Genomic DNA, 56,123 nt, shown 5'->3' on the forward strand with positions numbered 1-56,123 from the left:
GGACGATCGACTCGTCGTTGACAGCATCCGCCCACTCGAAGAGACGGTTCGCCAGGCCGTCGACTACCTGGCACTCGACGCCCGGTAGAGGATCGATCACCGGGCGCTGCGAGAGGACAGATGCGAGGGTCGCTACTCAGCGGCCGGGCGCGTAACACGCCTCGCTGCGGTGACCGGCGCAGGTAGCGTCCCGGTATGGAACTGGAGAAGCTGTGGCCGTTGTTCGGACTCGAACTCCGAACCCCACGTCTGGTGTTGCGTCCGGTGCGGGACCAGGACCTCCCTGCCCTGGCGCAGGCTGCTCTTGATGGCATCCACAACTCGGACCGCATGCCGTTTGGCTTCCCATGGACCGATGCGTCTCCGGAGGAGCTGCCGCGGAACCTCGCGACATATCAGTGGAGCCTCCGCCAGGTCTCGCCGCAGAACTGGACGATCCAATTCGCCGTCATCCTTGACGACGAGGTGATCGGGGCGCAGGACCTCGCCGCGTTCAACTTCGGGGACCGCCGGACTGTGAACTCCGGTTCCTGGCTGACCCGACGCGCCCAAGGCAAGGGCGTCGGCACCGAGATGCGCGCGGCCCTGCTGCTGTTCGCCTTCGACACTCTGGGTGCCGAATGGGCAGAGTCAAGTGCTGCGGCCTGGAACACCCCGTCGCTGACCGTCTCGTACAAGCTCGGCTACGAGCCGAACGGGGTCACGCAGGTATCGCCCCGGTCCGGGCAACCGGTCGACGAACAGCGCGTGCGACTCTCCCGCGGTGCCTTCAAGCGCCCGAAGTGGAACCTGCAGACCATCGGCGATCAACCCGTTCTCGCACAGCTCGGGATCACTGCGTCGTAGGACGACCGCGCCGCGGAGCGGCGGTCGGAGCGAGCTCGCTGGCGGAGCCATGACCGTCCGGTAGCCGATATTGCCCGGACGCTAGCGGGACGGAGCATGACGGCGGCTGTCTGCTCGTGAGGTTGGTCGTTAGAGTCGATTCGTGTCTCCGACAGTGCCGTTCGCCGCTCTCCCGATCGAGCAGCAGGACATCTCGTACGAGTACGGACCCGACTCAGCGGTCCGGCCGGACGTACCCTCCGGCACGATCGAGGAACTCCACCTCGACTCGAGCGAACGGTACCCGGGGACGTCTCGAAAGGTCTGGGTTCATCGCCCCGCAGGACATCTCGCTGATGCCGAGTGCGCGGTCATGGTGTTCAACGACGGCTGGTGGTACCTCGATCCAGCCGGCGCGGTGCGGGCTGGGACCGTGCTGGACAACCTCGCTGCCGACGGTGTCCTTCCGCCGATGGTCGGCGTGTTCGTCGACCCCGGCGTGATGGACGTCGACGGCGTACCGACGAAGCACCGGAACGCCGAGTACGACGCGTTCGATGACACCTACGCGAGCTTCCTGATGGAGGAGGTCCTACCAGAGGTCGAGTCCCGCTACGGCGTTTTGGCTGATCCGATGAACCGTGGCATCTGCGGCGGCAGCAGTGGTGGCAACGCCGCCCTGACAGCAGCATGGACTCGGCCCGACGGGTTCGGGAGGGTCATCGCGTTCAACCCGAGCTTCGCGCAGATGCCGGGCGGGAACCCGTACCCGACGCTCCTCGCGACCGAACCGCGCCGACCCACACGTGTGTTCCTGCATGCTGCGCACCGGGATCTGCACTGGAACGAGCGAGCGGCGAACTGGTTCGCCGAGAGCCTCGACACCGCGTCCGCACTCGCGAGAGCTGGCTACGACTTCCGGCTCGTCGTCGGCGACGGGTCGCACTCCCCGAACCACGGCGGGGTGCTGCTGCCCGATGCGCTGCGCTGGCTCTGGGCGGCGGGTCGCACCGATGCGTGAAGGCGGACTCGACTCGTCAGCCGACGAGGTGGCCTGGATCGTGACCGGGATGCCGGGTGCCGGCAAGTCGACGGTGAGCCGTCTCGTTGCCGCGGCGCTCCCTCGTGCCGTGCGGATCGGTGCCGATGACCTCAACGCGATGATCGTCTCCGGCGCGGTCTGGCCACTCGGCCACCCCGCCGACGAAGCAGAACGACAGGTTGAGCTCTGCTACCGCAATCTCGGGGCACTGGCGCACAACTTCACGGCGAGCGGTTTCACGACGATCGTCGATTGCGTTCTTCCCGACGGAGATCATCTCGATCGCCTCCTCCGGCAGCTCCCTCAGCAGCGCGCACGGTTGGTCGTCCTCGCCCCTGGCGAAGCAGCCTGCCGCGACCGCAACGCCGCACGCAGCACGGATGAGCAGTTCGACTTCGATGGCTACCGCGAGCTCGACGCCACCATGCGAGCAGGCTTCGGTGATCAAGGTCAGTGGATCGACAGCGCCGACCTCACTGGTGAACAGACGATGCGGACGATCCTCGAACAGGTCGCCATCGTCAGCTCCGACCGCAGCGTCCGGTAGCCGATCGGCTTTCGGGACGCCTGCCGCTTAGGCTCCTGCCATGAATGTTCGGGCGGCTACGAAGGCGGACCTCGACATCTTGGGTGCGCTCAGCGTTGAGATACAGCGGCTGCATGAAGAGAACAGGCCCGACCTGTTCCGTGCGCCTGACGAGGGCGCACTACGGTCGTTTCTCGCCGACCAACTCGCGCGTGGGGCGGTCGTCCTGGTCGCGGATCACCACGGCACCGCGGCTGGTTACCTGCTTGCAGAACTGAGCGCGCGACCAGCGAGTCCGTTTCGTCACGCGTCCAAGAGTCTCTACGTGCACCACATCGCAGTTGCCCCAACGGCACAGCGCCAGGGCATTGGTGAGCAGCTGATTGAGGCAGCTGTCGCGATCGCTCAAGCGGAGAGCGCGCAGGCGGTGCGACTCGACTCCTGGTCCTTCAACCGCACGGCCCACGCGTTCTTCGAAGGGCAGGGCTTCGAGCCCGTCAACGTCGTCTTCGAGCGGCAACTTCGCTGACCTCGCGCCCTCTCCGGCGCAGACGACTGGTCAGCGGTCAGGCCTTGTTCGCTCGTAGGCTCGCTGCTGTGCCCCAGTTCGTTCGCTACCAGAGCGCCGTGCCCAACCGTCACGGACAGTACCCCGGAGTGTTCGCCCTCGCCAACGGGCTTCGCGACGACGGCCGGCTCACCACCGAAGACCAGTGGTGGCTGCTCGAAGCAAACCAGAAGGCGACCGCGGCCTACGTCGATCCAACGACCGTCGACACCGCCTGCTACGAACCAACGATCAACCCTGGTGCCCGCGCTTGGTTCTTCGCGGACGCTGCGGATCTGCTGGCGATGACCACGCCCTACCTCGAACTCCTCGATCGGTACGAGGTTCCTTGGATGCAACTCAGGACGCGCACCCCAGGGCGCGTCGTCTACCGAGACGCTGCGCAGGTCATCGCCGTCCCCTATCGGCACCCAGAGGACTGGCCCTTCCCCTGACGTCTCCGTAGTCGATCGGCTATCGGTACAGCTCATCCTCGGAGCGACAGGCCGATAGCGTGAAGCGATGGCAACCGGCGTGAAGTACGACTCTCTCTGGGATGAAGCGCACCGGTCCTTCGACAGGGGCACCCTTCGCGTGGATCACGCGCCCGTCGACGGTGACCCACGCTGGGGTCTCAGCCTCGTCCTGCTTCCGCCGGCGCGCGTCGCTGACGCGGTGGCCGCGGCCGCCGCTGAAATCGGCAGCCTCTACGACGGCACGCACCAGATCTACAACGCCGCCGACCTGCACCTAACAGTCACGAGCCTGGAGCCCTACCGCGACAAGGTCGCGCAGACAACGATCGAGCACTACGTCGACGCGGTCGAGCGTGCCCGCGATCTGCTGGACGTCAACGTTCGGCTGGTTGGGCTCGGCGGCTCGCCGTCCGGCGTGTTCGTCCAGGGCTTCGACTACGAGACGCTGGTACCGATCCGGCGAGAGATGCGTGAGGCAGCGGCGGACTTACACGACCGCGTCGCGCCGCCGATGGCGTTCGTCCGCGACACCGCACACATCTCCATCAGCGTCCACCGGGAAGCAATCCCCGAACCCCGGGCGGCCGAATACGTCCAACGACACAGGCGCTCTGAATTCGGCGACATGGCGGAAGCCACAGTCGCGCTCGCCCGGTATCGGGCGTCAGATCACTCGATGAGTGTCGAAGTCATTCACACCGTCCGGTAGCCGATCGCCTATCGGACGCTCGACAATGCCGGATCGTCGAGGGGCCGAGAGCGTCGGGAGAGGATCGCGGTGTGAACTTTTCTCCCGCTCGATGCGGATACAGGGTGTGAGCACAGATAGTGAGCTGATCCGGCTGTCGCTGGACCGACCGCCCGCGTTCGGGGACTTGTACACCCGACACGCGCGCGCCGTCTACCGCTACGCGGCAAGCCGCGTTGGGACTGAGGGCGCGGAAGACGTGTTGTCGAACACGTTCCTCGCGGCCTTCGAGCGCCGCAAGCGTTTTGACACGACCGTCGTGTCCGCGCTGCCATGGTTGCTCGGGTTCGCCACTGTGGCGATCCGGCAACACCGCCGACAAGAGCACCGACACCTGAGCGAGTCCGTCGACGAAGACGCGCTCGCGCTGGTCGGTGTCGCTGACGTCGCCCCGCACGCAGCGGCCCTCACCGAGGTCATGCGAGCGGTCACACGACTGTCACCACGGGACCGCGACGCGTTGCTGCTGCACACGTCGGCGGACCTGAGCTACGAGGACGTCGCCGCTGCGCTGCACATCCCCGTCGGGACGGTCCGATCACGCATCAACCGGGCGCGAGCACAGCTCCGGACCGCAACAGGCAGGGGCGAAGCCCCGGAACAGGAACGAACCAGTGGACGAACTGCAACTCCTTCGGTCGGGGACCGTCATGTCTGAGCCCGATCTCGCGACCCTCGACCGTGGCCGACGAGCGCTCGACGACCGCATTGCCGGCCACCGGCTCTCCTCGTCGCTGCGCAAGCGGCGGATCGCGCGCGTCTCTATCGGCATCGGCGCCGGGGCGCTCGTTGTCGGTGCTCTCACGGGAGCCGCCTACGTGACCATGGGTCCGTCGAAGCTGCCGTATGACTTGCCGACAGCGGCGCCGTACCAGCACGCGTTCATCGAGTGCATGGCCGGCGACGGATGGACCGATGTCGCGGCCTCCTCGCCTGAGGGCGAGAACTGGGTTCGCATTCTGTTCCCGGACAGCACTGACGCGAACAAGAAAGCGGTGGATGACATCGAGGCCTGCCGGGCGTCCGTGGCGAAGCAGAACGGCGTGAGCGTCGCTGCCGTCACCGGAGGTGAGCAGTGACTCCGGTGCAGGGGAAGCCGATCAGGCCTGATGCGTTGACTCTGCCCCCGACGCAACCGATCGACATCACCGCATGGATAAAGGAACCCGCCGTCAGCAAGTCCGCATGAACCTGACAGCGGAGCTACCCCCAGGGGGTAGCTCCGCTCTCGTGCGTATCCGGATGACCATCGGCTTACGAGACGTCCCCTTGCTTGCGGTCGATTTCAGTGGCCAACCTCGCTTGCAGGGCCCGTAGAGACGCCTCGCCCTCCCCTACTCGCACTTCAAGCTCCCACCCATGCAACGCCTCTATGGCTTCGTTGACACAGTTCGATAGCACGGCAAGCTCATAGGCAGACCAATCCAATGTACGCCCATTCTTGTCGCTTCTGATTGGTTTTGTGCATCGAAGCACGCGCGCCGGCTAACCGTGCCACCGTAGCTAGTGAGAGCGACCTCGGAGACCCCTTCTCGGCCCTGGGGCTCTTGACGTGTCCGCTAGCCGATCCTCTTCCGGGCGGCGCGCCGTGTCAGTCCATGGGGAACGGACGACGTGCGATCCACACAGTGAAACCAACGATGAGGAGCGCATCGAGAGCGAGGACAAAGTAGCCCCATCCGAGTGCGAAGCCGGCTTCGAGCGACCCAACTCCGAGGATGACGGTTACTCCAGCGGCCAGCACGAGGAACACGGGCAGGATCAGGCTAAGACGAGGTTGAGCGTTGAATGCGAGCTGCGCGTCATGGACCCATCGCTTGTTCCGAGCACGCCAGACGATTCCTGCGGCGGTGAGCACGAGGACCGCCACACTCGCCACCGGGAACAGGACATCTCGCACTAGTTCAGACTACGGGCGCGTTGGTCGAGGTGCGTCTCGTTGGTCGATCGTTGACCGAGCGCGACTGCTTACAGGCCCGGTAGTCGTGTTGAACAGATCGCGCGCTGCTCACGACCATGAATCGTCGCGTCCGTACATCGGTACCGTTCGAGTATGTCGAACAACCAGCCCTGGTCATGGTCAGTCCCGTTGCGGTCGCAGACGTGGCTCGACATGGTGAAGCCAGCGAAGCTGAACCTGACCCAAGCCATGTCCTCGCTGCCTGCCGTCACTATTCGATCGGCGGTCTACAACAATGCGCTGAACGCCGCACGCCAGGAGGTTCTTGCAACCGCGCTCAAGCCACCAACTCTCGGCCCACTCAAGCTGCCCATCGGAGCCGGTCTGCAGTGGAAGATGGGCAGCTTTTTCGAGGCGCTGCGTGCGAGCACGCGCATCTCGCTCCCCGACATCGCCCAGCTCCGGCGAGCTGCGCTACCGCCCAACATCGCTGACGCTGACATCGAGTACGACCTCGAAGCATGGAACCTCTGGATGCAGGAGGGTCTTCCGATCGCGTGGGTGCCTGACCCGCGAACACTCGAGCTAGTCGCTGCTGCTGGAACACCTGCCCAGCGCCGGGCTGTTTACGGTCGACGTTGGACGCACGTCCTCAACGCGTGCGAGGACCTCCTCAGCGACGTCACCTCAAGTGAAATGAACAACTTCGTTCAGCCCACTCGACGCGCGATCGACGGCATCAGGAACGGCTACGCCGACCTCGGACAGTCCTATGCCGCCAGCATCCTCGACTCCATCGTCCAGAAGACCTACACCCAGAAGGAGCAGCGTCGTTGGGTTCACAAGCCTGGCGCCGACGACCAACCAGGCGGGTTCCGGAACTTCTTCCACCTCACACAATTGCAAAGCATCTACGAAAGCTTCTGGGACGGTCCCGTCCCATCAACTTTCAACCGACACGGAAGCGCTCACGCCGTGGGGCGTGGGCGGCAGTACTCACGGATGAACGCCGTTCTCGGCGTCGCGCACGTCGCCAGCGTGATCGGGAAAAACGAAGCCGAAGCACGGATCCTCCATAGGACGGCATAAGCATTTCGTGGCTGGCGCTGTTGGCGGCGTCTGGCTGTGGCTAACACGGCCGCCCCCTCTCACCGCTAAGTGGATACGGTCCCAAGGGCCGCAGGAAGCGCCCAATCGCCGTATGAGGATCGGCTTACGGGACACCTCCCAGCGCCGCGGGGATGCTGGATGGAGGTCTTGCCTCTAGTTCAGACAATGCCTGTCATGTGTGCGGCACGACGCGCTCGGCTACATGTGGCGAAGTTTGTCGAGGAACGACCGGAACCCGGCGGTCTTCCGGCTGCGGCTGGTGGTCGGCGCCGATGCTGAGACCGGTTTCGTTGCCCGATTCGGTGGCGCAGGAGTGTGTCCGTCTGGGACGACGTACCCGCCGCAGTCGACGACGGCGCCACCGCGGCTGACGGTGATGGTCTGCACATGCATGACCCCGTCGTCGAAGTCGTATGCGCTGCGGCTGCCGTCACCGGGCTCCCTGTGGCTGGCTGCCCAGGTGAGCCGACCAACGGTGCCGCGCGGTGAGGACGCCCACCAGTTCTTCCCGTCCCACTCGACGCGGAGCTCGTCTCCGATGCGGACCTGCATGATGAGCGGCGTGACGGTGTGCTTGTGCAGGCTGGACGCTTTCGGGGTGCCACGCGATTCGAGGACGCGGGCGTAGTCGCCGGAGATGCCGAACATCCGGTCACCGTTCTTGTGGTCGGAGCCGACCTGCAGGTGACCGGCCGCGACCGCTGGTGTGCTCAACCGCAGAAGTCGCAGACGTTCGTCAGTGGCATGATTGCGCCACACGTCGGGCAGGTCTGCTGTTCTGCTCGACGCTCGCCGGAGCTGCCGCCCGCGCGGCCACTGTTCTCCGGCAGACCGACGCCCCACAGTCCGCGACGTTCGTCGCTCTCCCAAGGGGTGACGCCAGGGCCGCACGCGGCGACCGCTTCGTCATGGTCGACGAAGCCATTCACCCACCCGGACGCGATGCGAAGTGGCGGCTTGGCGTCTTCACGCTCAGCGCGGACGTAACTGGTCGTCTGGTGGAACGACGAGATGCGGATGTGCTCGAGGATGCGTCGGACCATGGCGTGATTGGCGAGCGGGATGCGGCGGAGCACTTCCTGCCGGGTCATCGTTGTGTCGCTGTCGGTCATCGCCGGCCCCTCTGCTGACGCCGGTCGGGCGCCGGCGTCGGCAGCATCCTGGCATGAGCCGGTGTCAGGCTTCGACGAACATCACGTCAGACGCGAACCCGTACCGGGTCTCGGACGCGTAATTGCCGGCCTCCCAGTAGTTGTACTTGTCGATGTGGCGCAGCAGGTTCTCCCGAAGCGCCTGCCCGTCAGGTGTGTAGTCGAGTCCGTCAGTCGTCCATCCCTTCGACACCCCGCCGATGCGGACGGTGAGGGTCCTGTGCCGTCACGGTGTCCTTCGACGTTGACGGTGGCGCCGTCGGGCAGGTGGCCGACGTCGCTGAGGGCCTTCATGTCCTTCCGGAGCCGCCTGGCGGTGCGGGCGACGTCGTCGCCGTGGACGTGGTGGGTGCCGATGTACCGGTGCGTCTCGTCGGACGTGCCGACCCTGGTGGCGTCGTCGTGGGGTGACTCGGGGACGACGGGGACGTGCCGTCCGCGGTCGAACCAGTGCTTGTCGCCGTCCGCCGTGACGACTGCGGGTCCGCCGTGGCGATGCAGGTCGCCGTCCTTGAAGAATGACGTCTCACCGTCGTCGGTGACGTGCACTTCGTAGTGGCCGCTGCCGGAGGACCACACCTGCACCGGCACGTCGTTGCCGTCGCGGACGCCCTGGAATGTCAGGCCGATGCGCTGGTCGGCGGGAACGCCGAGGGTGTCCTCCGGGTCCCGGGTGTCACCCGGTCGAGGAGGCCGATGCCGGGTTCCGTGTTCGCCTTGTGGGTGAACGTCCCGTTGCCGAGTCGTGGGTACCAGCCCATCAGAGTGCCTTCCCGTTCTCCGCTGCTTCGGTGAGGCCTGCATTCGGCGGCGTCACGGCCGCGGCGACGTCGTGGTCTTCGTCGCGGACGTACTTCCCAGTGTCGTAGTCGGCGCGGTAGCCGAGAGTCGAGCACATCGGCTCGCGGACGCGGTGCTCGCCGTTTAGTGGCCGTCTCGGATCTGCACCCAGAACGCACGCTGCTCAGCCCAGAACATCGGGTGGTCTGCGCAGCGTCCAGCGGCGATGTTCCCCTCGATCATGACGACGAGGTCCGCCGCCAACCTGCGGGTCTGCGCACCAACGGTTTTCGGGAGTAGACGGTCGATGAGCTTCATGATGGGTCCTTCCGATGCGGAGAGGTCCCGAATGGGCCTCTCACTTGTACTATCGGCAGCCGCGCGTCCCAACTCGCTGTCGCACAACTTCTGTCCCACTCCGTGCATGAATGCAGCAACGGACACAGCATCAAAACTGGAGCAGACCACGGGTCACAGCACGACCATCGTCGACTTCACTGCCGCCGAAGCGGAGCGCATCCTCGCCGCCGGAGACGACCCGGCGGCAGCACCAAGTAGTGGTGCAGACCGTCCTCGTCACGACGGGTCAGCAGCACCGTCCCATCTGGCGTCGCCGACGTGAATGCCGACGCGCGCTGCGTCACGGTCATCGCGTTCGGTTCGATGGACCCGGCGCGTGTGAACTGCCACACCCTTGCGTCGTCGAGACCTGCCACCGAACACCCCTCTTCGTCGGCCGCGGTCCTACCCGAAGTGGCAGCCCGCCTTCATGCGTTTGAGCACTACAGAGCCGGCGAAAAAGGCGACACCTGATACCCCTCCAGTGAATCTGTGACATGCCAATAACGCCCAAGCCGCGCCGCCGAAATACCCCGCCGCCTCACCCGTCTCCCGCTGCCCTTTCGTTCCTCAGGGTGGTCGTCTGGGTTCGCACCGTGCGGTGGGCGCCCCGTCGTTCGTTCCTCTCTTCGGGGGCTCTCTCCTCGCAGGCTCGTCGTTCGCGCATCGCGTCGCTTCGCTCCAAGCGATGCCCTCGTCCACTCGTTCCTCGCGTCCGAGGCGGGTCCCTCCTTGAGCGCTGTCGCCCTCAGTGCAGGAGTGGTCCCGTCGTCACCGTTTCGCTGGCTCATCGCTGCCGAGTCGCTCCCTTAGGGGTCGCTCCGTCGTCGTCCCGGTCCCGTCCTGGAACCGTCACGACTCCTCGGTCCGCGATGCGTCCCGATGCGTCACGCCCCCCCGTGGCTGGTTCCGCCCCGGAGCATGACGTACGACAGGTCTTCGTCACGGAGTCGTCCCGTCATTGTCCCGACGTCGTCCCGCCTCCCACGTGTGGTGAGCGCACCGCCCCCGCCCACGCAACGACCACGCACCGCCACCACACCGTGAACGTGACGGAGACATGCGCGCAGCGCCGCCGGGGACGCGCCAGCGGACCCGGACAGTGTCCGCCCCGCTGGCCCGTCCCGGCTGCCGGTCCGTGAACGTCGCGCCTGCTCGCCCGTGACGAAGTCGCGGGCGGACGTCGGCATAACCCGCTTCACCCCGCTTCGAAGGTCAGGTCACCGAGCCGTCGTGGACGCACAGGTCAGGTGGTTCTTCTCACCTTCCACATGTCCCACGTCCCACCTGTCTCTTTCCACCTCGATCCCCCTCCTCCTGTCCCGGAAATCCGCCGGCAGGAATCTCGCCGCACCTCACGCGGCTACCGCCGGACGGCGGGCCACCAAGCGGCCCGGGCAGTTCACGTCCGAGTCACCGAGACCGCGGATGCCGGGACACGCACCGAGGTGACCGGCATGCTCGAGCGATGGGGTGGATGAGGCAAGCGCCGACATGGGTGGCCGGAGTTCTGATGGCGGCCATGTTCGCCGTCGGTTGGTTCGGCGTGACGTTTATCACCATCCCCGAGCTGACCATCGGCGGCCGTGCCGTCGCATCGGCGCTCACCGGCGCCGTGTTCGGCCTGGTGATGGGTCTCATCCTCGGCCGGCAACGGCGGCAGTACGGGCGGGCTGGCAGCCGAACCGACTTCGCTCGCGCTGTCCGTCGCGGGACTGTCCCACCCGACGTGAACACCACTGAGTGGCGACAGGCGCTCCTGCGCCGTCAGAAGGAGTACCGGACGCTGCGGTGGACAGCGCCGCTGCTGTACCTGCCGATGACCGCCCTCAGCATCTGGCTCGCCGTCACCGGGCAGCCGCTGTTCTGGTTCGGGGCAGCGTTCTTCATCGCCGTGCTCATCTTCACCGTCGGAGTCACCCCACGGACCCTCCGGAACACCGACGCGATGCTCACCGAACTCGACGGGCGTGAACACGCGGCGCGCGCCAGTCAATGAGGGCGCCGAAAACCACCACGGACGGTCGTTGACGGACGTAGTGAAGCCCGGCCGTCTCTGTGAGAGGGCCGGGCTTTGAGCTGTGTGGGTCGGTGATTAGCGTCGGACGCTGATGACCGATACTCCGGAGTTGGCGACCATGAGTGGGGCTTTGCCGATGGGGTCGTTGCGGAGTTTCATGGCGTGGGCCCCGTGCACGCACCGAACGCAGGCGAACGTCCTCTCAGTCGCTCGGACACTCCAACCTGCGCTGCCGGAGGACCTACGGGTGAAGTCCGGCGCCGGGGTGGCGTGGGCTGCTCCGGCGTGAGTGTCCCTCGCGGTCGGTACGCTCCGTTGTGCCGGGCTGGCCGGCGACGGATGGACGGTTTTGGCGTGAGCGAGCTCGAGTGGAACTTCTTCGACCGCGTAATGGCGTTGACGGACGAGGTTGGTCCGGGCAGCGCGGAGGACTTCCCGGCACGGTTCCCACGGGTGCTGCCGAAGGGCATGCAGGTGCTGACCGGGCTCGACTACGAGCTGATCGCTGAGGAGCGATGGGTGGAGGTTACCTTCACGATGGCTTCCCGGGAACGACTGACGGAAGTCACTGGTGTTGAGGTGACACCGGAGCAGCATCACGCGATGACGGAGGAGGTCTGCCTCGCGTTGGCGTTCGCGACGCTGCGACTCCTGCCGACGGAGTACTACTCCATCACCGCGCAGGTGGCGCGGGAGGGGCACACGGAGGGCGATGAGCCCCTAGCGCTCCTCGGGTTTGACCGCCCGCAGATCGAAGAAGACGAGAAGCCCGACGGATACACGTGGTTCGACTGGTTGGGCGGCGTCTCGACCCCAGCGGATCCGCTCGTACCGGCGCTGGCGCCGGTGCAGTCGGAGGTGACACCTGCCGCAGTCTCACCCGCACAGCTGACCCCGCGTGAGTTCGAACTGCTGCTGAAACGACTGCTCGAGGCGATGGGTCTCACTGCCAAGGAGACGCCGTACAGCAAGGACGACGGTGTGGACGTCATCGCCGAGGACCACCGTCCGTTCCACCGCGGCCGCGTTGTCGTGCAGGCCAAACGGTACGCCGGCAGTGTCGGCGTGACGACGGTCCGGGAACTCAACGGCGTCCTGCCGCTGCACCGGGCACAGCGCGGCATCGTGGTGACTACGGGGACGTTTACCCGGGAAGCGGTCGCCACGGCCCGGCAGCTCGGCATCGAACTCATCGACGGACGAGAACTGCGGCAGGCGCTCGCCGAGCACCTCGGCGACTGAGCCGGGGTGGGGGCTGCTTGTCGCTCACCGTGCGCATGGGAGCCAGCATGACAAGTGCGACCACAGGTCTCGTTGTCTCGCTCCTTTGACGCGATGCTTGCTCGGGCGGAACATGCTCCGGCCTGTGTGCTTCGTCGGCTCGGCCTGGTGGGGAACCGCGACTGGGCGTGCGAGTGCGAGGGGCAGGTGCCGCGAGAGCTGGAGCCGGACCCGAATGTCATCGAGTTCCGCTGACCGCGCATAGAGCAGCAGACCGCCACCCTGCTGAGGAGCCCGCCATGTCCCCGTCTTCGTCTGTCCCTGCTCCCCTGTTCCCCTGCTTCCCGGCCCGTGGTCGGTGCAGCGCTTCCCCGACTCGCAGCCGATGATGTTGGAGCAGCTGGCGATGCAGCGGTCGCTGCTGGTGTCGCCGTTCCTCCTCGCGGATGTCGGCGATCAGCTCGACTGGTTCGACCACCTGCGCGGTGTGACCCGGCCGGTCGGCGTCGCCGGCGCATCAGGCGCTCGTCGGCGCGCACGACCGGATGCGGGCGGAGCAGACTGGGCTCCGTGACGAGGTGAACACCCTCACCGTGTTCGCTCTCGACGCGAGCACCGACCTGCAGGTCAACGAGGAGCAGAAGGCGATGGTCGCCGACCTGTGGACGAACGGACGCCCCTTCGCTGAGACGGTCATCATCTATCCGAACACCGAGACGCCCATCAACACCGCTGATCTCGGCGTCCCGCCGCTGGTGAAGTAATGGGTGCCTTCCGGCGGAGTCGCGAGGACGACGGGACAGCCGAGGAGCACTACCGGCTGACCCACCCGGAGTCGGCTCCGCACTGCCCGGTGAGCGTCCGGTACGCGAAGTACGCCGGATGAACGTACGACCACGATACCGGCGTCGTCACCCTCCGCGTGCTCAGCAAGCAGGACGGGGAGTAGCAGTTCGACGAATGACGAAATCTTGGCGGAGGTGACTCTATTCTGCTGCCTCTGGCAATATACTGGTACCCGAAAGGAGGGGGCATGCAGCTCCAAAGCCCGTTCGCGGCCGTGACACCCACCGTGGACGGTGAGGTGCTCGCCGTTCTCGCGCACGTGCCCCGTGGCCGCCCCTTCACGCTCTCCTTCATCACGCAACGCGTCTCTCGGTCACGCACGGGCGTCCTCCGCGTCCTCGAACGGCTGGTCCAGCAGGGCATCGTCCTGTTCGACGACATCGGCGGAGTGAAGACGTTCCAGCTGAACCACGACCACCTGCTGGCACCGCAGATCCTTGCTATCAGTCAGGCTCGCACGGTCCTTCTCGACCGGCTCCGAGACGCCTGCGCCCAGATGCCGCTCCGCTACGCAGCGGTGTTCGGTTCCGCGGCGCGCGGTGAGATGCGGCCGGACAGCGACATCGACCTGATCTTCATCGCCGACGCCGAACGCCGCGACGAGGTCGAAGACGGGGTACACGACCTCGCCATCGCTGCACGACTGTGGACCGGCAACCCGGTGAACCCCATCTTCTTCAGCACCGAGGACATCACCTCTTCCGACGAGCTGCTACACACCATCGCCGAAGAAGGCGTCGCGCTCACCGAGGACCGACGCTGGCTGAAGAACCACCTGAGAGAGGCACGCCGATGACGCCACCACCGAATCTCCCGAACATCAAGCCTGGAGGCGACGACGTCATGCGCGGCCGACTGACGAAGGCGCGCGACTTCCTCACGTCCGCCGAGGCGTTGTTCGAGCTCGGCAAGGAGGGTGGAGTCCTCGCCCCGACATCCGAGCATGCCGCGGCGTACGTCGACCTGTGCGTTGACGCGGGCATCGCAGCGTCGGACGCCATCTGCATCAAGAAGACCGGCAGATACAGCAGCGGTGCATCCCACGACGATGCGGTCGCTGTCCTGCAGGCGGCGACTGACCGTTCGACCGCGAAGCACCTCGGAACGCTCGTCAACATGAAGTCGGGCACCGCTTACGGCCACCGGCCAGTGACCGCGGCCGACATCCACAACGCCGGCATCTCCGCAACGGCCCTCGTCGAGTACGCCGAGAACCTCATCGCGGGCTCCTGATGGGTCGTCCTGCTCGTCTGCTGCCGGTGGAACTGTGCCCGGCGCCGTGGCCGGAGGAGCCGTCGGAGGACCGTCCTGCAGAAAAGGCCCGTCGGATGGTGCTCAACGTTCGGGCAGCGATGAACGGCCGGTCGATGCGTGCAGTCGCAGGTCGAGGACTATAACGCCGACCAGTGCCTCTCTCACCCGAAGCCGATGGAGACCGTGACCCGGTAGGCGTCCGCGCTCGCCGTCGCAGCCGCTACGGTCGAATCATGACCGACGACGACTCCTCGAGCGTCACCCCTGCGGAACTCCGGGCAATGCTCGAGCGGGCTCCTTTGGAAGCGGCCGGACGGAACCTTCGGATGCTACCGGCGATGGTGGTGAAGAACGCCGACGTGTTGTTCGCAGCTCCTGAGGTCAGCCTCGACGATGCGCTCGACATCGCGGCCCACGTCGGCGCGGCGTTCGTCACCCTGCGGGAGCGGATGTTCGACCTGGCGGAGTTCCTCGGCGACGCCGAAGGGGTGCCCGCTGGCATCCGGAACAACGCTGCCAGTCACGATGGTGACCTTGAGGGGATGGACCTGCAATTCATCGGCGCTGGTGTCTCCTACGCTTGGTGGGCCGCCGTGGACTGGTCGCAGGAAATCACTGCCGAGCTCGAGGAGTGGCAGGAAGACGCCGACGAGAAACGCGACCGGGAACGGCGGGAGCGGCTGGCGCGGGCGCAGCAGCTCATCCAGGCCGCCATCGACGACGCCGGCGTCCGCGCGGCGAAGCCGATGTCGAGGAAGGCGGTTGTCGAAGCTTTCATCCACGGGCGCATGGGACCCAAGAATGACGTCGGCGCCGAGTACGCACTGCGGTGGGCGCCGCAACGGGTCGCCGAGGAGTGGCGGTCCGCGTACGCGCTCCTCGACAACAGCGCGAAGGTGTTCATCGCGGATCTCCAAGAACTGGCTGAGTGGCAACGGTCGAAGTGGAAGCCGTCTGAGCGCCGCGAAGTGCTCCTTCGGTACGCAATGAGCCGCACCGGCGGGTGGGCCCCCACCGACAAGTGGTTGAAGGACATGGACGCGAAGTCCGCACCCTCAACCTGACGCGCCGCACAAACGTCAAGCAGGGTCCGCGCAAACCCCTGTCATGCATCAACAGCACCAGTACCGGCAGCCGAGCTCTGACCATTCGAAGATGGCGACCGGGTGTGCGGCGAAGGTGGCCTACCCCGATTCTGCGCGTCCCCGATGCCAAGGAACTGCGACGCGGGGTGAGCGGGCAGGCGGTCTTGGCGCTGGGCGGGCGGAAGCGTCTGCCACAGCGAAGGTCAAGCCACGGAAGACCCCAGAGCGGGTCGCTGCCGCAGCCTGCCCTGTACGCCGTGGAGGCGGGGTGTGCGCGAAGCCCCACGCCCAGCCGGCACGCAGCAGGCGCCCGCAGGAGCGATGCGGAGTCGGGAGCTCGTGCGAGCGCGTGAGTTCAGATCAGGGTCTGACCCGGAGTCTCGCTCGGGCCGCGTGCGAATTCGACCGCAAAGCTAGCCATGGGAGGGGGGAGGTGGGAGGGGGCAAAGAGGGATGTGTTCCGGTCGCTCCCAGTGTGAGGAGAGCGCAGACTCCGTTTTCCTCACCCAGCACGGCTGAAAAGGATCCCCCTGACCCCCCCCTACCCCCCCCCGCCCGAGCGAAAGGGCAGCTCAACCCCGACCGCTAGCCGACCCTCACTCCCGCCTTACGTGCGTGCCGAAGACGATCCGGCAGGACCACCTCCGGCTGATCTGCTTCTCGCCGCATAGCTCCCTTCGAACGGGCACGCGGCCCACTGAGTGTAGGAACTCACCGCGACCCGAGAGTGGAAGCGAGAGATGAACAGCGGAAACACCATTGCCTCGGAGTCGCTGGACGCCCTCCGCGTGAAGCGCGCGATGGAGTGCTTGCGCGAGCACGGTCTAACTGTCTCCGTTGACGGAGCGACCGTTGCGCCAACGGACGCCCTGCCGGAGGTGACGGCCGAAACCCAGGTGGGCCTGCGCCTCGGCATCCAGGGGCGTGTCGCCCGTACAGACGAGAGCTTCGTCTACCCGGTGGCGCTCCGGGCCGCAGACGTTAACCGCGCCAACGGGGAGGCTCTGAGCGACGCGGTTGCCCGCGCAAGCCTGAGCCGACTGATGACGCTGGTTGATGCCGGCTGGTGCGAAGACCTCCCGGATGGCCGCCGTCTCCGCCTCCTCGGGGTCACAGCCCGGAACGACCGGGAGTACAGGGCGGTACTGAGCAGCCTCGCGACCCGCCGCACTCTGCAAGACGGCACCGTCATCGCGGACATCGCCGTGGGCGGGAGCACGACTATCGCACCAACCATTACCGAGACCGGCACACACCGGCTGGCGAGCGGCGAAGTTGGCGTACTGACGCCGGTGACGCATGGCGAGTTGGCCGGTCTCGGCGTTCTGCTCGACAACCTCTCGGACGCACGCGACCCGCGAACCGCCCGGTCGGTGTACGACATCCGGGCCCATGACGAGCAGACGAACAACGTCCGGGACCGCTACAACCGTGGGGCGACGACAGAGGACATGACTCGGTTCTTGACCGTCGCCGGCTGGGTGGAATCCGGCGAAGGCGAAGCCGGCCGGCTCTTCTTCCGCGAGGCCGAGCACGGCGAGCTGCTGGAAGAAGCACGAGCTTTTGCCCATGGTTTCGACGTTGGTAACGGTGCCGTTGCACGGGCCTTCGACCTCTGCCTTGAGTGCCCACCGCGCGCCGACATCACCTCACCCGAATACCTCGCGCAGTACCTCGTCGACGAGGGCCACGTCGCGGTCACCGCCGAGGTCTTTACCCGGCACGGCGCCCGCGCCGAGATCGAAGTCCAGCAGGAGACCACCAAGGTGATTTCGGACTTCGTGACCGAGGTTCGCGCCGCGCGAAGCGCATCAGACCGCTCCCGCCCGCTCGCCTTTTCGTACGTGCTGGAGGGAGAACCTGCGGGCCCGGTGTACATCGACGCCGGCGGCCGCGTCCGTTATTGGGATTCGCAGTCAGCCTCTCGCCTCATGATCGCAGCAGCGCAGCTTGGCACCAGCTTCACCAGTAAGGACGGTACCCCAGGCTTCCGCCCCTCACACCAGCTGCCGCCGACTGTCGTGCAGGGTGTCTTCGAAACGCTGAAGGGACACGGGGCGCTCCCGCCACTTCACTACGTCGGCCGTGAGCCGGTGCTCACCCGCGAGGGCCGGGTGGTCTCTAAGCCGGGCTACGACATGGCCTCGAAAGCGTTCGTCACGCTTCCGCACCGAGACCGCACCCGCTGGGCCCGTGAATACGCCGTGCCGGAGAAGCCGACTCTCGCTGAAGCGCAGGCCGCTTTCGAGATGCTTGACGACGAGCTCCTCTGGGATTTCAACTTCGCGACCCCGGGCGACCGCGCCCGCGCGATGGTGTACCTACTGACGTGCGTGGGCCGACCGCTGCTGAACGGCTCACCCCTTTTTCTCGCGAACGCAGCCGACCGCGGTGCGGGTAAGAGCTACCTACTGCTGATCGGCCGGCTGCTTGCCACGGGTACACCGGCGGCCACCTCCTTCCGGGTGGGTGGCTTCAACGACGACGAGACCGAGAAGAGGCTCGTCGCGCTCCTGATGGCGGGCGGCCGCTTCCTCCACTGCGACGAGGTCCCGCGAGGAGCAAAGCTCTCCGGTCTCATCGTGACCGAGCTGCCGACCGCCATCGACGGAGAGCAGGAGCGCCGCAAGCTCGGCTCGAACGACGCCGTCAAGCAGACTGGCGTCATCGCCACCATGGCTGGAAACAACGTCGAGCTCGGCGGCGACTACAACCGCCGCGTCATTGAGGTCCGGCTCGGCTCCTTCGGCACGAGTTCACCGATCGCGCGCACCGGGTACCGCCACCCCTCCTTGCCGAAGTACATCGCAGAGAACCGACCGATGCTGGTTGCCGCGGCACACACCGTCCTCCTCTACGGACTGCAGAACCCAGTCGAGACCCCCGGTTATGGTTTCTCGCACAACTGGGCCGCTACGGTTCTCGGCGCGCTCACCCATGTCACGAACGAAGCCGGTGTCCCTGTCCATGAAGCTGCTATGGACGGCTTCTTCGAGAAAGTCGATGAGGACGACGAGCTCGGCGAAGAGTGGGGCCCGCTCCTCGAGTACCTGTGGGATCGTCGGGGCGAAGCCCGCCGTACGGCCGCCGACATCCGCCAGGACGCAAAGAGCCCTCTTCAGGGGCAGCAGCGTCCCGATCTTCCGTCTTCGCTGGCGCTGATCAGCCCGATGTTGCCGGAAACCGCTCAGGCCACCGCGTGGGGTAAGGCGATGAAGGCAGTCCTCGGTACTGGCATCCCGTACCGCGGTACCCGGTATGTGCTGCAGGCTGTGCAGAAGGCAGCGTCGTCGAAGAGGTCGAACTTTTACTTCATCACCGCGAGCGTCGAGGGTGAGCGTCGTATCCCGGGCCGTGCCGCCGAACCTGAAGCTGCGGCAGCCTGATGACCCGGCTCACGTACGAGGGCATGCCTAAGTTCGAGCAGTGGCTGCAGTCATCGCATCGTGGGTTGGGTGTCGCGGTCACTGAAACTCAGCTCGCGGTTGGCGACGCGACGGGGTCCTCGTGGACCGTGCCACTACAAGATGACGCGACCGTCCGGAGGGCCCTGACCGCCCTCCGGAGCCTGGGCCCCGAAGAATCGAAGGTGTGGGCCGTTCGCGGATCAGCTGCGGCCACAGCACTGCACCGTCGTTTCGGCGTGGCACTGTCGACGCTCACCTGGCTGCGAGATGTCTCAACCGCCTACGCGGTGCTTCGGCCGGGGGCTGAGGGCTGGATGCTGCCCCGGCCAGGCGTCACATACTCGGATGAGCCTCGTGGTGCTGCACGGGCCGCAGTTGCGTGTGCTCGTGCCGTGGCCGGTTTGGCGGCGGAGAGCACTTCGGCTTCCCGTGCGGCAGCGATGCGCTCTGTTCGGCAGGATCACGCGTGGCGTCAGGTACAGGCTCGCGGCATCCGTCTCGATGTGGACCGTCTGCTGCGTGAGCGGACGGTCGTCGAGGAGGAGGTGCGCCGGCTTCGGGTGGAGAACGGCGTTGATCTGATGGCTGCGTCGGATGCGGGCGTCGCTGCGGCGCATGCGTGGTTGGCAGCCAATGGCGTCACCGTTCGGGATGCAACAGGTCATCCCTCGCTGGAGCAGAACGCCGTCGCGCAGGCTCAGGTGGAAGATACAACCCGCGCCCGTGTCTCCTACGGTGCGTTGCTAGCCGCCCGTGAGCTGGGCCGCACCCGGGGGAAGCTTCTTGAGCTTGACCGGCTAAGGCAAGGGGACCGGGTGTACCCGCAGATGATTGTCCGGCACACGAAGACCGGCCGCGCGCTCGCGCGGCGCCCCGCGTTGCAGAATCTCGGCCGGGCGCTTCGAGGCATGCTGATGGCGGATCCGGGTTACGTGCTCGTGAGCTTGGATTACCACCAGGTGGAGCCAACGGTCGCTGCCGCGATGTCCGGCGATGCGCGGCTCGCCGCGGATGTGGCGAGTGGTGACGTGTACACAGCGGCGGCTGCCGGATGGACCTTCGGCGGGGCTCCCGTCAATCGGTCGCAGGCGAAAGTGGCTTTCCTGGCCTGCCTGTACGGGCGCGGCCCCTCGAGCACTGCAGCGGATCTCTGCATGTCGGAGAAGGATGCCGCTTCGCTCATTGACGTGGTCTGGACTCGGTACAACCGGTTGCGGGAGTACCGGGTTGAGCTGCAGGACCGCTTCGCCGCATCTGAGTTCATGACGACGCTCGGCGGTCGACCGCTTCCGGCGCTAGGCCGGGGTGAGCTGTACAAGTCACTGAACTGGATGATCCAGGGGAGCGCCGCAGACATCTTTGAAGGAGGAGTCTTGCGAGTAGCTGATGCCATCGGCCCCGAGGCACTCTTCCTCGGCGTGCACGACGAGCTCATCCTCCACGTACCCTTCGCGCAAGCCGAGTCGGCACGTCAGGTGCTGGCTGAGCAGATGCCGTGCACGCTCGGCTCCGTGATCATCACCGGTGAGGCCGAGGTCCTCGGCACCCACTGGAGGAAGTAAGACCCGCGTCGCCGGACCTCCTACAGATGGCGGCGCTCTCCAGAATCGGCCCTTGCCTGCGTTGCTTCCACTCCGCGGCGGGGGCCGCTTCGTGCCCGTGCACATACGAGGTGTGAAGGATGGCATCCCCGGCCGCTCGGCACCCCCACCCTTCGCCACTCGCTCGTCTCGCCTCCGCGCATACCGCTTCTATGACACGCGCACTTCTCTGGGCTCACGAGCTCCGCGGCGACGGGCGCCTCATCACAGCGGAGTCTCCCGTCGCGCTGGTCGTCGGCATCCTGTGCTTGGAGGCGACATCCGAGTGGACACCGCGCCGGATTCCCGCCTACGCGGTGGCGCGTGCGGCGATGCGTGCGCAGCGGAGCGCCTGGACGGCCTGGGCCCGTAGTCGCGGTCTCAAAATCCCCGGTGAAGCCGCCGGAGCGCTTCCCGGAGACTCGGTGCGGGCGCTGCGTGCACGGAAGGACGCCCTGTTGGAGGCGGCGGTGCCGGAGCCGTGGAGTGCGGACTGGCCGCCGTTGTATGTGACCCGGCAGATGCTAGGGGTTGGGTGTCGCCTTCCCGAAGGCACGATGGCCGTCGCGGGCTACCCCACCGGTGTACTTCGGGTGATGCAGGATGCGGAAATGATTCGGGTAGGGATTCTGCATCAAGATGGCCGCGGCGGTGCACTTTCGGGACGTGCGGAGAAAGGAGCGCCGACGCCCTGAATCTGCACCACGGAGTGTCGACGGGTGGGTGACTGGGGAGTGCTGAGACGATTTCTGGGTGACACGCCCTTCCGCCGAATCCGCTGCCCGCCGTGCTGCGCTTGCCGCTGAGCTGCGGCGCCTTCAGCGAAAGGGCCACTCGCAGCGGGCGCTTGCTGAGCGCTTCGGGGTGAACCGGCGGACGGTCTCGGCGCTGCTCACCGGGCCGGCGGCCCGGGCGTCCACGGTCGGCAAGAGGGCCGCCCCGGTGATGGCACCCTTCGAGCAAGCGGTGCTGCATCTTCTGCAGACGGGCGTGCGCAGCCCGCCGGAGATCCGGCGCCGGCTGATTGCGGAGTATGGGCTGCCGGCGGGCACGTCGCCGAACACGGTACGTGACTTCGTGAACCGGAGGCTTAGCTCCGTAGCGCCGCTGCGGCCGAGCACCGGGGTGCGCTCCGGCGATACAGCCTCAGGTGCGGTGGAGTGGTACACGCCCCCGGAGCTTTTCGCGGCACTCACCGACGACGACGGAGTGCCCATCCACTTCGATGTTGATGTCGCCGCGCCTGGCGTCGACGGCATCGTCACCAGCCCGCACATCGCCGTGCCGGCCAGCCGATTCATCACGAAGGACCTCGACGCACTGGAGCCGGCGACGCCCTGGGGCTCTCGCACGAAGTGCTGGATGAACCCGCCCTACGGCCCACTCCTCCCAAGATTCACTCACCGGGCTACGTCGCATGCAGCCGCGGGCGGTGAGGTGCTCGCTCTTCTGCCCGCGCGGACGGATACGCGGTGGTGGCACAGCACCGTGATGACTCACGCCGACGCGGTGGTCTTCATCCGCTCCCGCCTGCGTTTCATCGACGCCACCGGCCGCCGCGGCGAATCACCGGCGTTCGGCCAGGTGCTGGTCGCGTACGGACCCACCTTCGCGGACGTGCTCGAGAGGGCCACCACCGGCCCAGCTGCCCTCGGCTCTTTCATCCGGCTTCGTGGGAGCGACACCGCGACCCGGAGCCAAGAAGAAGAGGCGGCGTAGCTCGTAAGCATTTCGGTCGGTGCCGTGCTTTGGGTTTTCGGCCGTCGATCGTCACTCGGGGCCGTTATGAGGAGCAGGGGTGGTCGGAGCAGACGAAGACCTCGGTGGTGCGCTGGTCCAGGGCGCGGCCGCGGCACCGTAGTTGACCGGCGGAACGGGAACGCCGGTGCGAAGCGACTCGGTCACGGCCCAGAGTTTCTGCTTCCCGACGGCCTTATCGGAGTTCCGGCGGGCGGCGACGATGCCGTGCTGAGCGGTCTCTCCATGCCAAGATCAGACTGACAGAGGAGACGCATATGGGCAATCCGGCATGGGGACACGGGTACCACAAGGGCTTTGGCGACGGCGCGAAGCAGGGAGGCGCGGTCGGCGCCCTGATCACCTTGGGTGCTACTGGCCTAGTCGTGGGCGGAAAATGGGCTGTCGGCAAGCTCCGCGAACGCAGCGTGGCTAAGCAACTCGCCGAGAATCCCTCCGTCGATACTCCGGATGCGGACGAAAAGGATTCGCAGGCGAGTTCCTCCGACTGATCCCATATGTCCGATGAACACTGGTACGCCGAGCGCCGAGCACGTTGGCAGCCAGACCGCGTCTGCCTGCTACTCGTCGCCGAGAGCGCGCCTGACGACGACGGCGACCTTGCTAATCGACGCTTCTTCTACGACCAGACGCTGACCTCGAAGGACGGCCTCTTCCACGAGGTTGTCCGTGCCCTGTATGGTGCTTCACCGCTCGCCAGCGGTCCGAACGCGAAGACACTTTGGCTTGCCAGGCTCAAGGCGGCACCTGTCGCCGGCGAGCGCATCGTGGTGCTGCCCCGCACCCGCCTCTGAAGAGAGCCGACTGAGCCGCCACGAAGGCGGGTTAGAACAGCTCGCTGTCGACCGTCTGCGCCCACGTGCCCGAATCAACGGAGTGGGGGAAGCGGGCTTTGACCGTCTTCGGGTAGACGATTTCGGCGCCGCTTTCGGTGACAGCAAAACTCACCTGCATGGTGTCCTGAAGTCCGTCGATCAAGCCGTCCTGGTATTCGACATCGCTGTCGAACTTTTCCGAGTGGTCGCCGCTCCACGGGTTGGACCAGTCGAAGGTCAGTTGCATCCGTCCGCCGATGGTCGGATCCGACACATAGCCGTCGTCGCGCACCGTCATCGACTTCTCGTAAGTCGGGTACTTGACCATCGTCCACTGGACGTTCGTGGCCTTGCTGTCGTCGGCCGTCATGTCGTGCTGTACCCAGTTAGGGCATGCGAGCGCACGCTCTGCGATGGGCGCGTCCATGCACACGTGGATATCCGAGTCGAGCTGCTTCACGATCTTGTCGCGCTCCGCCTTCACCACGGTCGCGGTCAGCGCGGGTCCCGACGACTTCGAGGTATCGAAGTCGTGACCCTCAACCACGACGAACCTGTTCTTCGACGACGCCGTGACCTTGTACTTGCCCGGGAAGACCGACATATCCTGTGCCTTCACCGACACCCCGTTGACCTTGACGTCCTTGGCGAACGGGTGCTTGAGGTTCAGTTTGTCCCATTCGGCCGGTTCGAATTCGAACCCGTCTGAAGTCTTGTGTGACGTGAACTCAGCCGTGTCCCGTTCACCATTCACTGTAAAGGTTGCCTTGGTGACGGCAGTCCCCGGTTCGCTGGAGTCCTCCCGCGGCTTGCCGATGACGAACTCCGAGATGCGGTTCGATGCCTTCGAGTAGATCGCGTCGTCGAGCTGAGTCTTCCCTGCCAGTGGCACAATCTCTTGCGCCGCCTCTGCCTTGCCGTCGACGAGGTCCTGGAAGTAGATCGAGAGGGCCTCGTCGGCGGTCTTCGGTTGGTGCGCGCACCCGGTCAGGGCGATCAAAGTGAGCGTGCTCGCAATGAGCGCGGTTATGGCGATTCTGGTCTTCATGAAGCGGATCCCCGGGGAGAGCGCTCGAAGAACGTTGCTCTGAGCGACCTACCGATCGGCGGAGTGTTCGTCGAGCGTCGACTGACAGTTGACTCAGCATCAGCTTCTGTTGCCTTGGTCAACGGGCAGAACCACCCCCACCTCCCAGTTCGGGGGGGCATGTTCGACGATTGACGATCTGTCTTGCGGGACCTGAACTGATCGTCGCGGGTGGGCGCGGTGACATACGCGTTTGGTGTGCGACGAGGAGGCTGCGCGGCGTGTCGTACTACCGGCAGGTTGGCCCTGCCCAATGCGCCGAGAGACGCCGTCAAGTAGGTGACGGGTGGGCTGTCACACAACTGGTGGGTTGCGGGACGTCTCGAAGGCGTGGTGGTGAGTCCAAGCGGGTGCTCCCGAGTCACTGTCTCGCATCTATGTCTCGCAAGGTCCGCGCATATTCGTGTAAGCGAAGCAGGATGCGAGACAGGGAGAACAGCAAATGACCGCGAAGTTGATCGGGTACGCCCGTACGAGTACGAGTACGGGATCGCAGAGCACTGATCGGCAGGAGCGGGATCTTCTCGACGCCGGCGTCCTCCCTACAGACCTCTACATCGACTCCGGCGTTTCCGGCGGGAAAGCCTCCCGCCCCGCCTTCGACGAAGCCCGCCGGGTTCTTCGGGATGGCGACACGCTCCTGGTCACAACCTTGGACCGCCTCGGCCGCTCAACCCAGAATCTTCTCGCCCTCGCGGCGGAACTCCGCGCCGGCGGGGTGGGTCTACGGGTACTGAACTTGGGTGGTGGGGAAGTGGAAACGAGTACGCCGATAGGGGCGATGGTCTTCACCGTGATGAGCGCCCTCGCCACGATGGAGCTGGAGATCAAGCGGGAGCGGATCCGTGATTCGGTCACGAAGAGGCGCACGGCCGGCGGTGACTTGGGCGGGCGTCGACGGGCCTACACGGATTCGGCGATTGCCAGCGCGGTCAGGCTCATCGAAGCAGGGGTGCCCGCAGCCCAAGTGGCGCGGGATCTCGGGATGAGCAGGGCCACCTTGTATCGGAGGATGGCGCAGGCAGTGGCCGGGTAAACGGGCGGACCGACGCCGTCGTGGCCGCTAAAAAGTCAGCGTTCAGCGGAGGGGCGCGGTGACGATGGTGGCGAGCATGTTCTCATTGCTAACGGTCAGGATGCCGGGGGTGGTGCCGGCGGCTGCAGTGAACGCGAAGTTCCAGGTTCTTGTCGAGCTGTGCGAGAGGTACTCATCGCATCCAGGGTGGACAGCGAAGTTACTGCAGCTCCCCGTTGTTACGGTCGCAGCCGGAGTTCTCGTGCCTCGGCGTCGTACTCGTAGTCGACGATATCGCCTGATGTGATCAGGTCGATGGCCTGGTTGACCATCTTGAGCGGCACGGAGTACCACTCAGAGGGCTCGTAAACACGACCATCCTTGCCGACCTGACTGAGACGCAGACGCTTCTCGCTGAATACACGGTGCAGTAGATGTTCGAGCGCCGAGATCTTCAGGTTGTAGGTGCGGTAGCTGGCAACGATCTCGACCGGCGCCATCAAGTACGTTGCCTCGCTCTGGGCATGAGCGATGCGCTTTTCGACCGGGCCGCGCGAGAAGCCGATCTTGTGCAGGTCGGGAACTTCTTGGATTTGCGGGTCGTCACTGAGCGAGCGCAGGACGTAGATGTATCCAGTTGCCTCGTCATCGGCCAACAGTTCTTCGAACGTTGCGGGGACAACGGCGAGACCGCCGTTCTCGTAAAGTTGCCCGGCGAGCGAGCGGCGGTAGAGATTCGACTCCGTGCCGTTCTCGAAGACCGTTCGGGTGCGCGGCTTGTACCTGGTTCGGACACCGGGCGCCGCCTTCGGCTCGGTGATCTCTGCAACGAACAGCATCACGCCCGACAGCACGAAGAAGCCGCCTTCTTTGATCGCTCGCTGCCCTCCTGCAGCGCCGAAGCTCACCAGCTTCGATAGCCCAGCGCGGAGCTCTTCGTGTTTCTGACGGAACAAAGGCTCGAAGGCACCGAAGTCCGAGCTCTTGACGCGCTGAGCCACCTCGTTCGGGTCGATGCGTCGTGCGCGCGCGGGCAAGTCACTTGTGTCGAGCAGTCCGGAGTCGTCATCGAGCAAGCCGAAGTCGTCACCACCGAGCAGATCGTCAAGACTAGCCGGCGCTTCCGGCTCGTGGAGCAGCCCAAACTCGTCGAGGTCATTCAGCGCGGCGATTTTGTTCTCGTTCGCCAGGATACCGTCGAGGCGCGCACCAAGCTTGCGCTCCGCGATCTCACTAGTGTCCGAACGCGGTATACGACGGTGCTCACGATAGAACTCGATGATCTCTAAGAACGACCGCTCGAGCCGGTCAGAACTGGTGAGCTTGGGGGCCTTCGCCGGGGTGTCGAGGAGACCGTCTTCGTCCGAGTCGAAGATGCTCTGGAAGTCGTTGTCGCTCACGACTCCTGCAACCTCTGCTGGGCGTCGTGCTCGCGTTTCTTCTTGCGCAGGAACAGCAGCGCTTCGGCGTAACGCTTTTCGACGAGGTCGTCGCTGCGCACGTCCGGCTGCCGCCGATTGACCTTCGCGAACTGCTGGATCTTCGGCCAGAGCAGCAGCGCTTCCTCCTCGCTGATCTCGATGCGGGTCGCGGTGATCGTGTCCTGGATGATGCGTAGCACCTGCGGAGTCACCGACTTCGAGAGCACTTCGAAGGCGCGCTGGAACGGATTCACCCGGTCGATCAGGTTGATGTCGAGGTCGTCAACATCGAAGAAGCGATTGTTCAAGATGAACTTCTTGCTGCCGCCAACCTCACGTGCCTCGCCGTTCTTGATCACGGAGTCCACGACGACCTGCTGGCGCAGTTCCTCGACCTGGGTCTCGTTGAGGTCGGGATAGCGCTCCCGAATGATCTTCGGGATCAGCACCTTGTTGGTCACCTCGGCGTCGAGGTTGCCCGCCGCGGCTTTGACGAAGGTGTCGTCCTGCAGAATCGTCGCCTTGAGGTCGTTGAGGTCGGTGGCGACGATCTGCTTGACACGGTCGGTGGACGGCTCTTTGAACCCCTTGATGCGGAGCTCTCCTGGCTGCGGGGCATCGTCATTGCCGGTCTTGGTCTTGAAGGTGAAGTTCGGCGCCAGCACCTGCTCCATGAGCAGCGAGGCGGTGATCGCCTTGAGCATGTTGTTGACCGACAGCTTCACCTCATCGGTGGTCGCGTCGGGCTGGGCGATGAGGTTGGTGAACTGCGCGTGTTCCTTGCAGGGGCTGTCGCGTGTGACCCGCCCGATGATCTGGATGACCTCGGTCAGCGACGCCCGATATCCGACCGTCAGGGCGTGCTCCGCGAAAGGCCAGTCGAAGCCCTCCTTCGCCATGCCGAGCGCGATGATGACGTCGACCGCGTCGCGTTCCTTCGAGGCCACCGAGGTCAAGTAGTGCAGCGTTTCGGCGCGGGCGATCTGGTCGGTGTCGTCGACGAGATCCGCCACACGCACGATCTCGCCGTTGTCGCGGCGGCGGATCCGCATGACGTTTGATTCCTCGGTCTCGGTCGCAATGACCTCGCCAATGGCATCGAGGATGAAGCCGACCTCCTCGATCTTGTCTTTGGTGGACTCGCCGCTGTTGACGTTCGGGATATGGATGATCGTTTTCTTGTCGAGGTCGAGGATCTCATGGATCGCGCTGGTGTAGCGGCCTTGGTAAAAGTGATGTCCGATGCCGAGCGACTTGAGATGCTCGTAGCCGTTGAGCTGGTCGTAGTAGTTGAACGTGACCGGCGTGAACTTCGCTTCGTCCTCCGGTAGCAGCACCGGCACCGAGTCGCCCCGGAAGTACGAGCCAGTCATCGCCACGATGTGCACGTCGGATCCGGCCATAACGCCCTTGAGTAGGTCACCGAGACGGTTGCTCGAAGTATCCGCCGAGACGTGGTGGAACTCGTCGATGGCGAGGACCGTACCGTCGAACGCAGAGGCGGGCAGCTTCTCGTAAGCGAAGCGCAGCGTGGCGTGGGTGCAGACGAGGGTGACGTCCGGCCCTGCCAGGAAGTCGATGAACTGCTGCACCTTGCCCGACGAGGAGCCGGGCGTGCAGAGGTTGTTTTTCTCCTTGATCTCCCAGTCCGCGAAGAAACCGAACCGGCTCAAATTCGTCGTGGAGAACGATCCTCCGATAGAGCGCTCGGGCACGGCGACGATGACCTTCTTGCGACCTTGGTTGTAGAGCTTGTCGAGTGCAACGAACATGAGAGCTCGGGATTTACCCGAGGCCGGCGGTGCCTTGAGGAGCAGGTACTGCGCACCGCGCCGCTCCCAGACGCGCTGCTGCATCTCGCGCATGCCAAGCTTGTTGGTGTGGACGCTGTTGCCGGTCTGCGCATACGTCACATCGACGATGTTCGTCGGTTTCTTGATCTCGGTCACTTGCGCTTCTCCTCGGCGGTCATCTGTTCATACATACCGAAGAGATAAGACAGGCGCTCTTCGTCACTGTCGAAGCCGTGCTTGCGATAGACCGCGTCCACGAGCTCGTCCAACTCCTGGTGCGCCAGGCGAAGGTCATCGGGCATCAGGCCAGGGTCGTACAACTCCGCCAGCGTCTTCTCGGAGTGATACTCGCGCACGTCAAGCACACGAAGTGCAGTCTCGGTGAGCTGCTCCTTGGCCGCAGCGGACAGCGGCGGTACCGGGAAGTTGTTATAGACGATAGTCGCGGAATAGCGGAGGCGGGTCTCAAGCTGACCCGACACCGCCCGAGTCCATGCCATATGAATCCGTGAGGTGACCAGCGCGAACAGCCACGGGGCAGCGCCGTATGCGGCGTTGGCGAGATTCGAGACCACGGTTTGACCGTCGAGGTAACCAATCGGGATATACTCGCGCCGCTCCGAGGATGTCGAGGGGATCACCACGGAGTTGGTGTCTTGATGGCCGAAGAAGTAGAAACGGTGCGGGGTCTCAGCAAGCGCGCGAGTCGACCTCTCGGTGCTCTTGGCGCGGTGCTCCCGAACCTTCTCCAACCGTGCTGCGATCTCGTCGATACCGAGCGCGATCTTCAGATCGTCGTCGCTGATAACGAGGCACCACCGGCTCTTACCCTTGATGAACTCGTCGGAGCCACTGAACCCTCGGACGAAGCGGGATGCCTCCGGCCAATGCGACAGCAGCGTGTCTCGTTGGCCATCAGTAAGGATGAGATTTCCGCCATCGTTCGGCATCGATCCATATCCGAGCCGCGGCAACACCGAACTCAGGGGCTTGCTCCTACGTCCGATTCGTATGTCAGGGCCATCGGCCAAATACGGATTGATGCGCCTAACTTCGTGCCGAAGATCGTCGGTGAAGATGAACTTCGGCGCATCCCCCTTGTTGCGAACCCCGACAACAACACACGTAACGCCGGCTGCATTCTTCGCCTGGTTAGTCCACCTGAACGACGTGTACGCGTATCCGATCTCCAGATCGTCCGAGAGTACGTCCGGCCAGAGAAGCCCCACCTGTTCGCCCTGGGTGACGGAATTGGTCGAGACGAGCGCCAGCTCAGCCTTGGTTCCCCGGATGTACTCGCCGCCCTTGATGAACCAAGCGCTGACGTAGTCGAGACTCTTGTACCGTGGTGTGACCGTTTGCAGATCGCGCTTGTGCTCAAACGTCTGGTTCCGGCTTCCGAGGTACGGCGGATTGCCAATCACGTAGATCTCTTCGGCACCCGTATTCGGGCACACCTCGTTCCAGTCTCGCGTGATCGCGTTGCCCTGATGGACGCTCCCAGATTCCCTTAGCGGGATCAGTGGCAGGTCGATGCCGAACTTCTCACGGAACTCGACGTTCATCTGGTGCTTCGCGATCCAGAGCGACAGGATCGCGACCTCTACCGCGAAGTCGTCAATTTCAAGTCCGTAGAAGTGCTCGACGTTGACCCGGGAGCCGAGCAGGTTGAAGGTGAACTTGTCGCCCTGAAGCACCTGAAGCCTTTCCAGGATGGCGTGCTCGAGCTTGCGCAGTTCCTTGTAGGCGATGACGAGGAAGTTGCCAGAGCCGCAGGCGGGGTCGAACACCTTGATCTGTGCGACGCGCCGCAGCAGCGCTTCCAGCTTGGGCCGGCTGTCGAAGGCAGCGTCGAACTGCTCTTTGAGTCCGTCGACGAACAACGGCTCGATGGTCTTGAGGATGTTCGGAACCGACGTGTAGTGCTGCCCAAGGTCGGAGCGCTGGCCCGGCGTGACGACCGCCTGGAACATCGAGCCGAAGATGTCGGGGTTGATCTCGTTCCAGAGCAGCCGACCGCTCTCCAGCAGCAGGTCACGAGCCTTCTTGTTGAAGGCCGGCACGGCGTGGTGTTCCTCGACTGTGAACAGGCGCCCGTTGACGTAGGGGAAGCCTGCCAGATGGGTGGGCTTGTCGGCGAGTTCGGCCGTGTCCAGTGCGGCGAACAAATCGGTCAGGAACTGGCTGACGTCCGAGCCATCAGACTGCGTGAGCGTGCCGACGGCTCCGGTGAACTGCCCGTCCTTGAAGATGCCGGTGTCCTCGGCAAAGAAGCAGAAGAGCAGCCGTGTGAAGAAGACGTTCAGGGCGTGGCGCCCGAGCATCGTGGTGTTGAGCTCGGGGTTGAGCGCCAGCAGCTCGTCGAACAGCTTCGCCATGCGCTCAGCGGCCTTGACGTCAGCATGGGCCTCGGCAACGTACTGCGCTTTCTCCATGCCTGCCCAGGGCAGGAAGAACGTGAAGTGCTTGTGGATGTCCGAGATCGGGATGGCGAGCGAGTCGTTCGTCTTCGTGTCGACGGCTAGCAGCTCTTCGTAGTCAGTGACGACGACGAAGCGGGTGTTGTAGCGAACCACGGTCGGAGCGCCGCGGAGCTCATCTATCACGGCGAGAAGCTCGTCCGTCGTCTCCTTGAAGTAGATGACGTTCTTCTGAGCAACCTCGGTCGACGAATCGTCGGCGACGTTGAGCGAGCCGTTGCGCAGGCGCGTGATGTTGCTCGACGAGCGTCCGTAGGCAGCCAGCAACTCGAAGATGAACTCGCGGTCGTAGTGGCTGCGTCCGCCGAGTGGTCTGACACGCTCCTCGACGGACTTGAGGTTGAGCCTCATGGGGTCGTGCCTTTCCTGCGCCGTGCCATGAAGCCAAGATGGGCCATCACGCGGCTCACTCTTCATCCACCGTGCCAGGGCGGCCGGAACGCACCCCGTCGTGCTTGGTCGCGCCAAGATGCTCGGCGATGTCGTCAGCCGACAGCCAGGGCTCCCTCACGGACGGCCTCCTGCACCGATATGACCCGGCTTAGCCGGGTTTGCCTAGATCATACCGAGGTCCTTCGGCACAACGGCGACGTGTCAGGACTGGTGAAGATTTCGAGTGTGGCCCCGGCATTGAAGTACCGCCCAGGAGAAGACGATTGCCAGTGGCCGCACCTCAGCGGAACCGAGACCAACGACTCCGGAGCCATCGTTGCCGCCGAGCCGTACGCCTGACCTAACCTCGCCCCCCCCCGCAAAGCCAGCGGTGTCGGCAGCGCAGGTGGCGCGGGATCCGGGGATGTCGTGGGCCACCTTGTATTAGCGGATGGCGGATGGCGGATGGCGGATGGCGGATGGCGGAGGCGGCGGTCTGAGGCGGGAGTCGCTTCCGCGCATACCTCCTACATGACCTGGGAGCTTCTGCCGACCGCAACGCTGGTCACCGACCATGGCGCGACCGTCGAGTGGGCGGTGCTCGGGCAGCACATTGCAGTGCTGGCGCAAGCGGAGCCTGGCACTGCCGCGGGTATCGTTGCGTACCAGCCTGGTGAGAAGGAGCGGCTGGCTGCAGTGCAGCTGCTTACTCTCTCGGAGGGGCGGCTCGCCGTCGAGGTGACGTTTTCGTACGGCACCCGCGGGAGCCGGTACCAGCGTGTGCAACCGGCCGGCTCTTCCGCGCGTATCCAGCGCCTCCTGGTACAGCCGGGCTGGGTTGCCCGTATCCAGAAGGGTGCCATCCTCACCCCCGCCCAGGCCCTCGACGCGGTCGCATGGGCATGCGCGGAAGGCTCGCTTCACAGCTCGCTTCATACGACGCACGTGGCAGAGGATTTCTGGGCCGACGTGGTCGCCGGCCGCCGCAGCCCACCCTGACCCGGCGTCGGCCCGGAGATGCCGCGGTGTCGGCAGAGATGACCTCCTTTGCTCTGCCGGCGCCGCATCCTCATTCTTCGAGCAGCTCGACGCTCAGCTCCTCGAGGTCTACGACCGCGTTAGCTCGCCCCAACCCCAGCTTGTTGAGGATGACGCTTCGTGATTCGAACGATGCACCGTCGTCCCCGACGTAGCTCTCCACTGCGTCCAGGTTCAGGTGGTAGTGCCCCGAAACGACCAGCCGCGGCTTCACCTGCAGGAACCCCCGGTGGAACATCCGCTGGCCCTGTTTGCTGTACTTAAGCCCAGCCGGATCCCACAGGTGATCCGTTCGCTCAAGCATCCCACCCAGCGCTCTGGAAGCTGGCGCGTCGTGGGCGAGGAGGAAGTCGACGGGGTCGTGGCCGAGGGCGGCTAGATCGGTCGCGGTGATGCTTTCCTCCGACCACCAATTCGGCAGTGAATCTTCGAAGAGCTGCCGACCCCTGGTGCCGACATCAATGCTGTTCGCGCCTCCCAGCGCCGCCACGGTCATGCCCGTGGCGGCCCGCGCTCGCCAGCCGCGGGGGAGGAAACCGATGCGGGGATCGAAGCGATGGATGCCCTCATCGTCGATGGGGAGTCCGTTGATTGCTGTGTACCCGTCGTGGTTGCCGGGCACCACGAACAGCTGCACGCCGCGAAGCTCAAGGTGCGCGGATAGCTGCCGGAGTCGCTCATGCTCCTGCGCGGTCCCGTGGAAAAGCATCTGTAAGTCGCCAAGCTGGAAGAGCGTACGAATCCCTGCTGCGGCGACCGCGTCGATGACGGCCGGGGCTAAGTCCAGTCGGCCGTGCCAGTCGCCGGAGACGGCGATGCGGGGGTCGAGGATCACGGTGGCTGCCTTCCGGTCGGCGGGTCGAGTGGGGCGGAAATCGTACCGTCGACCGCTGACGGTCGGCGTCCGCGCATAACGGGAGTGCGGGTCGGAATGGCGGCCCCGGTGAAGGGAGCAAGGAGATGGCAATCTCGGCAGGCACGGTGGTGGTGGCGGCGAAGGATCACGGCGGCATGAGCAGGTCGTTCGTGGCCGGCGGTACGCGCGGGGTCGTCACGAAGGGCGGTTCATGGCCCGTTGAGGTGCGGTGGGAGGGCCTGAGCTACGGGCAGCCCGCCTACCGCGACGAGGTGATCTGAGCCGTAGAAGCGGAAGAGAAGCGCGAGCCCACACCGGGCTCGCGCTTCCTCTGCTGACGGGAGGCTTCGTGGGAAGCTGTACTGGACGGTACGCACCCGCGGGCTACGGCGCGCGAAGCCGCGTGGTCCTACTCACGGAGCCGGTCGCGTCCGCGACTTCATCGCGCACAGGGTTTCGAGGTCAACGTTTTGGTCAACGTTTACGGCGGGAACGACCGGGAATTCGCGGGAAAGACCGGGAGGTGGCTTCCGACAGGTTTGGAAGAAAACACCTGGTCAGCACGGATTTACGGGTAGTTCCGGGGATCCCCGGGAGCCCAGCGACCTAAGGAAAGGGTTGGGGGTTCGAGTCCCTCCAGGGGCACTTCCGGTGGTTCGTCCCGTTCCGTCCTCAGGAAAGGGTTGGGGGTTCGAGTCCCTCCAGGGGCACTGTCGACGTGGCGGGCCCACGGGTGCACACTTGCTGCACCCGGACGAGGAGGCCCCCGTGTTCCAACCCACCAGCGCCTACAGCGGATTCAGCGTGGACGACGTCGACGCTGCCGTGGCCTTCTACGCCGGCGTCCTCGGGATCGACGTCCGTGTCCTCGTCGCCGGCCAGATGATGCAGCTCCTGCTGCCAGGCTCCGACGTGCCCGTCCTGGTGTACGGCAAGCCGGACCACACTCCGGCGACGTTCACGGTGCTGAACTTCGTCGTGGACGACATCGACACCGCGCTCGACGACCTGGCCGCTCTCGGCGTCCACCCGACCGACGGCGGGCAGTGGGCGGACGAGCGGCAGGTCCTCCGCGGTCGGTCCCGTGACATGGGGCCGGACATCGCCTGGTTCACGGACCCGGCCGGCAACGTCTTCTCCGTCCAGCAGCAGTGACGTGCCGGCACCAGCACGTCCCGGCACCAGCACCGACGCCAGCACGCGGCGGACGGGAGGCGCATGCTCAGCGCGCCCCGCGCCTCCCGGAGTCGTCGCGCAGCGTCTCCTGCGGTGACCGCCCGTACGCGTCGCGGTGGGCCGCACCGAACCGCGTCGCGTTGGTGAAGCCCCAGCGCAGAGCGACGGCGGACACGGTGGCCCCGGAGGTCGGGTCGGTGGCGAGCAGTTCGCGGTGTGCCTCGGCCAGACGGGCCCGCCGGAGGTAGGCCATCGGCGTGATGCCGAGGTCGCGCTGGAACGCGGCCTGCAGTCCGCGCGGCGACACCCGGGCTGCGGTGGCGACCTCGGCCGCGCCGATCGGCTCGGCGACGTGGTCGTCCATGTACCGGGTGGCCCGCCGGACGACGGCCCCGGCGGTCGCGGTGTCGGGGACGACCCGGTCCGCGTCGACGTGGATCGGGAAGGCGGCGAACGCGGCTGCCGTGAGGTGCCGGAACGTCTCGGCGCGCACCAGGTCGTTCTGGAAGGTCGTCGGATCGGCGGTGATGGTGTGGGCGTGGTCGATGACCGCGGCCCAGTAGTCGGCGAGCTCTGGTCGGGGAGCCCGTCCGTCGACGACGAGGTGACCGCGCTCGGCACCCTCGTGCTGCAACCCCGCACGCAGGAGCACCGGCACCGGCAGCGTGACGATGCTGAAGTCGGCGTCGGTCGTGCCGTTCGCGATCGGACCGAGGCCGTGCAACGAGCCGTTCGGGACCGCGCCCTGCTCGCGCGTGGCGAAGCGACCGCCGTGGACCTGGACCGACACGAGCGCGTCGGGGATGTCGGCGGTGGTCTCGATGTCACCGCCGAAGTGGTACCGCTCGAGCGTCATCTCCCCGTCGCCGCGGACGTGCTGCTCGTACCGGAAGCCGGGTCCGACGCCTCTGATGTCCGGCTGGTCGTAGAGCGAGGCCAGCGACCGCGAGGCGGCTTCCGCGTCGGTCGTGGCGTAGTCGATCTGCAGCACGGGCGCGGTCCCCTCCGAAGTCGTGTGGCGAACGCATCATGCTCCCACCCGGAGGACGACGCGGTCCCAGGTGGACAGGAGCGACGGGACCCGTTCACGCACAGGTGCCGAGAACCCGTGCGCATGACGGTGGTGCGGGCGGATACTGGGGGAGTGCGAGAACTCCAAGCCGCCATCGCCGCGGACCTCAACGTCCAGCCGACCATCGACCCCGAGCAGGAGGTCGCCCGGCGCGTGGGCTTCCTGCGCGACTACCTGCTGACCACCGGCGCGAAGGGCTACGTCCTCGCCGTCAGTGGTGGGCAGGACTCCACCCTGGCCGGTCGCCTCACGCAGCTCGCGATCGAGTCGCTCCGCGCCGAGGGCCACGCGGCCGAGTTCACCACCGTGCGGATGCCGTACCGCGTGCAGGCCGACGAGGACGACGCGCAGCTCGCGCTGCAGTTCATCGCCGCCGACCCGGGCATCGTCGTCAACATCGAGCACGGGGTCGACGGGGTCGTCCAGGACACCGCGGACGCCGGGGTGCCGCTGAGCGACTTCGTCAAGGGCAACGTCAAGGCCCGGATGCGGATGGTCGCGCAGTACGCCGTGGCCGGGCAGCGCGGGTACCTGGTCGTCGGCACGGACCACGCGGCCGAGGCGGTGACCGGCTTCTTCACGAAGTACGGCGACGGCGGTGTCGACCTCACCCCGCTGACCGGCCTGACGAAGAGCCAGGGGCGCCAGCTGCTCGAGCACCTCGGCGCACCGGCCCGGCTGTACGAGAAGGCGCCGACCGCGGACCTGCTCGACGACCTGCCCGGCCAGACGGACGAGGCGAACCTCGGCCTCACCTACGCCGAGCTCGACGCCTACCTGCAGGGCCACGACGTCCCGGTCGAGGTCGCCGAGGCGATCGAGGCCCGCTACCGCGCGACGGAGCACAAGCGCCAGGTGCCCGCGACGCCGTTCGACGAGTGGTGGCACGCGACGGCGTGACCGTCGGCTGACCGACAGACGGGAGGCTCTCCACCGGCCCGGTGGGGAGCCTCCCGTCTGTCGGTGGGTCAGGCTGGCGGGACGGTCAGGCCTGGTCGCGGTCGTCGCGACGGTCACGGTCGGAGTCCGGGTGCCCAGCGTCCTGACGCCCATCGTCCGGTCGGCTGCCGTCCTGGCCCTGGGCGCCCTCGCTGGCGAGACGCTCCTGCCAGACGATGCTGCGGGCCGCGCCCTCGAGGACGTCCTCCACCGGGTGCCCGGTCTGGGCCGCCAGCGCACCGCTGAGGCCCGCCGTCAGGGTCCCGCCGGCCTGCGCGAGCCGCTCGACGACCTCTTCCTGGCGCGGGGTGAGCGGCACGTCGACCAGCTCGTCGACAGCGTCGCGGATGTTCGCCTCGCTCGCGTCCAGCGCCTGCTCGTCACCGGACTGCAGCGCCGAGGCCTCGCCGACCACGACCAGCCCGAGTCGCGCTGCGTCCTGCTCCGGGCGACGGGTGTCGTTCTCGTCAGTCATGACGTGGACGGTACGCGCCGCGTGCTGCGCGGCGTCCGGACGACGGGGGACGTGCTGGCGAACAGACGACGGGAGGCCCGGTACCAGCTGGTACCGGGCCTCCCGTCGTGGCGTTCCGTGCGTCAGCGGCGGGCGCCGCGACCCGCGAAGCGCGTGTAGAGGAACAGCACGATGACGGCACCGATGACCGAACCGATGATGCCGGCCGGCTGGAAGAAGCCGTCCGTCGGGTCGTGCTGGAAGATGAGGAAGCCGAGCAGCCCACCCACGAAGGAGCCGACGATCCCGAGGACGATGGTCATCAGGATCGACATGTTCTGCTTGCCGGGGATGATCAGTCGGGCGAGGGCACCGGCGATGAGGCCGATGACGATGAGGCTGATGATGAGGCCGAGTACGCCCATGGTGTTCTCCTTGTTCTGCGGCCGGTCCGAGGCTGCGGCGGATCACCGAGCTCAGGGCCGGAGCCCGATTGAACACCGGATCGACTCAGCGTGTCATCAGGAACGGTCGCTACCCGCCAGGACGGAGCCGCGGAGGGTGCTCAGACCGCGCCCGAGGACTCCAGCTCGCCCTGCAGTTCGGCGTCGGACGGCTCGACGAAGTGCTTGCCGTTCGGCAGCACCACGACGGGGATGTTCTTGCGGCCGCTGATCGCCTCGGCCCGGTCCGCTGCCGACAGGTCGGCCTCGACGTCGACGTACTCGTAGTCCACGCCCAGGCGGTCGAGCAGCGCCTTGGAACGACGGCAGTCGCGGCACCAGTCCGCGCCGAACATGGTCACCTTGTCGAACGTCTCGTCAGTCATGTCGGTCACTACGTCCGCCGCGCCTTCCGTATTCCCGGTGACCGGGTCGCCACCGCCGCACCCGCTCCGCTGCGGCGGTCCGGAGCGCCCTACGATGGGCGCATGCCGCGCGCCGACCCGACAGCCCGCGTCGACCCGGCCGTGCTGGCCTGGGCCTCCGCCGCCGTGCGGCACACCGCCCGGGTGACGAACATGCTGATCGCCGCCCGGCGCTTCCGCATCGTCGGCGGCGACGCCCGAGACGCGGCCGTCCTCCACGACCTGCTCACGGGACTCGGCGCCCGGCCGGCCGATGACCCGGCCGCCGATCCAGCCGCTGTCGACCAGCTCTGGTGCCTCGGTACGCCGGAGGAGTCCGTCCTCGCGGTCGAGCAGGCCACCGCCGACCGCCCGCGCGGGTCCACGTTGCTCCTGGTCGACGCCGGCCGCCACGTCCCCGCCGTCGACGAGGACGCGTTCGGCCCGACGACGCTCGCGCGACCCGGGGTGCTCGGCGTGCCGACGACGTCCGACGACGTGTTCCTCGTCTCCACCGGCCGCTCCGCCGAGGACGACCCCGCCGCCCAGGCCCGCATCCGCTGGGCCCGCCGCTCGATGCCGGTCTCCCGCGCGGTCGCCGACGAGCTCCGGCAGGGAAGCCTGCTCCGCGGCACCCGCATCGGCGTCAGCCTGTTCCTGGAACCGAAGACCGCGGTGCTCGCCCTGCTGCTGCAGGACGCCGGCGCCGAGGTCGTCGTCTACGCCCACGCGGACGAGACCGACGACGCCGTCGCGGACGTGCTCCGCCGCACGGGCATCCCGGTGCACGCCAGCAGCACGGCGACCGTGCCGGAACAACGCGACCTGGCGCTCGCGATGCTCGACACCCGGCCGCACGTCCTCATCGACGACGGCTCGCACGTCATCCGGCTCGTGCACCAGGAACGCCCGGACCTGCTGCCGACGATGCTCGGGGCCGCCGAGGAGACCACGAGCGGTCTCCGCCCCCTGCGGGTCATGGCCGCGCGTGGGCAGCTCGGGATCCCGGTGGTCGCGGTGAACGACGCCCGCACCAAGACGTTCTTCGACAACCGGTACGGCACCGGGCAGTCGACCGTGTTCGCCGCGCTGGACCTGCTCGACGACCTCGACGACCCCTCGGCGGTGCGCGGCCCGGGAGGCTCGGCCGTCGTCGCCGGGTTCGGGCACGTCGGCGAGGGGGTCGCCCTGGTGCTCCGCGCGCTCGGGTTCCGGGTCACCGTCGCGGACCCCGACCCGGTCCGGGCGCTGCAGGCCCTGTTCGCCGGGTACGCCGTCGCCCCGCTCACCGAGGCCGTCCGCACCGCCGACCTGGTGATGAGCGCCTCCGGGGTGCCGGGCACGATCAGCCTCGACGTCCTGCGGGCCTGCGCTGCCGGAGCGGTGATCGCGGTCGCCGGCGGGGTGGACCAGGAGGTCGCCGTCGACGACGCGCTCGCCGCCGGAGCGGTCCGCACGACGATCGGCTGCAAGGTCGAACGCGTGAGCGTCCCGGACGGTCGCGACGTGCTCCTGCTCGACGGCGGGGGCTGCATCAACATCACCGCGGCCGAGGGCAACCCGATCGAGATCATGGACCTGTCCTTCGCGGCGCAGCTCGGGGCGGTACGGATGCTCGTCGAGCGCGGGGACGAGCTCGAGCGTGCCGTCGTGCCGATCGACCCCGAGGTGGACGCGGTGACCGCCCGCGCGGCGCTCGCCGCGTTCGGGACGGTGGTCGGGCCTCCCGGCCGTTCGGCTGACACGACCTGGCCGGCCGCGCAGCCCGCGGACCGGGAACCGGACGTCCGCACGCGACGGTTCGGGGACTCGGCGTGAGCGCGCCGATGCCGACCGGGTCGGCGACGACCGTGCACTCGGCGCGGGTCGTCGTGCCGATGACCGCACCGCCGATCGCCGACGGTGCCGTGGCCGTGCGCGACGGGCGGATCCTGCACGTCGGCGAGCGCTCGTGGGTGGTGGACCAGCTCGACGGCACCCCGTTCACCGAGCGACGGTGGCGTGGCGCGCTGTTGCCCGGTCTGGTCAACGCACACTCGCACCTGCAGTACACCGGCATGGCCAGTGTCGGGCAGGGCCAGTACGACGGGTTCGAGGACTGGGCGTCCGCGTTCAACACCGTCTACGCCGAACCGCACGACTGGCGGGCCGAAGCCGCCGCCGGTGCCGTGCAGTCGATCGCGGCCGGGGTGACGAGCATCGCCGACGTCGTCACCGACCTCGACGCGGCGACCGCACTGCAGGACGCCGGCCTCGGTGGGATCGCCTACTGGGAGGTGATGGACTGGGAGAACGCCGCCTGGCAGCAGCACGGACGCGACCAGGTCCTCGACGAACTCGCCCGCATCCCGACCACCCCCGGCGCTGGGCTCTCACCGCACGCGCCGTACTCGCTCGACGTGGCACCGCTGCTCGAGCTGCCCGACATCGTGCGGCAGCGGGGACTGCGCCTGCACCTGCACCTCGGCGAAGCCGCGTTCGAGGGGGAGCGCACCGCCGTCGAGCCGATCCCCGGGCTGGCGGGCGTCGCCGGCGTCGGCCACGGCGCGGACTGGCACCTGGCGAACGTGCCGTCCTTCCGGGCGATGCGCGCCCTCGGGTTCGGCGCGAGCGCGACGTCGTTCGTCGACCGGCTCGGCGTCCTCGGCCCGGACTGCCACATCGCACACGGCGTGTACATGACCGCCGCCGACCGGGCACTGCTCCGAGCCCGCGGCACCGCGGTCGCGCTCTGCCCACGGTCGAACGCCGTCATCGGACTCGACCCGCCACCCGTCGCGGACTACCTGCGGGAGGGCAGCCCGATCGCCGTCGGCACCGACTCCCTGTCGTCGTCGCCGTCCCTCGACCCGATGGCCGACGTCACCGCACTGCACCGGATCGCCCGCGCGCAGGGCTACACCGGTCGCGACCTGCACGAACGGCTGCTGGCCGCGGCGACGCTCGGCGGGGCGCACGCGATGGGTCTCGCCGTCGGTCCCGACCGCATCGGACACCTGGCCGTGGGCGCCCGCGCCGACCTCGCCGTGTTCGACGTCGACTCGCGGACCGTGCCCGACGCGCTCGCCGAACTCGTCGAGGACGGCGGTGGACGTGCTGCGGCGACCGTGATCCGCGGGGTCGTCCGGACCGCCGACGCAGCCCGGACGGTGCCCGGCACCGCCATTGCGGCACCCCCGACCACACCTCCCGTCACCCCCAGCAAGGAGCCCCGATGACCGACACCGCACCCCGACCCGGCATGGCCGCACGCCGGACCGTCACCGGCGACCTCGTCGAGTGGCTCGACGTCCCGTCCCGCGCCCGCGCACTCGGCATGGAGCCGCACCCCGAGGGCGGCTGGTACGTCCGGACCTGGACCTCCCCGGCCACCGTGCAGACGCCCGCGGGGGAGCGTCCGGCCGCGACGCTCATCCACTTCCTGCTGCCGCCGGGGGAGTCCTCGGCCTGGCACCGGGTCGCGAGTGACGAGATCTGGATGTGGCACGGACCGGACTCCGTCGAGCTCGAACTCGGCGGGTCGGGCGACCAGCCGGAGCCGGGCGCGCGGATCACCCTCGGGCCGGACGCCGGTCGCGACCGGGTCAACGACGCGCAGGCGTTCGTCCGCGGCGGTGTCTGGCAGCGGACGATCCCGCACGAGGGCGAGGTGCTCCTCAGCTGCCTGGTGTCGCCCGGGTTCTCGTTCGAGGACTTCACCCTCGCCGTCTGAGCCGACGCGCGGCCGGCACCGACGCGCGGCCGGCACCGACGCGCGGCCGGCACCGGTCGTCGCGCCGCGTCATCCGCTTCGCGCTGGTATCCCACATCGAAGTACACTTCGACCTGCCCTGTTCCCCTCTGACGAAGGCCAGACCGTGACCCGACCCCTCCGCCTGACCATCGCCCTCGCCACGGCCCTCGTCGCCGCGACCGCCCTCGCCGGCTGCTCGTCCGGTGGTGGTGACAACCCCGCCGGCACCGTGACCGACGGCAAGCTCACGATCGCCACCGGCCAGCCCGCGTACTCACCCTGGGTCGAGGACGACGAGCCGCAGTCCGGCAAGGGCTTCGAGGCCGCCCTGGCCTACGCCGTCGCGAAGGAGATGGGCTACGGCAAGGGCGACGTGGTCTGGAAGCGCAGCACCTTCGACAGCGCCATCGCGCCGGGTGCGAAGGACTGGGACCTCAACCTGCAGCAGTTCTCGATCAACGCAAAGCGCAAGAAGGCCGTGGACATGTCGTCCGCGTACTACACGACCACGCAGGCGGTCGTGACGAAGAAGGCGTCCGCCGCCGCCGATGACACCACCGTCGCCGCACTGAAGAAGGACACGATCGGCGTCGCGGCCGGCTCGACGAGCATCCAGAGCGTCAAGGACGTGCTCGGTGTCACCCCGCAGGTCTTCAACTCCAACGACGACGCCGTCCTCGCGCTGCAGTCGGGCCAGATCGACGCCATCGTCACGGACCTGCCGACGGCCTTCTACATCAGCGCATCGCAGGTGAAGGGCGGCACGGTGTCGGCGCAGTTCCCGGCCGACGGTACCGGCGACCAGTTCGGCATCGTCCTGCCGAAGGGCTCGAAGCTCACGCCGAAGGTCGACGCGGCACTCAAGTCCCTCGAGGGCGACGGCACGCTGCAGGACCTGCAGACGAAGTGGCTGTCCTCCGAGACGAACACCCCGGTCCTGAAGTGACGCGGGCATGACGTCGCCCGCAGGGGCCGGCACGCCGCTGGTCACGCCGGCACCGAGCCAGGTCGAACGCGAACGCCAGCTCTACCGTCGGCAGCGCGGACGCCGGTCCGTCACCGTCTCCGTCGTCTCGACCCTGGTGGTCGTGGTGCTGGCGTGGATCGGCATCGTCAACACCCCCGGGTGGGCGGCCGTCCAGCAGTCGTTCTTCGACCCGCAGGTCGCCTGGGAGACGCTGCCGGACATCCTGCTCGGCCTCTGGCTGAACGTCCGGATCCTGTTCGCCGCCAGCATCGGCGTCGCCGTGCTCGGCACCCTGCTCGCCGTCGTCCGTGGCCTCCGCAACCCGGTCTTCTTCCCCCTGCGGATGCTGGCGACCGGCTACACGGACCTGTTCCGCGGCCTTCCGCTCATCATCGTGCTGTACCTGGTCGGCTTCGGCCTGCCCGGTCTCGGTGTCTTCCCGCGGCTGGCACCCGAGTTCTGGGGGACGATCGCGATCGTTCTGACGTACTCGTCGTACGTCGCCGAGGTGCTCCGGGCCGGGATGGAGGCCGTGCACCCGTCCCAGCGCCTGGCCGCCCGGTCGCTCGGCCTGTCCCACGCGCAGACGTTGCGGTTGGTCGTGCTGCCGCAGGCGATCCGCAAGGTCACGCCGGCGCTCATGAACGACTTCGTCTCCATGCAGAAGGACGTCGGGCTCGTCTCGATCCTGGGCGCCGTGGACGCGGTCCGCAGCGCCCAGATCGCCCAGGCGGAGCAGACGAACTTCACGCCGTACCTGGTGGCGGGCCTGCTCTTCGTGCTCATCAGCCTGCCGCTGATCCGGGTCACCGACGCGATCGCCCGGAAGCAGCAGCAGCGCGAACAGATCGGAGGCGCGGTGTGACCGACACGACCGCTCCCGTCCTCGAACTGCGCGGCCTGCGCAAGTCGTTCGGCGACCAGGAGGTCCTGCGTGGCATCGACCTGGCCGTGCACCGCCACGAGGTCATCTGCGTCATCGGGGCCTCCGGCTCTGGCAAGTCGACGCTGCTGAAGACCGTGAACCTGCTCGAGGGGATCGACGACGGTCAGGTGCTGTTGCAGGGCGAGGACGTCTCGGACCCCCGTGTCGACGTGGACGCCACACGCGCCCGGATCGGCGTCGTCTTCCAGCAGTTCAACCTGTTCCCGCACATGAGCGTCCTGGACAACGTGACGCTGGCCTCGCGGAAGGTGCACCGCGCCTCCCGTCCGGAGGCCGAGGCGAACGCGCGCCGGCTGCTCGACCGGATCGGACTCGGAGACTTCGCCGCGGCGTTCCCGGACCGGCTCTCCGGCGGGCAGCAGCAGCGCGTCGCGATCGTGCGCGCCATCGCGTCGGACCCGGAGCTGCTCCTGCTCGACGAGGTGACGAGCGCACTCGACCCGCAGCTCGTGGGCGAGGTCCTCGACCTGGTGACCGAGCTCAAGCAGCAGGGGTCGACGATCCTCATGACCACGCACGAGATGCACTTCGCGCGGAACGTCGCCGACCGGATCGTGTTCCTGCACCGTGGCGAGGTCGTCGAGCAGGGCGCTCCCGCCGCGGTCTTCGACGACCCGCAGCACCCGGCTCTCCGCGCGTTCCTGGCACGCGTGCACGCTGCCTGAGCGCGTGACGCACCAGGGACGGAGTGATCAGACGGTGACGGGGAACTGCAGCACGGTCTTGCTGTCGACCGTCACGGTCAGGACCGTCGTGCCGGAGCCGATCCCACGGGCGAAGAACGTCTTCTCTCCGTCGACGACACCGCCGGCGAGCCCGCGCCGTTCGTCACGGATGACGACGCTGGTCGGGTGGGCGCCCGGCGTGGTCCGGAGCGTGATGGCGGCGTAGCCACCCATCAGGGGCGAGGTGCGGATCGAGCTGACGGCGACCGGTGCGGACGCTTCCCGCTCGACGCTGCGCGCGGGGAGCGGAGGTGCGTAGGACTCCAGGGCCACGGGTGCCGACGACACCGTGCCCCATCGGTTGGTCACGGTCGCGGTGATCTGGTGGTTGCCGGGGCCGAGGCCACGGACCTGGCAGTCGTCGCGCTCGAAGTCGGCAGCGCTGACCGTGCAGAGCTCGGTGCCGTCCTCGTCGGTGATGCGCAGGTCGCCCGGTTCGGCGTGCACGCGGACCGGGAAGTCGTGCTGGTCGACCTGGAACACGAACTCCCCGATGACCCCTTCGACCACCGGGCGGTTGTCGACCAGCTGGACGGAGGGGGTCGGGATGATCGCGTTGGACGCCGATGCGGGCGTGGCGCTGAGGACGGCTCCGGTCACCGCGGCGGCGGTGAGCGCCGATGCGAGGAGACGGGTGCGGAGGGTGCGAGGGGACATGGTGCTCCTTCAGGGAGGGGTCGGACCCGCCCATCGTGGAGCAGCGACCTGGCGACATCTCGCATGTGATGTCCTCAGATGGCCAGCAGCAGTTTCCCGATGACGTCGCCGGAGGCGAGCCGGCGGTGCGCCTCCGCTGCGTCCGCGATCGGCACCACGGCGTCGATCACCGGACGCACCCGTCCGTCCTCGACGAACGGCCAGACGTGCCGCCGGACGGCCGCGACGATCTCGGCCTTCTCGGCAGCGGGACGAGCCCGGAGCGTCGTCCCGCTCACGGTCGCCCGCTTCCGCATGAGCTGGCCGATCGGCAGGGTCGCATCCGCCCTGGCACCCGCGGCGATGATCGCCAGGTGTCCGTTCGGTGCGAGGACCTCGAGGTTCCGGTGCAGGTACGACGGGCCCACGACGTCGAGGACCACGTCCACCCCGACACCGTCCGTGAAGGCGAGGGCGCGCTCGACGAAGTCCTCGTCCCGGTGGTCGATCACCAGGTCCGCGCCGAGCTCCCGGGAGGCCCGGACCTTCCGCTCGCCGCCCGAGGTCGCGATCACCCGCGCACCGAGTGCCTTCGCCCAGAGCACCGCATGCGACCCCATCCCACCGGTACCGCCGTGCACGAGCAGGGTCTGGCCCGGTCGGAGTCCGGCGAGCATCCCGATGTTCGAGTACACCGTGCAGGCCGCCTCGGGCAGCCCGGCGGCCGCCACCAGGTCCAGGTCGTCCGGCACCGGCAGCAGCTGCGCCTGCGGGACCACGGCGAGCGAGGCGTACCCGCCGCCGCTGAGCAGCGCACACACCCGGTCGCCGACCGCCCAGTCCGTGACGCCGGTGCCGAGGGCACGGACGGTGCCGGACACCTCGAGCCCGAGCACGTCCGAGGCCCCGGGCGGCGGCGGGTAGTTCCCCTGGCGCTGCTGCAGGTCGGCGTTGTTCACGCCGGCGGCGGCGACCTCGACGAGGACCTCGCCGTCGCCGGGGACCGGGTCGGGCAGGTCGCCGAGGGTCAGGACGTCGACGTCGCCGGGCTGGGAGAAGGTGATGGCACGCATCCCTCGACCGTACGCGCCCGCCGGCGGCTGTCGAACCGCGAAGCCGGGCCCGCCCGGCCGCCCGGAGGCAGCCGTCGGTACTGTCGGTCGCGAACGTGTCCGATCAGGGACACGTCGCGAACTCACGGGGGATCCCATGTCCACGAAGCACCTCACCGTCTTCGCCACCGCCGCACTCGCCGCGGTCCTGCTCACCGGCTGTTCCGCGGGCGGCAGCACGACCGGGACGGGCTCGGCGTCGCAGGGGGCGACGACGGGTGCGAACTCGAGCGGATCGTCGAGCGCGCCGACGGAGGCCGCCGGCGCGTCCGGCACGCAGTCCAAGGCCGACGCCTGCCAGGCCTTCGAGAGCAAGGTCCGCTCCGCCGCCGAGGGCCTGCAGTCCCAAGCCGCGAAGCTGCAGTCCGACCCGGCCGCCGCGGTCGCGAAGCTCAAGGAGCTGGACTCGAGCATCGACGACGGCGTCGCCGCGGTGACGAACACCGAGGTCAAGGGCAAGGCCGAGGCGTTCCAGAGCGCCTACGGCGACATGGTGACCCGCCTCGAGGCGATCACCAAGGACCCGAAGTCCGCCGACCTGTCCGCGTTCCAGTCGTCCGCCACTGCGGTCCAGACCGCCGGCACCGACTTCGACAAGACCTGCGCGTCCTGACACACGACCTGCGCGTCGTGACACACGACCTGCGCGTCCTCGGACGCGACCCGCGTCGCTGAACGCACCACGGGCCTCCCGGCTGTCCGGCCGGGAGGCCCGTGGTGCGTCGTGCCGTCGGCCGGCTACTCCGCCTGGTCCGGTCGTGACGCGTCGAGCCGGTCGACCTCTTCGGGCCGAAGCTTGACGGTCGCCGCCGTGACGGAGTCGAGGATCGACTGCGGGCGGGACGCTCCCGGGATCGGGACGACGACGTCGCTCTTCGCGAGCTCCCACGCCAGGGCGATGACCTGCGGGGTGACGTCGCGCTCCCGGGCGAGGAAGGCGAACTCCTCGGCCGTGGTGCCGAGGTCCGCCGCGCCGCCGATGCCACCGAGGGGGCTCCACGGCAGGAACGCGATGCCCATCTCGTCGCAGAGCTCGAGTTCCGGCTCACTCGAGCGGAACACCGGCGAGAACCGGTTCTGCACCGAGGCGAGACGACCGCCGAGGACCTCGTTGGCCTCCCGGATCTGGTCGGCGGTGGCGTTCGAGATGCCGGCCATCCGGATGACGCCCTCGTCGAGCAGCTCGGCGAGTGCCCCGACCGAGTCCGCGTACGGCACGGCCGGGTCCGGGCGGTGGAACTGGTAGAGGCCGATCGCGTCGACGCCGAGGCGCTTCGCGGAGGCCTTCGCCGCCTCCTTGAGGTACGCCGGGTCGCCGTTCTGCGCCCACGCACCGGCCTCGGGGCGGAGGTGGCCGCCCTTGGTCGCGATGAGGACCGCGGAGGTGTCGCCCGAGTACTCCCGGACGGCCTTCGCGATGAGCTCCTCGTTGTGTCCGACCTCGTCGTGCGCGGCCAGGTGGTACGCGTCGGCGGTGTCGATGAGGGTGACGCCGGCCTCGAGGGCGGCGTGGATGGTGGCGACGGAGCGCCGTTCGTCCGGCCGCCCCTCGATGGACATCGGCATGCCGCCGAGTCCGATGGCGCTGACGGACGTGTCTCCGATGACTCGTTGCTTCATGCGCCCAGCATGCGCCCGGGGGTCGGCCCGGCGTCCAGGGGAGGACCGGTCAGGTGGTGGGCAGCTGCGCGGTCGCGACGGAGGCGCCCCGGCCGACGCCCTGGTCGTCGAGGGTCTGCACGAAGAGCACGGTGCCCCAGGTGACGGCCGCGACGGCCAGGACGAAGCCGATCCCGGCGATCCACCACGACGTCCGACGGCGGATCCAGGCCCGCACCGCGAACACCAGCGTCACGACGCCGACCACGAAGGCCCCGCCGACAGCCAGGACGGCACCGCCGACGAGCCCGCCCGCACTGCAGGACGCACCCGTGCCGCAGGACGTCGCCGCGGATGCGACCGCGATGACGGCCGCGACGGCCGCGACGGCGGTGAGGACCGCGCCCGCCACGAGCAGCAGGACGGTGGAGACCCGGTCGGCGATCCTGCCGGGCGGGAACAGCGAGGTCGCCCCCTGCTCCCACGCGGCACGCTCGGCGTCCGTGGCGCGCTGGGCGCCCGGGCCCCACGGCTGTGCGTCGCCGTCGTGGGGCGTGCGGTGGTGCTCGGGTCCGGATCCGGGGACGTTCGACCAGGTCATGGGACCGTCCTACCGGGGCTCCACCCCGAACGCCTGGGCGAGGCGCTGGATCTTCTGGGCACGACCCAGGCGCGGCAGGTCCGAACCGTCGCGGATGACGCGCCCGCGGGCTTCGAAGTCGTCCAGGAAGTCCTGCGCCCAGGCGACGTCGGTCGGCGTGGGGGAGATGACCTCGTTGATGACGGGCAGCTGCTCGGTGTCCAGGCAGAGCTTGCCGGTCAGGCCGAGCGACACCGCGACCTGCGACTGCTCGCGGAGGATGGGGTGCGACGAGCCCACGGTCGGACCGTCGATCGGGCCGGGCAGGTCACCGACGCGGGACGCCACCACCAGGCGCGAGCGGGGGTACGCCATCGCCAGGGTGTCCGCGCTCGTGCCGGTGTCGCGGCGGTAGTCGCCGCTGCCGAACGCCAGGCGGAACGCACCCTGGGCCTTCGCGATGCTCGTCGCGTCCTCGATGCCGACCGCGGACTCGACCAGGGCGATGACCGGCGTGTGGCCGCCCAGACGGTGCCAGGTGTCGGTGACCTGGGCGGGGCTCTCGGTCTTCGCGAGCATCACGCCCTGCAGACCCGGCAGGCCGCGCAGTTCCTCGAGGTCGTCCTCCCAGAAGTCCGTCGTGACGTCGTTGACCCGCACCCAGGCCTCGCCGGAACCGGCCAGCCAGGCGGCGACGGTGGACCGGGCGGCGGGCTTCGCAGCGGGGTCGACGGCGTCCTCGATGTCCAGGATCACCTGGTCGGCGCGGGACCGGGTGGCACCGTCGAAGCGGTCCTCGGCGGTGCCGGCGACCAGCAGCCACGAGCGCGAGATCTCGGCGGGGACCGATCGACGCCGGGAGACGGCAGGGGCGGACGGAGCGGTTCGGTCGTCGATGGCCATGCACCGTTGGTACCACACCCGCGCGTCCGGCCGCGGTGTGGCGGGCGGGGCGACCGGGCGAAAACCCGGAACCGCGCGCTCATTGCCGGAGTGCCACGACGCTTCCGCCTACAGTGGGCGTGTGTGGCGAGTGGACAGGACGACCGGCGATGAGGACGACGTGACGAACGACGACGCCTCGGTCGACGGCGATGCGACGGAGGGCACGGACCTGCCCGACGAACGGTCCGCGCTGCGCCCCGAACTCCAGGTCACCAGCCCGCACGCGATCAGCCTCGGCGACCCGCGTCTCACCGCGGGCAACGCCGCCGAGCCCGCGTGGGACGCCTGGCGCGAGCAGCTCGCCGGCGTCGGGGGCACCAGCCCGCTCGTGCACTTCGCCGACCACCCGCGCGGCCGCATCGAGCTGTCGACGACGCACCCGGGCGGCCTCGCCCAGTTCATCACCGGCAAGACGACCCTGCTCTCCAGCCTGATCCGCGACGAGGTGGCGCTCCGGGCGGCCCGCGTCGCCGCCGGGCACGTCGAGGCGAAGGGCACCGAGCTCGCGACGGTCCGGGGCATCGACGCGGTGAAGCTCGGCATCGGCATCGCCGACTGGCAGCACGGCGACGAGCACTTCCGCGGCCCCGTCCTGCTCCGCCCGCTGGCGATCCGCCGCCACGGTCGGGACTTCGAGGTCCGCCTGCTCGGCGAACCCGTCCTGAACCCGGGCCTGTCCGACGCCCTCCGCGAGCAGTTCGGGGTGACCCTCGACGCGCAGTCGTTCGTCGCCCTCGCGCAGCAGGACGGCTCGTTCACGCCGAACCCGGTGATCGACCGCCTCCGTGGTCTCACCGCGCACATCCCCGGCTTCGCCGTCCACGCCCGACTGGTCGTGTCGACGTTCGCCGAGGTCGCGACCGGGCTCGTCGAGGACACCGACGACCTGGCACACCCCGTGCTCGACGCCCTCGCCGGCAACCCCAGCGCCAAGTGGCAGGTCGAGCAGTCGTACCACCCGGTCGAGCAGACCCCCTCGGACGAGCGCAGCCCGGAGACGGACACGCTCCTGCTCGACGCCGACGACGAGCAGGAGAACGTGATCGCACAGATCACGGCCGGCAACTCCATCGTCGTGAAGACCCTGCCCGGCACCGGTGGCACGCAGACGATCGTGAACGCCCTGGGCGGACTGGTCGCGGCGAACAAGCGCGTGCTCGTGGTCAGCCCGCGCCGTGCGACCCTCCGCGGCATCGCGGCCCGCTTCGGCGAGGTGCACCTGCCGGGCGTCGCCGTCACGCCGGGCACCCTGCGCCGGGACGTCGTCCGGGCCATCGCCCGCAACGAGAAGGCCAGCCGCCCGAACCTCCGCGAGGTCGACGACGCCCTGGTCCGGCTCCGCAAGGTCCTCACCGACTACCGCGGCGCCCTGACCCGCACCGACCCGGACTTCGGCGTCAGCGTGCTCGACTGCCTGGTCGAGCTGTCGCGGCTGTCCCTGCTGCCGGTCGCCCCCTCCACCACGGCCCGGTTGTCCAAGCAGTCCGTCGTGTCGATGGTGTCCGGCCGCGCCCGCGTCGCCGAGACCATGGTCAGCGCCGCCAACCTCGGTGAGTTCCGCTACGGCCCGGACGACTCGCCCTGGTACGGCGCGAAGTTCAACTCGAGCGATGGTGCCCAGCGCGCCCACGCGACGGCGCAGGAGCTCGACGGCGGATCGTTGCCTGCCCTGCTGCAGCGTGCGCACGACCTGGTCGCGTCGACGCACATGCGGCAGTTCACGACGATCAACGAGCTCGGCATCTACCTGCGCCTGCTCACCGAGATCCGCGACACCCTCGACCGCTTCCTGCCGATCGTCTTCGACCGGTCGGTGTCCGAGCTCGTCGCCGCCACCGCACCCCGGGGCGAGGGCGCGCCGATGTCGAGCACGAACCGGCGCCGGCTGAAGAAGCTCGCTCGTGAGTACGTCCGACCGGGCGTCCACGTCTCCGACCTGCACGAGGCGCTCACCCGTGTCCAGCAGCAGCGGGTCCTCTGGCAGCGCTACGTCGCCGCCGGCGTGAACCCCGAGGTCCCCACGGGCATCGCCGACGTCCAGGTGCTGTTCTCGAACGTCGTCGAGGACCTCGCGCGTCTCGACGAGCCGCTCGGCCGCGCCAGCCGTGACCAGCAGCTCGCGAACCTGCCGATCGAGCGCCTCGTGCCGACGATCGCCGAGCTCGCCGCCGAGTCCGACGTCCTGCACAACCTGCAGGAGCGCACCGAGCTCATGCAGACGCTCCGCGACCTGCAGCTCGAGCCGCTCCTCACCGACCTGGCGAACCGGCACGTCCCCGACGTGCAGGTGCCCGCCGAGCTCGAACTCGCCTGGTGGCAGTCCGCGCTCGAGACCATGCTGGAGTCCGACCGGGCACTGCTCGGCGCGAACACCGACATGCTCGACCGGGTCGAGGCCGACTTCCGACTCGTCGACGACGCGCACGCGGCCGGGGTGTCCCAGGGCCTCGCGTGGCAGCTCGCCGAGAACTGGAAGGTCGGGCTCGTCGACTGGCCGGAGGAGTCCGCCGCGCTGAAGAGCCAGCTCCGCGACGGCGCGATTACCTCCCGCCTGCTGCACGACTCGGCACCGCACCTGTCCCGCGCCATCGCCCCGGTGTGGCTCGCCTCGCCGTACGAGGTCGCGCAGATCGCGGACACGATGCCGTTCGACACGGTGATCCTCGTCGACGCCGGCGCCGTCACCATCGCCGAGACCGTCGGTGCCGTCCGTCGTGCCCGCCAGACCGTCGTCTTCGGCGACCCCGTCACGCAGACGCCGTCGCCGTTCCGCATCGCCGTGGACCCGGAGCACCGCGCCCTGCAGGTCGACGAACAGACCCTCGACGCCCTGCACGCGGACTCCGCCCTGGCGAAGCTGTCCACGCTGCTGCCGACCCTGTCGCTGACCCGCTCGTACCGGGCCGGCGGCGAGGACCTGGCGGAGCTCGTCAACCGTCGCTTCTACGGCGGCCGGATCGAGTCGCTGCCCTGGGCCGGCTCGTTCCTCGGCCACGGGTCGATCGCGCTCGACTACGTCAGCGAGGGCAAGGCCGTGCCGGACCCGGAGTCCGGTGCCGTCGAGAGCGTCGACGCCGAGGTGGACCGTGTCGTCCGTCACGTCATCGAACACGCCCGTACCCGGCCGACCGAGTCGCTCATGGTCATCACGGCCTCGGCGAAGCACGCGGTCCGGGTCGAGCAGGCCGTCCTCGCCGCCGCGCAGGGCCACAAGGACCTCACCGAGTTCGTGATCGGCGACCGTCCCGAGCCGTTCATCGTCGCGACGCTCGAGCAGTCCGTCGCGCAGAGCCGTGACCGCGTCGTGTTCTCGATCGGCTACGGCCGGACCCCGCACGGCCGCGTCCTGCGCGACTTCGGCCCGCTCGGCAAGCCCGGCGGGGAGCGTCTGCTCGCCGTCGCCATGACCCGTGCCCGCCGGTCGATGGTGATCGTGACGTGCTTCCAGCCGTCCGACATCGAGGCCGAGCGGATGGGCCACGGCACTGTCGCCCTCGCCGAGATCCTGGCCGAGGTCCGCGCCCGCACCACCGCCGAGTACGTGCCGGACGACTCCGACCCGCTGCTCGTCGACCTGGCCCGTCGACTCGAGATGCGCGGCATCCCGGTCGCGCTCGGCCACCGCGGCAAGCTCGGCCTGGTCGCCGCACACGGCGGGGTCTGCGTCACGATCGAGACCGACGCGTCGCTGGTGAAGGGGTCGCTGCGCGAGTCGCTGCGCCTCCGGCCCGAGGTGCTCCGCCGTCTCGGCTGGCACTACGTCCGCGTGCACGCGTTCCAGCTGTTCTCCGACCCGGACCGGGTCGCGAACACGGTCGCGCAGGTGCTCGGCGTCGACCGCGGCGCCACCCAGGAGATCTCGATCCCCCCGGTCCCCGCACGCCGATGAGCGTCACCGTCCCGTTCGTGACCGTCGGCGCCTGCCGCTCCGGCCGCTCGTGACCGCTCGGCCCTCCCGTCGGGCTGCGCGCCCGGCCGGCCCGGTCACGTCGACCACGGAGCAGCTCACCGGTGCGTGGACGCCGGAAGCGACCACCCCACGGACGGGAGGCGCGCAGCCGACCGCAGCCGAGCCTCCCGTCCAGCAGGGGGTCGAGGACACGGCGCCCGCGCCGTCCGTCGGTGTCGTCCGGTCCGGCCGTCGCGTCACCACCAGGCCCGTCCCCGGCAGCGACCCGACCCCGTCACCCGAGCCCCCGCGACACGGGACGGGGGAGAACGACGACCGGCTCCTCCGCGACCGGCCGCCGCACTGGGGCTGACCGGTACGCTGGGGGTCCTGAACCCCGAACGGAAGCGTGTGATGACGGAGCCCTCCCGGCGGACCCGGCCCGACTGGCAGACGTGGCCGAACCTCATCACGATGGTGCGGTTCGTCCTCATCCCGGTCTACGTGGCGCTCGTCGTCGCCGGCCACCCCGGATGGGCGCTGACCTCGCTGGTCGTCCTCGGCGTCAGCGACTGGGCGGACGGGTTCCTGGCCCGCCGCCTGCACCAGGAGTCCGAGCTCGGCAAGGCCCTCGACCCGATCGCGGACCGGCTGGCGATCGTCGCGATCGTGCTGTCCCTCGTGCTGGTCGGGTTGCTGCCGTGGATCGTCGTCGTCATCGTGGTCGCGGTCGACCTGGCACTGCTCGCCCTGTCGAGTGCGTGGTTCCGCGGCAACCCGGGCCTCCGCGTGACGTGGACCGGCAAGATCCGCTCGGCGCTGCTGTTCGTCGGGCTGCCGGTGCTGCTGTTCTCGTCCACCTCGGTCGCGGTGGACCACCACTGGATCCGGAACGTGGCGCTCGTGTTCGTCTGGCTCGGCACGGTCGGACACGTCCTGGCCGGGCTGCAGTACGCGGCGGAGATGTCCCGGAAGCACCGGACGCAGCGCGCCCCGGCGTAGGTGCCTCCGGCGCGCGCGGCGCCCCCCCGGCGCGCCCGCGTCCCTCCGCCGAGCGGTCACGACACCCCGTTCACCTTCCGGCTCGACGGGGTGTCGTGACCGCTCGGCGCTATGCCAGCGGGGTGTCGTGACCACTCGGTAGGGGTCGCTCCGGCCTGACGTGCGACCCACGGGAGGCCCGGCTGACGCCCGCCACGCCCGCGTGGCACCCTCGACTGGTCACGACACCCGGTTCACCTTCCGGCGGAACGGGGTGTCGTGACCGCTCGGCGTCGGGCCGACGGGGTGTCGTGACCGTTCGGCGGGGGCGGCTGCGCCCTACAGCTTGGTCGAGCCGGCGATGCCGGGACCCTCGGGAGCGGTCGACGGTGCGACGTGGGCGCCACCGCCGGTCGGCACGGACGCCTCGTCACCACCCTGTCGACGGAGCAGGTCGCGGATCTCGAGCAGCACCTCGACGTCGGTCGGCGGGACGTCCTGCGGCGTCTGCTCCTCGTTCTTCTTCACCCGGTCGAACGCGACCTTCTTCAGGTGGTTCACCGGCACCACGAGGGCGAAGTACACGACCGCGGCGACGATGACGAAGTTCAGGACGGCGCCGATCATCGCGCCGAACAGGATGTCCGCGCTGCCGCCGGAGACGGTCGGGATCTTCCAGATCAACGCTCTGTCGAGGCTCGACGCGTTGAACACCGCACCGATGAGCGGGTTGATGAGCGAGTTCACGATCGTCGTGACGATGGCGGTGAACGCCGCACCGATGACGACCGCGACGGCCAGGTCGATGACGTTGCCGCGGAGCAGGAACTCCTTGAAGCCCTTCACGTGAGCCCCCCTTCTGTCGTGGACGGCCACCGTGTGGTGACCCGCTCCAACCTATCCAGCGGGCGCGGAGTCGGTCAGGATCCCGAGGCCGACGATCCTGCGCTCGAGGTGCTCGGCTTGCTCGCGGACGACCCGGAGCCGGACGCCCCGGAAGCAGACGACCCGGAAGCGGAGGACCCGGAGGACCCGGACGCCGATGACCCGGACGAGCTCGACCCCGAGCCGCCCCCGCCCTCGCTCTTCGGCGCCGGCCGCGAGTCCGTCCGGTAGAAGCCGCCCCCGTTGAAGGTCACGCCGACCGGCGAGAAGACCTTGCGCAGGACCCCGCCGCAGACCGGGCACTCGGTCAGGGTGGCGTCGGAGAACGACTGCTTGATGTCGAACGCGTTGTCGCACTCGGTGCAGCGGTACGAGTAGGTGGGCACGTCAGCTCCGGAACGTGATGATGCGCGACGGCGTGATGATGCCGTCCACGGGTTCGTCGTGGGCTTCGCGCGGGACCTCGTCGAGGTACTCCGCATCGAACACCACAGCATAGACGGGCGGGCGCTTCGCCATGGACCCGAGCGTCTTGTCGTAGTAGCCCCGGCCCCAGCCCATCCGGACACCGTCGTGGCCGACCGCGGCGGCCGGGGTGAGGATCGCGTCGACGTCGTTGATCGCGAGGGGGGAGAGGACCTCGCCGACGACCTCCGGCATCCCGAACAGGCCCTCGCGCTCGGAGGTGCCGTCGCCGACCGCCCAGTCGAGCAGCCCGTCCTCGCGGGTGACGGGAAGGAGCACGCGGATGCCCTGGTCGAACGCCCAGTTGAGGAACGGCCGGACGTCGGGTTCGTCGGGCGCCGAGAGGTAGACGGCGACCGAGGCGATCTGCCGCTCCTCGACGAACCGCTGCAGGGTCGCGGTGAGGGACAGGGAGTCGGTGTCGCGTTCGGTCGAGGTCCGGCTGCGCCGCCGCTGCCGGAGGTCGGCTCGCAGGGCACGCTTCTCGTTCCCGAGATCGGCGGTCATGGCGACGAGTGTAGCGATCACGGGTGATGCGGCTTCCCGCCGATCTCGGTGTCCCCCTATCCGTTGACATGCCTCGGAAAAGGGGATCGGATACGGTCGCTGCATGGGCTTCCAGATTTCGAAGGCCGTGATCCCCGCTGCAGGGCTGGGCACGCGCTTCCTCCCCGCGACCA

General features: G+C 68.0%; 60 protein-coding genes (1 of these 60 running past the window's edge). 36 read left to right on the forward strand and 24 right to left on the reverse strand.

The features are described 5' to 3' along the window. Positions 1-195: 195 nt before the first annotated feature. The 8 genes from SOM35_RS15965 to SOM35_RS16000 all read left to right on the forward strand — a co-directional run bounded on the left by SOM35_RS15965 (position 196) and on the right by SOM35_RS16000 (position 5,243). The gene (locus tag SOM35_RS15965) at positions 196-846 is read left to right on the forward strand and encodes a GNAT family N-acetyltransferase (protein WP_140449157.1); all 651 of its coding nucleotides are present in this window, start codon (positions 196-198) and stop codon (positions 844-846) included. Positions 847-988: 142 nt separating this feature from the next. Beyond that, positions 989-1,846: an alpha/beta hydrolase gene (locus SOM35_RS15970; RefSeq protein ID WP_111076500.1), complete on the forward strand. Its 858-nt coding sequence runs from the start codon at positions 989-991 to the stop codon at positions 1,844-1,846. Next, the gene (locus SOM35_RS15975; RefSeq protein WP_253465811.1) at positions 1,839-2,414 is read left to right on the forward strand and encodes an AAA family ATPase; all 576 of its coding nucleotides are present in this window, start codon (positions 1,839-1,841) and stop codon (positions 2,412-2,414) included. The genes SOM35_RS15970 and SOM35_RS15975 overlap by 8 nt, the downstream gene beginning before the upstream one ends. A 40-nt stretch (positions 2,415-2,454) precedes the next feature. Then, complete coding sequence (locus SOM35_RS15980) at positions 2,455-2,922, forward strand: GNAT family N-acetyltransferase (RefSeq protein ID WP_320516138.1); 468 nt, start codon at positions 2,455-2,457, stop codon at positions 2,920-2,922. Between the two features lie 68 nt (positions 2,923-2,990). Next, positions 2,991-3,395 carry a hypothetical protein gene (locus tag SOM35_RS15985; protein ID WP_320516139.1) on the forward strand — a complete coding sequence of 135 codons (405 nt, stop codon included), beginning with the start codon at positions 2,991-2,993 and terminating at the stop codon, positions 3,393-3,395. 67 nt (positions 3,396-3,462) lie between these two features. After that, positions 3,463-4,125, forward strand: coding sequence for a hypothetical protein (locus SOM35_RS15990; RefSeq protein WP_320516140.1), 663 nt, complete (start codon positions 3,463-3,465; stop codon positions 4,123-4,125). 91 nt (positions 4,126-4,216) lie between these two features. Then, entirely contained in the window at positions 4,217-4,822 is a 606-nt protein-coding gene (locus tag SOM35_RS15995) for an RNA polymerase sigma factor (protein WP_320516141.1), read from the forward strand. After that, a complete protein-coding gene (locus SOM35_RS16000; RefSeq protein WP_320516142.1) occupies positions 4,815-5,243 on the forward strand; it encodes a hypothetical protein in 429 nt (142 codons plus the stop codon). Before SOM35_RS15995 ends, SOM35_RS16000 begins: the two co-directional genes overlap by 8 nt. A 512-nt stretch (positions 5,244-5,755) precedes the next feature. Here SOM35_RS16000 and SOM35_RS16005 read toward each other — a convergent pair. Further along, positions 5,756-6,064, reverse strand: a complete 309-nt coding sequence (locus SOM35_RS16005) for a hypothetical protein (protein ID WP_320516143.1) — start codon at positions 6,062-6,064, stop codon at positions 5,756-5,758. A gap of 153 nt (positions 6,065-6,217) precedes the next feature. Here SOM35_RS16005 and SOM35_RS16010 point away from each other — a divergent pair, with 153 nt between their 5' ends. After that, positions 6,218-7,153, forward strand: a complete 936-nt coding sequence (locus SOM35_RS16010) for a hypothetical protein (protein WP_320516144.1) — start codon at positions 6,218-6,220, stop codon at positions 7,151-7,153. 219 nt (positions 7,154-7,372) lie between these two features. Here SOM35_RS16010 and SOM35_RS16015 read toward each other — a convergent pair whose 3' ends face one another. From SOM35_RS16015 to SOM35_RS16040, 6 genes are all read right to left on the reverse strand, one after another. After that, complete coding sequence (locus SOM35_RS16015) at positions 7,373-7,888, reverse strand: hypothetical protein (RefSeq protein WP_182514829.1); 516 nt, start codon at positions 7,886-7,888, stop codon at positions 7,373-7,375. Continuing rightward, the gene (locus SOM35_RS16020; protein WP_182514828.1) at positions 7,885-8,286 is read right to left on the reverse strand and encodes a hypothetical protein; all 402 of its coding nucleotides are present in this window, start codon (positions 8,284-8,286) and stop codon (positions 7,885-7,887) included. The genes SOM35_RS16015 and SOM35_RS16020 overlap by 4 nt, the downstream gene beginning before the upstream one ends. A 64-nt stretch (positions 8,287-8,350) precedes the next feature. After that, complete coding sequence (locus SOM35_RS16025; RefSeq protein ID WP_320516145.1) at positions 8,351-8,518, reverse strand: hypothetical protein; 168 nt, start codon at positions 8,516-8,518, stop codon at positions 8,351-8,353. Between the two features lie 427 nt (positions 8,519-8,945). Further along, positions 8,946-9,086, reverse strand: coding sequence for a hypothetical protein (locus SOM35_RS16030; RefSeq protein ID WP_320516146.1), 141 nt, complete (start codon positions 9,084-9,086; stop codon positions 8,946-8,948). After that, positions 9,086-9,223: a hypothetical protein gene (locus SOM35_RS16035; protein WP_320516147.1), complete on the reverse strand. Its 138-nt coding sequence runs from the start codon at positions 9,221-9,223 to the stop codon at positions 9,086-9,088. Before SOM35_RS16035 ends, SOM35_RS16030 begins: the two co-directional genes overlap by 1 nt. 26 nt (positions 9,224-9,249) lie before the next feature. Then, on the reverse strand, positions 9,250-9,423 hold the full coding sequence (locus tag SOM35_RS16040) for a hypothetical protein (protein ID WP_320516148.1): 174 nt from the start codon (positions 9,421-9,423) through the stop codon (positions 9,250-9,252). 1,543 nt (positions 9,424-10,966) lie between these two features. Here SOM35_RS16040 and SOM35_RS16045 point away from each other — a divergent pair. From SOM35_RS16045 to SOM35_RS16100, 12 genes are all read left to right on the forward strand, one after another. Continuing rightward, positions 10,967-11,443, forward strand: a complete 477-nt coding sequence (locus SOM35_RS16045; protein WP_320516149.1) for a hypothetical protein — start codon at positions 10,967-10,969, stop codon at positions 11,441-11,443. Positions 11,444-11,818: 375 nt separating this feature from the next. Beyond that, positions 11,819-12,706, forward strand: a complete 888-nt coding sequence (locus tag SOM35_RS16050) for a restriction endonuclease (protein WP_320516150.1) — start codon at positions 11,819-11,821, stop codon at positions 12,704-12,706. Positions 12,707-13,043: 337 nt separating this feature from the next. Beyond that, the gene (locus SOM35_RS16055) at positions 13,044-13,259 is read left to right on the forward strand and encodes a hypothetical protein (protein WP_320516151.1); all 216 of its coding nucleotides are present in this window, start codon (positions 13,044-13,046) and stop codon (positions 13,257-13,259) included. A gap of 4 nt (positions 13,260-13,263) precedes the next feature. After that, the gene (locus SOM35_RS16060) at positions 13,264-13,449 is read left to right on the forward strand and encodes a hypothetical protein (protein ID WP_320516152.1); all 186 of its coding nucleotides are present in this window, start codon (positions 13,264-13,266) and stop codon (positions 13,447-13,449) included. A 269-nt stretch (positions 13,450-13,718) separates the two neighbouring features. Then, complete coding sequence (locus tag SOM35_RS16065; protein ID WP_320516153.1) at positions 13,719-14,327, forward strand: nucleotidyltransferase domain-containing protein; 609 nt, start codon at positions 13,719-13,721, stop codon at positions 14,325-14,327. Further along, positions 14,324-14,764 (forward strand): hypothetical protein, encoded by a 441-nt coding sequence (locus tag SOM35_RS16070; protein ID WP_182514819.1) that lies wholly within the window; start codon positions 14,324-14,326, stop codon positions 14,762-14,764. The genes SOM35_RS16065 and SOM35_RS16070 overlap by 4 nt, the downstream gene beginning before the upstream one ends. Positions 14,765-15,018: 254 nt before the next feature. Continuing rightward, positions 15,019-15,849 (forward strand): hypothetical protein, encoded by an 831-nt coding sequence (locus SOM35_RS16075; RefSeq protein WP_320516154.1) that lies wholly within the window; start codon positions 15,019-15,021, stop codon positions 15,847-15,849. Positions 15,850-16,610: 761 nt separating this feature from the next. Next, complete coding sequence (locus tag SOM35_RS16080; RefSeq protein WP_320516155.1) at positions 16,611-19,256, forward strand: hypothetical protein; 2,646 nt, start codon at positions 16,611-16,613, stop codon at positions 19,254-19,256. A 413-nt stretch (positions 19,257-19,669) separates the two neighbouring features. Continuing rightward, positions 19,670-20,839 (forward strand): DNA polymerase, encoded by a 1,170-nt coding sequence (locus SOM35_RS16085; RefSeq protein ID WP_320516156.1) that lies wholly within the window; start codon positions 19,670-19,672, stop codon positions 20,837-20,839. Between the two features lie 771 nt (positions 20,840-21,610). Further along, positions 21,611-22,576: a DNA N-6-adenine-methyltransferase gene (locus tag SOM35_RS16090; RefSeq protein WP_320516157.1), complete on the forward strand. Its 966-nt coding sequence runs from the start codon at positions 21,611-21,613 to the stop codon at positions 22,574-22,576. Positions 22,577-22,872: 296 nt separating this feature from the next. Beyond that, positions 22,873-23,106, forward strand: a complete 234-nt coding sequence (locus tag SOM35_RS16095) for a hypothetical protein (RefSeq protein WP_320516158.1) — start codon at positions 22,873-22,875, stop codon at positions 23,104-23,106. A 6-nt stretch (positions 23,107-23,112) separates the two neighbouring features. Next, positions 23,113-23,409, forward strand: a complete 297-nt coding sequence (locus SOM35_RS16100) for a hypothetical protein (RefSeq protein WP_320516159.1) — start codon at positions 23,113-23,115, stop codon at positions 23,407-23,409. A gap of 31 nt (positions 23,410-23,440) precedes the next feature. On the opposite strand, the gene SOM35_RS16105 is transcribed toward SOM35_RS16100, so the two are convergent. Continuing rightward, positions 23,441-24,478, reverse strand: coding sequence for a hypothetical protein (locus tag SOM35_RS16105; RefSeq protein WP_320516160.1), 1,038 nt, complete (start codon positions 24,476-24,478; stop codon positions 23,441-23,443). A 481-nt stretch (positions 24,479-24,959) separates the two neighbouring features. Between SOM35_RS16105 and SOM35_RS16110 the strand changes: the two genes are divergently transcribed. Next, positions 24,960-25,553 carry a recombinase family protein gene (locus SOM35_RS16110; RefSeq protein WP_320516161.1) on the forward strand — a complete coding sequence of 198 codons (594 nt, stop codon included), beginning with the start codon at positions 24,960-24,962 and terminating at the stop codon, positions 25,551-25,553. Positions 25,554-25,771: 218 nt separating this feature from the next. Here SOM35_RS16110 and SOM35_RS16115 read toward each other — a convergent pair whose 3' ends face one another. The 3 genes from SOM35_RS16115 to SOM35_RS16125 are packed head-to-tail and all read right to left on the reverse strand — an operon-like array spanning position 25,772 to position 31,577. Next, positions 25,772-26,932: a GIY-YIG nuclease family protein gene (locus SOM35_RS16115; RefSeq protein WP_320516162.1), complete on the reverse strand. Its 1,161-nt coding sequence runs from the start codon at positions 26,930-26,932 to the stop codon at positions 25,772-25,774. Continuing rightward, the gene (locus SOM35_RS16120; RefSeq protein ID WP_320516163.1) at positions 26,929-28,902 is read right to left on the reverse strand and encodes a DEAD/DEAH box helicase; all 1,974 of its coding nucleotides are present in this window, start codon (positions 28,900-28,902) and stop codon (positions 26,929-26,931) included. Before SOM35_RS16120 ends, SOM35_RS16115 begins: the two co-directional genes overlap by 4 nt. Then, entirely contained in the window at positions 28,899-31,577 is a 2,679-nt protein-coding gene (locus SOM35_RS16125) for a class I SAM-dependent DNA methyltransferase (RefSeq protein ID WP_320516164.1), read from the reverse strand. Before SOM35_RS16125 ends, SOM35_RS16120 begins: the two co-directional genes overlap by 4 nt. 552 nt (positions 31,578-32,129) lie before the next feature. Between SOM35_RS16125 and SOM35_RS16130 the strand changes: the two genes are divergently transcribed. Then, complete coding sequence (locus tag SOM35_RS16130; RefSeq protein WP_320516165.1) at positions 32,130-32,597, forward strand: hypothetical protein; 468 nt, start codon at positions 32,130-32,132, stop codon at positions 32,595-32,597. 70 nt (positions 32,598-32,667) lie between these two features. On the opposite strand, the gene SOM35_RS16135 is transcribed toward SOM35_RS16130, so the two are convergent. Beyond that, entirely contained in the window at positions 32,668-33,471 is an 804-nt protein-coding gene (locus SOM35_RS16135; protein ID WP_320516166.1) for a metallophosphoesterase family protein, read from the reverse strand. A 176-nt stretch (positions 33,472-33,647) separates the two neighbouring features. Here SOM35_RS16135 and SOM35_RS16140 point away from each other — a divergent pair, with 176 nt between their 5' ends. Both SOM35_RS16140 and SOM35_RS16145 read left to right on the forward strand, forming a co-directional pair. Continuing rightward, a complete protein-coding gene (locus SOM35_RS16140) occupies positions 33,648-33,773 on the forward strand; it encodes a hypothetical protein (RefSeq protein ID WP_320516167.1) in 126 nt (41 codons plus the stop codon). Positions 33,774-34,260: 487 nt separating this feature from the next. Continuing rightward, a complete protein-coding gene (locus tag SOM35_RS16145) occupies positions 34,261-34,647 on the forward strand; it encodes a VOC family protein (protein WP_320516168.1) in 387 nt (128 codons plus the stop codon). 67 nt (positions 34,648-34,714) lie between these two features. Here the strand turns inward: SOM35_RS16145 and SOM35_RS16150 are convergent, their stop codons facing one another. Then, positions 34,715-35,659: an AraC family transcriptional regulator gene (locus SOM35_RS16150; RefSeq protein ID WP_320516169.1), complete on the reverse strand. Its 945-nt coding sequence runs from the start codon at positions 35,657-35,659 to the stop codon at positions 34,715-34,717. 153 nt (positions 35,660-35,812) lie between these two features. Here SOM35_RS16150 and nadE point away from each other — a divergent pair, with 153 nt between their 5' ends. After that, complete coding sequence (gene nadE / locus SOM35_RS16155; protein WP_111073763.1) at positions 35,813-36,640, forward strand: ammonia-dependent NAD(+) synthetase; 828 nt, start codon at positions 35,813-35,815, stop codon at positions 36,638-36,640. 85 nt (positions 36,641-36,725) lie between these two features. On the opposite strand, the gene SOM35_RS16160 is transcribed toward nadE, so the two are convergent. From SOM35_RS16160 to SOM35_RS16170, 3 genes are all read right to left on the reverse strand, one after another. After that, positions 36,726-37,154: a hypothetical protein gene (locus tag SOM35_RS16160; RefSeq protein ID WP_111073762.1), complete on the reverse strand. Its 429-nt coding sequence runs from the start codon at positions 37,152-37,154 to the stop codon at positions 36,726-36,728. 122 nt (positions 37,155-37,276) lie between these two features. Beyond that, positions 37,277-37,558: a GlsB/YeaQ/YmgE family stress response membrane protein gene (locus SOM35_RS16165; RefSeq protein WP_320516170.1), complete on the reverse strand. Its 282-nt coding sequence runs from the start codon at positions 37,556-37,558 to the stop codon at positions 37,277-37,279. A gap of 140 nt (positions 37,559-37,698) precedes the next feature. Further along, positions 37,699-37,962, reverse strand: a complete 264-nt coding sequence (locus SOM35_RS16170; protein WP_111074173.1) for a glutaredoxin family protein — start codon at positions 37,960-37,962, stop codon at positions 37,699-37,701. A gap of 102 nt (positions 37,963-38,064) precedes the next feature. Here SOM35_RS16170 and SOM35_RS16175 point away from each other — a divergent pair, with 102 nt between their 5' ends. The 6 genes from SOM35_RS16175 (at position 38,065) to SOM35_RS16200 (ending at position 44,291) form a co-directional block, all read left to right on the forward strand. Beyond that, positions 38,065-39,798: an adenosylhomocysteinase gene (locus SOM35_RS16175; RefSeq protein ID WP_320516171.1), complete on the forward strand. Its 1,734-nt coding sequence runs from the start codon at positions 38,065-38,067 to the stop codon at positions 39,796-39,798. Beyond that, complete coding sequence (locus tag SOM35_RS16180) at positions 39,795-41,198, forward strand: amidohydrolase family protein (RefSeq protein WP_320516172.1); 1,404 nt, start codon at positions 39,795-39,797, stop codon at positions 41,196-41,198. Before SOM35_RS16175 ends, SOM35_RS16180 begins: the two co-directional genes overlap by 4 nt. Further along, positions 41,195-41,692, forward strand: coding sequence for a cupin domain-containing protein (locus SOM35_RS16185; RefSeq protein WP_320516173.1), 498 nt, complete (start codon positions 41,195-41,197; stop codon positions 41,690-41,692). The genes SOM35_RS16180 and SOM35_RS16185 overlap by 4 nt, the downstream gene beginning before the upstream one ends. Positions 41,693-41,837: 145 nt before the next feature. After that, positions 41,838-42,659 carry an ABC transporter substrate-binding protein gene (locus tag SOM35_RS16190; protein WP_320516174.1) on the forward strand — a complete coding sequence of 274 codons (822 nt, stop codon included), beginning with the start codon at positions 41,838-41,840 and terminating at the stop codon, positions 42,657-42,659. 7 nt (positions 42,660-42,666) lie between these two features. Beyond that, positions 42,667-43,545 (forward strand): amino acid ABC transporter permease, encoded by an 879-nt coding sequence (locus SOM35_RS16195; RefSeq protein WP_320516175.1) that lies wholly within the window; start codon positions 42,667-42,669, stop codon positions 43,543-43,545. Further along, a complete protein-coding gene (locus tag SOM35_RS16200) occupies positions 43,542-44,291 on the forward strand; it encodes an amino acid ABC transporter ATP-binding protein (protein ID WP_320516176.1) in 750 nt (249 codons plus the stop codon). Before SOM35_RS16195 ends, SOM35_RS16200 begins: the two co-directional genes overlap by 4 nt. Before the next feature lie 27 nt (positions 44,292-44,318). Here SOM35_RS16200 and SOM35_RS16205 read toward each other — a convergent pair whose 3' ends face one another. Both SOM35_RS16205 and SOM35_RS16210 read right to left on the reverse strand, forming a co-directional pair. Continuing rightward, on the reverse strand, positions 44,319-45,008 hold the full coding sequence (locus SOM35_RS16205) for a hypothetical protein (protein WP_320516177.1): 690 nt from the start codon (positions 45,006-45,008) through the stop codon (positions 44,319-44,321). Positions 45,009-45,082: 74 nt separating this feature from the next. After that, on the reverse strand, positions 45,083-46,060 hold the full coding sequence (locus SOM35_RS16210; RefSeq protein ID WP_320516178.1) for an NAD(P)H-quinone oxidoreductase: 978 nt from the start codon (positions 46,058-46,060) through the stop codon (positions 45,083-45,085). 136 nt (positions 46,061-46,196) lie between these two features. On the opposite strand from SOM35_RS16210, the gene SOM35_RS16215 reads away from it, so the two are divergent. After that, positions 46,197-46,712, forward strand: a complete 516-nt coding sequence (locus tag SOM35_RS16215; protein ID WP_320516179.1) for a hypothetical protein — start codon at positions 46,197-46,199, stop codon at positions 46,710-46,712. A gap of 125 nt (positions 46,713-46,837) precedes the next feature. Here SOM35_RS16215 and SOM35_RS16220 read toward each other — a convergent pair whose 3' ends face one another. From SOM35_RS16220 to SOM35_RS16230, 3 genes are read right to left on the reverse strand one after another with little or no spacing between them, the layout of a single operon-like run. Beyond that, entirely contained in the window at positions 46,838-47,719 is an 882-nt protein-coding gene (locus tag SOM35_RS16220) for an aldo/keto reductase (protein ID WP_320516180.1), read from the reverse strand. Positions 47,720-47,768: 49 nt separating this feature from the next. Continuing rightward, complete coding sequence (locus SOM35_RS16225; RefSeq protein WP_320516181.1) at positions 47,769-48,299, reverse strand: DUF6264 family protein; 531 nt, start codon at positions 48,297-48,299, stop codon at positions 47,769-47,771. A 9-nt stretch (positions 48,300-48,308) separates the two neighbouring features. Beyond that, positions 48,309-49,181 (reverse strand): HpcH/HpaI aldolase/citrate lyase family protein, encoded by an 873-nt coding sequence (locus SOM35_RS16230; RefSeq protein ID WP_221850485.1) that lies wholly within the window; start codon positions 49,179-49,181, stop codon positions 48,309-48,311. A gap of 160 nt (positions 49,182-49,341) precedes the next feature. On the opposite strand from SOM35_RS16230, the gene SOM35_RS16235 reads away from it, so the two are divergent. After that, positions 49,342-53,112, forward strand: a complete 3,771-nt coding sequence (locus tag SOM35_RS16235) for an AAA family ATPase (protein WP_414648587.1) — start codon at positions 49,342-49,344, stop codon at positions 53,110-53,112. A gap of 414 nt (positions 53,113-53,526) precedes the next feature. Further along, on the forward strand, positions 53,527-54,114 hold the full coding sequence (locus tag SOM35_RS16240; RefSeq protein WP_320516182.1) for a CDP-alcohol phosphatidyltransferase family protein: 588 nt from the start codon (positions 53,527-53,529) through the stop codon (positions 54,112-54,114). A gap of 318 nt (positions 54,115-54,432) precedes the next feature. On the opposite strand, the gene mscL is transcribed toward SOM35_RS16240, so the two are convergent. The 3 genes from mscL to SOM35_RS16255 form a co-directional block, all read right to left on the reverse strand. Next, positions 54,433-54,939: a large conductance mechanosensitive channel protein MscL gene (gene mscL, locus SOM35_RS16245; protein WP_320516183.1), complete on the reverse strand. Its 507-nt coding sequence runs from the start codon at positions 54,937-54,939 to the stop codon at positions 54,433-54,435. A gap of 74 nt (positions 54,940-55,013) precedes the next feature. Further along, entirely contained in the window at positions 55,014-55,364 is a 351-nt protein-coding gene (locus SOM35_RS16250) for an FmdB family zinc ribbon protein (RefSeq protein ID WP_320516184.1), read from the reverse strand. A 1-nt stretch (position 55,365) separates the two neighbouring features. Next, entirely contained in the window at positions 55,366-55,950 is a 585-nt protein-coding gene (locus tag SOM35_RS16255; RefSeq protein WP_320516185.1) for a 5-formyltetrahydrofolate cyclo-ligase, read from the reverse strand. Positions 55,951-56,053: 103 nt separating this feature from the next. Here SOM35_RS16255 and galU point away from each other — a divergent pair, with 103 nt between their 5' ends. Further along, positions 56,054-56,123 carry the 5' portion of a UTP--glucose-1-phosphate uridylyltransferase GalU gene (gene galU, locus SOM35_RS16260; RefSeq protein ID WP_111073746.1) on the forward strand. The gene runs 821 nt beyond the window's last position, so the window shows 70 of its 891 coding nt (coding positions 1-70); the start codon lies at positions 56,054-56,056; its stop codon lies beyond the right edge, outside the window.

It is taken from the genome of Curtobacterium sp. CFBP9011 (assembly GCF_034045095.1).
GTDB lineage: Bacteria > Actinomycetota > Actinomycetes > Actinomycetales > Microbacteriaceae > Curtobacterium.

What these genes read in the sequence shown, in the direction of transcription:
- SOM35_RS15975 (WP_253465811.1), top strand. Translation starts at nt 1,839, where the DNA reads ATGCGTGAAGGCGGACTCGACTCGTCAGCCGACGAGGTGGCCTGGATC.
- SOM35_RS16240 (WP_320516182.1), top strand. Translation starts at nt 53,527, where the DNA reads ATGACGGAGCCCTCCCGGCGGACCCGGCCCGACTGGCAGACGTGGCCG.
- SOM35_RS16205 (WP_320516177.1), bottom strand. Translation starts at nt 45,008, where the DNA reads ATGTCCCCTCGCACCCTCCGCACCCGTCTCCTCGCATCGGCGCTCACC.
- SOM35_RS16195 (WP_320516175.1), top strand. Translation starts at nt 42,667, where the DNA reads ATGACGTCGCCCGCAGGGGCCGGCACGCCGCTGGTCACGCCGGCACCG.
- SOM35_RS16100 (WP_320516159.1), top strand. Translation starts at nt 23,113, where the DNA reads ATGTCCGATGAACACTGGTACGCCGAGCGCCGAGCACGTTGGCAGCCA.
- SOM35_RS16140 (WP_320516167.1), top strand. Translation starts at nt 33,648, where the DNA reads ATGAGCAGGTCGTTCGTGGCCGGCGGTACGCGCGGGGTCGTCACGAAG.
- SOM35_RS16070 (WP_182514819.1), top strand. Translation starts at nt 14,324, where the DNA reads ATGACGCCACCACCGAATCTCCCGAACATCAAGCCTGGAGGCGACGAC.
- SOM35_RS15990 (WP_320516140.1), top strand. Translation starts at nt 3,463, where the DNA reads ATGGCAACCGGCGTGAAGTACGACTCTCTCTGGGATGAAGCGCACCGG.
- SOM35_RS15995 (WP_320516141.1), top strand. Translation starts at nt 4,217, where the DNA reads ATGCGGATACAGGGTGTGAGCACAGATAGTGAGCTGATCCGGCTGTCG.
- SOM35_RS16045 (WP_320516149.1), top strand. Translation starts at nt 10,967, where the DNA reads ATGTTCGCCGTCGGTTGGTTCGGCGTGACGTTTATCACCATCCCCGAG.
- SOM35_RS16075 (WP_320516154.1), top strand. Translation starts at nt 15,019, where the DNA reads ATGACCGACGACGACTCCTCGAGCGTCACCCCTGCGGAACTCCGGGCA.
- SOM35_RS16130 (WP_320516165.1), top strand. Translation starts at nt 32,130, where the DNA reads ATGACCTGGGAGCTTCTGCCGACCGCAACGCTGGTCACCGACCATGGC.
- SOM35_RS16010 (WP_320516144.1), top strand. Translation starts at nt 6,218, where the DNA reads ATGTCGAACAACCAGCCCTGGTCATGGTCAGTCCCGTTGCGGTCGCAG.
- SOM35_RS15980 (WP_320516138.1), top strand. Translation starts at nt 2,455, where the DNA reads ATGAATGTTCGGGCGGCTACGAAGGCGGACCTCGACATCTTGGGTGCG.
- SOM35_RS16035 (WP_320516147.1), bottom strand. Translation starts at nt 9,223, where the DNA reads ATGTGCTCGACTCTCGGCTACCGCGCCGACTACGACACTGGGAAGTAC.
- SOM35_RS16165 (WP_320516170.1), bottom strand. Translation starts at nt 37,558, where the DNA reads ATGGGCGTACTCGGCCTCATCATCAGCCTCATCGTCATCGGCCTCATC.
- SOM35_RS16185 (WP_320516173.1), top strand. Translation starts at nt 41,195, where the DNA reads ATGACCGACACCGCACCCCGACCCGGCATGGCCGCACGCCGGACCGTC.
- SOM35_RS16125 (WP_320516164.1), bottom strand. Translation starts at nt 31,577, where the DNA reads ATGAGGCTCAACCTCAAGTCCGTCGAGGAGCGTGTCAGACCACTCGGC.
- SOM35_RS16220 (WP_320516180.1), bottom strand. Translation starts at nt 47,719, where the DNA reads ATGAAGCAACGAGTCATCGGAGACACGTCCGTCAGCGCCATCGGACTC.
- SOM35_RS16000 (WP_320516142.1), top strand. Translation starts at nt 4,815, where the DNA reads ATGTCTGAGCCCGATCTCGCGACCCTCGACCGTGGCCGACGAGCGCTC.
- SOM35_RS16210 (WP_320516178.1), bottom strand. Translation starts at nt 46,060, where the DNA reads ATGCGTGCCATCACCTTCTCCCAGCCCGGCGACGTCGACGTCCTGACC.
- SOM35_RS16040 (WP_320516148.1), bottom strand. Translation starts at nt 9,423, where the DNA reads ATGAAGCTCATCGACCGTCTACTCCCGAAAACCGTTGGTGCGCAGACC.
- SOM35_RS16095 (WP_320516158.1), top strand. Translation starts at nt 22,873, where the DNA reads ATGGGCAATCCGGCATGGGGACACGGGTACCACAAGGGCTTTGGCGAC.
- SOM35_RS16020 (WP_182514828.1), bottom strand. Translation starts at nt 8,286, where the DNA reads ATGACCGACAGCGACACAACGATGACCCGGCAGGAAGTGCTCCGCCGC.
- SOM35_RS16080 (WP_320516155.1), top strand. Translation starts at nt 16,611, where the DNA reads ATGAACAGCGGAAACACCATTGCCTCGGAGTCGCTGGACGCCCTCCGC.
- SOM35_RS16230 (WP_221850485.1), bottom strand. Translation starts at nt 49,181, where the DNA reads ATGGCCATCGACGACCGAACCGCTCCGTCCGCCCCTGCCGTCTCCCGG.
- SOM35_RS16215 (WP_320516179.1), top strand. Translation starts at nt 46,197, where the DNA reads ATGTCCACGAAGCACCTCACCGTCTTCGCCACCGCCGCACTCGCCGCG.
- SOM35_RS16175 (WP_320516171.1), top strand. Translation starts at nt 38,065, where the DNA reads ATGCCGCGCGCCGACCCGACAGCCCGCGTCGACCCGGCCGTGCTGGCC.
- SOM35_RS16170 (WP_111074173.1), bottom strand. Translation starts at nt 37,962, where the DNA reads ATGACTGACGAGACGTTCGACAAGGTGACCATGTTCGGCGCGGACTGG.
- SOM35_RS16065 (WP_320516153.1), top strand. Translation starts at nt 13,719, where the DNA reads ATGCAGCTCCAAAGCCCGTTCGCGGCCGTGACACCCACCGTGGACGGT.
- SOM35_RS16255 (WP_320516185.1), bottom strand. Translation starts at nt 55,950, where the DNA reads ATGACCGCCGATCTCGGGAACGAGAAGCGTGCCCTGCGAGCCGACCTC.
- SOM35_RS16030 (WP_320516146.1), bottom strand. Translation starts at nt 9,086, where the DNA reads ATGGGCTGGTACCCACGACTCGGCAACGGGACGTTCACCCACAAGGCG.
- SOM35_RS16160 (WP_111073762.1), bottom strand. Translation starts at nt 37,154, where the DNA reads ATGACTGACGAGAACGACACCCGTCGCCCGGAGCAGGACGCAGCGCGA.
- SOM35_RS15965 (WP_140449157.1), top strand. Translation starts at nt 196, where the DNA reads ATGGAACTGGAGAAGCTGTGGCCGTTGTTCGGACTCGAACTCCGAACC.
- SOM35_RS16110 (WP_320516161.1), top strand. Translation starts at nt 24,960, where the DNA reads ATGACCGCGAAGTTGATCGGGTACGCCCGTACGAGTACGAGTACGGGA.
- SOM35_RS16225 (WP_320516181.1), bottom strand. Translation starts at nt 48,299, where the DNA reads ATGACCTGGTCGAACGTCCCCGGATCCGGACCCGAGCACCACCGCACG.
- SOM35_RS16105 (WP_320516160.1), bottom strand. Translation starts at nt 24,478, where the DNA reads ATGAAGACCAGAATCGCCATAACCGCGCTCATTGCGAGCACGCTCACT.